Raw genomic sequence first — 41,461 nt, 5'->3', positions numbered from 1 at the left:
GGGCGCTCATCTGCGTGCCCTGGCTGGTGATCGAGCCGTCGGTCGCGAGGATGGTCAGGTCCTTGCCGGCAGTGAGGGTGCTGGTGCGTGCTTCGCTGGTGGCGTGGTTTTCCGTGCTGTTCTTGCTGTGGGAGCCGAACTGCAAGGTGGCAACCGTCATCGCGGCGCGGGCACCGTCGGCCACGCCTTCGGCCTTGCCGATTTCCCGGCCAATAAAGCTGCCATTCTTGGTGCTCTTGGTGTCTTCCTTGTAGGCGTCCTTGAACGCGGCCAGCGGGTTGACCGTGAAGCCAGCCGAGAAGCCGGAAGCCTTGCTCTGGCTGGTCTGCTGGCCCACCGAGGTGTTCTGCGCCGCGGCCAGGTCGACGTTCTTGCCGATCAGGGTGAGGTTTTCCTTGGCGGCGATGTCGGAGGCCACCACTTGCAGCGTTTCGCCGGATTTCAGCTTGACGCTGCCGTTCTGGGCGCCGACGCTGGAACCATGCTGGGTCACCGTTTCCAGGTTGCTTTGGGTGGAACTGCTCGACTTGCCGTAGCCGGCACTGAGATTGCCCGACGAATAGCCGATGCTGAAGCCGGACTTCTTCATCTGGTAGCTGCTGTCCGACTTGCTGGTTTCCTCGGCACTGAGAATACTCAGGTTGCGCCCGGCGGACATGTTGACGTCACGTTCCGCCATCACATCGCTGGCCGAGAGCAGCAGGTTCTGGCCCGCGCCCAGGTTCACGCTTTGGCCCTGCAGACTGGAACCGAGGGCCACCGTGCTTTGCGACTGGTCGTGCGTGGTGATCGTGGTTTTCGAGGTGTAGCCGTTTTTCTTGGTACGCTGGAATGACCCGTCCGCGCTTTGGGTAGCCTGGCCCGCCGTGATGTTCAGGTCGCGACCGGCGGTGACATTCAACGCCTGCCCCGCATTGATGGTGGCGGCCTTGACGTTGATGTCCTGCCCAGCGTTGAGGGTCAGCGCGCCGTTGGTGCGGATCTGCGTGCCCACGTCCTGGCTGGCGCTCTGGCTCATATGGTTGCTGGCGTTCCGCACGATGCTCTGGCTACTGCTGGCGCTGACGGTGTTCAGGTTCAGGTTGTTGCCTGCACTGAGCTGGCTTGGGCCGTTGCCGGCGTTGATGATCTGCGCCGCCGTCAGGGTGATGTTGTTGCGTTGAGGGTCAGCGCGCCGTTGGTGCGGATCTGCGTGCCCACGTCCTGGCTGGCGCTCTGGCTCATATGGTTGCTGGCGTTCCGCACGATGCTCTGGCTGCTGCCGGCGCTGACGGTGTTCAGGTTCAGGTTGTTGCCTGCACTGAGCTGGCTTGGGCCGTTGCCGGCGTTGATGATCTGCGCCGCCGTCAGGGTGATGTTGTTGCCGGCGCTGGCCAGCAGTACACCGGCCGGGCCGCTCACATACAAGCCGGCCAAACGGTTGATACCGCTCTGGCTGAAGCTGTTGGCGATACCGCTCTGGCCTGCGCCGCCGTCAGGGTGATGTTGTTGCCGGCGCTGGCCAGCAGTACACCGGCCGGGCCGCTCACATACAAGCCGGCCAAACGGTTGATACCGCTCTGGCTGAAGCTGTTGGCGCCGACGCTGTTGCTGGAACTTTGCGTGGTGGTGGTGATGTTCAGGTCGTGGCCGGCCGACAGCACGGCGGCGCTTTGCGCTTGCATTAYGCCGCCGATGTTGTCGATGTCCCTGGTCGCCTGCAGCGCCAGGGTGTCGGCGCTCAYGGTGCCGCCCATATTCCGGATGTTGTCGGCGCTGATGCGCACCAGGTTGCGGCCCGCGACGGTGCCGCTGTTGGTGACATCGCCGGACAGGTTCAGGTTGACGTCACTGCCGGACAGCAGGCCGCCGCTGCCATCCACGTCGCCTGGGCGCACACGCACATAGACCTGCGGCACCAGCACGTTTTGCTTGCTGCCGTCCGCCAGAGTCACTTCTTTCGTGACCAGCCACACGATGTCGGAGGTCAGCTGCGCCACCTGTTCCGGGCTCAGGGCAACGCCGGGTCGCAGGTTCCATTGCTTGGCGTAGGTCAGGCCGTTATCCATCAGGGCCTTGTATTCCTGGTCGTCGTTGCTGTAATCGGCCAGGAAGCGATGGCCGGTCAGTGCCAGCACCTGCTCGCGCACCAGCTTTTGCTCGTAGAATCCATCGCCCAAGCGCTTTTGTGTGGTGGAGTGGTCGACAGCCAGCTTATCCAGCAGGTAGTCACTGGAAGTCCACTGCTTGTATTGGGTGAATTTGGGATCGGTCTCAACCAGATAAGCGGACTGGCCATCCGCATGCGTCTTGAACAGGCTCGCAGTCGGCAGTTGGAGGTTAGGCTGGACGGAGATGACCGTACCGACGGCCGGAACACCCGGCACGGTGCCTGGCGTCGAGGCACCGCCGGTTGGCTGGGATACTTTGCTCGCGGCCTGCTGCGCAGCACCGTTGCCCTGGGCCTGCGCGCTTGTCGCGGCAGTGATCGCGACATCTTGCCCGGTGCTGCCCGCAATGGCGCTAGCCTGGGCTTGTGCGCTGCTTGCGGCAGCCGCATGGACGGTCTGCCCGGTGCTGCTTGCGATGGCGTCGTCCTGGGCTTGGCCGCTGCTCACATGGCGCGTCTGCACCTGGCCGTTGGCATGCGCGGCCGAGCCGCTGCCACTGGCCGATCCCGCCTGGGTACCGGCCACGTTGTTCAGGCCGACTGCGGTACTGGTGCTGTTAACCGTGCCGGTTGTGCTGGACTGGGCTTGCACCGCCGTCCGTGCGCTGGTGGCAGGCGCGCTGCCGGTCGCCGCACCGGCTACAAACTGGTCGTTGCGCGCGACTGTCAACGAAATGTCCTGCGTCACCGGCGCCGGAGCATATCCACTGATCGCCGTGCCATCTTTGTCCTTGCCGCTTCTTTCAATGCGCCAGTGCTCGGTGACCGTGCCGTTGTCTGCAGTGGTACGCGTCCCCTGGGCCTGCACGTTGTTGACCGTGGTTCCAAACACCGTGAGGGCACCGCCGGCCACGATCTGGCTCTTGTCATTCAAGACGGAGCTGGAGAACAGGTTGATACCGCCGCCGGCGATGATTTTTCCAGGATCGCTGTGCGTCACTACGGTTTCAGTGACAGTGCGGTTGAAGTCGTAAGAGAACCAGTTGTTCTCCCACGCGTAATACGGAGCCGGAGCGTCCGGCGTCCTCAGATGGACCGTCTCTTCAATGAAGGTATAAACACCCGGATCGCCTTCCTTGTAGCGAATGGATGTGGCCGATCCCTGGTATTCCAGCAAGTGAGTCTGGCTCACCTGCTGCAAGGCAGTAGTGAAATGTTCGTCGGTATTGCGGATGCTGTCGGCGGCAAGGGTAAGAGACTGGGCCGCTTCAATCGTGGCACTGTTATTGTTCACCAGTTGGGCGCTGCCGGCGGCTTGCCAGTTGCCGTCCAGTGCACCGCCGATGGCCATGTCGCCGGCACTGTAGATCAGAGCGCCTTCGCGGTTGGTGAGATATTGCGCGCCGATGTCCAGGCGCTGGCGTGCGGCGATGGTGGCCGCTGTCGTGACGCCGGCGATCGCTTCTTCCAGGTTGTTCACGGTCGGCGCGTTGATGGCGATACGGTCGCCGTAGATGCGTCCCGTACCCACGTTGTCCACGATGCCGCTCTGGATGCGGGTGTCGGCGCCGTCGATCAGGCCGCGGTTGACCAGGCTGCCGACAGCCAGTGTCGTGGCCTGGCCGCTGAGGATCTCGGCGCCGGCCTGGTTTTCCAGGTAGCCGGCGCTGACGCTCAGGTTATTGCCGGCCTGGAGTGAGATGGGGTTGAACAGCGCGCCGGTAGTTTGCAATTGCAGGTCGTGGCCGGCTTGCAGCGTTCCCGTCAAAGTGTAGTCACCTTGCAAGCTGAGGCTGACGTCGCCTTGGGATGCAATGCTGCCGATTCCACTCAAGGTGCCGGTGCGCACGCCGATGCTTTGTCCTGCCACGATCTGGCCGGCGTTGTTGCTGAGGTTGAGGCTTGGCGTGGCGGCTAGGTCGGCGCTGATTTGCAAGGTGCGGCCGGCGCTCAGTTCGCCGGAGTTGTTGGCTATCTGGCCGTCGCTATGGATGGACAGGTCCTGCCCGGCACGCATTGCGCCCTGGGTGTTGTCCAGGTTCGAGGCTGTGATGTTGAGGACATTCGCTTCCACGCCCATCGCCTGCGGGGTGCCGTCGCCGTTCAAGGCCAGGGTGGCCGTGTTGTTGATGTTGGCAGCTTGCAGGTTGAGGGTCTGGCCTACACGTACCAGGCCAGCCGTGTTGGTCAGCTGGCCGCCGCCCAATGCGATATTCGCGTCCCGCACTGCGAGGACCTGGCTGGCGGTGTTATCCAGACCGGCGCCTTGCAGGTTCAGGTTGCCGCCGCTGTAGATCAGGCTGGACTGGCCGTTGCTTGAGGCATTGTTGACGGTGCCGCTGCTGGTGATGTCCAAGCCGGTCTGGGCGCTGATCAGGCCGGAACGGTTGTCCAGTGTGCCGCTCTGGATGTCGAGCTGGCCGGCTGACACGAGTCCAATCTGGTTGCCGCGCGTATCGAGGTTGCTCAGGCTCTGGCCATGCGTATTGATGCGCAGGTCATGTCCAGCCGTCACGAGTCCCGCGTCGTTGGTCAGGCGGCCTGTCGACAGGTTGGCGTCATGGCCGGCCACGATCTGGCCCTGTGCGTTTTGCAGACTGTTGCCGCCACCGTCGAGTGACAGGGTCAAGTCCTGTGCTGCCTGGATCAGGCCGCCTGTGTTGGTGACCGCATTTTGTGTGGTGTGCAGGGTCAGGGCGTTTTGCACCGATACCAGCTTGCCTTGGCTGTTATCGAAGCTGGCACCGTTGAAGTTCAGGTTCTGCTGGGCGGAGACCAGTCCGCTGCTGTTATTGACATCGCCAGCGCTGAAAATCGTGGCGTTACCGTTCGCCACGACCCGGCCGCGAGTGTTGTCGAGGCTGGCCGTGTTCGAGGTGAATTGACCGGCGCCGGAATGGCCGATCAAGCCCTCAGTATTGGTGAGGGCGCCGCCGGCATTGAGCGTGAAGTCCTGCGCGTTAGCCAAGATGCGGCCGCCGCTGTTGATTAAGGCGCCGGTGCTTTGGATGGTGGCCGTCTGCGTGCCGTTGCCGGTTTGTTGGATCTGGCCCTGGCTGTTATCCAGTTGGCCAGCATGGATCTGCAATTGCGCGCCGGTGAGTTGACCGGCGGTGTTGTCCAGGGTCTGGTGCGCTGCGACCGTCAGTTGGCCCGCCGTGCTGACCTTGGCGTTGCGGGTCGACAAATTGCCGCTTTGTGCGGTCAGGCTGACATTGCCTGCGGTGCTGCCGGTGGTGTTATTGCTCAGGTCCAGGCTGCCACCGTTGAGAATCACATTGCCGGTCGCCAGTGCTTGCCCTGATGTCTGCAGCGCGCCTGTGGTGGTGACGGACAAGGCCCCTGCTCCGGTGAGCTGGCCATCGGTGGCCATGCCGGCGGCCAGTACACTGTTGCTGGTGCCGGTCAGGCTGCCTGCGCTGGCTGTCAAGTCATGCGCGGCTGCAATCGTGCCGCTGTTGCTGATGGCGTTGCTGACGGTCAGGTTTTGCTGGCCGCCCGCGTACAGCGTGCCGCTGTTGTTCACTGCGCTGGCACTGGCGCTCATGTCCTGTGCGGCAACCACGCTGCCGTTGTTGGTCAGCTGCTGCACGTCCAGATGCACATTGCCGGCCTGGCTCTGGATGCCAGTGGCTGTGGTGAGCGTGCCGCTGGTGGTGTTGCCCAGGTTCGCGCCAGCGATGCCAAGGCCCAGGTTCGCGCCAGCGATGCCAAGNCGTAGTGTCCCAGCGCTTGCACGTCCAGATGCACATTGCCGGCCTGGCTCTGGATGCCAGTGGCTGTGGTGAGCGTGCCGCTGGTGGTGTTGCCCAGGTTCGCGCCAGCGATGCCAAGGTTGCCCTGCGCCGAGATCAGGCCATCGTTATTGACAATGTCGCCTGCGCTATTCAGCGTGACGGCGCCGTTGCCAGTGACCTGGCCACGGGTGTTGTCCAGGCTGGCCGCGCTCATCGTGAGTTGGCCGGTTCCCGCATGGCCAACCAGGCCATCGGTGTTGGTGAGGGCGCCACCAGCATTGAGCGTGAAGTCCTGCGCATTGGCGACGATGCGGCCGCCGCTATTGTTCAGCGCACCGGTGCTTTGGATGCTGGCCGTCTGCGCGCCGCTGCCGGTTTGCTGGATCTGGCCTTGGCTGTTGTCCAGTTGGCCGGCATGGATCTGCAATTGCGTGCCGGTGAGCTGGCCAGCGGTGTTGTCCAGCGCCTGGTGCGCTGCGACGGTCAGTTGCCCCGCCGCGCTGACCTTGGCGTGGCGAGTCGACAGATTGCCGCTTTGTGCGGTTAGACTGACATTGCCACCAGTGCTGCCGGTGGTACTGTTGCTCAGGTCCAGACTGCCACCGTTGAGAATCACATTGCCGGTCGCCAGTGCTTGCCCCGCTGTCTGCAATGCTCCTGTGGTCGTGACGGACAAGGCCCCTGCTCCGGTGAGCTGGCCATCGGTTGCCATGCCGGCGGCCAGTACGCCGCTGCTGGTGCCGGTCAGGCTGCCTGCGCTGGCTGTCAAGTCACGCGCAGCTGCAATCGTGCCGCTGTTGGTGACGGCGCTGCTGACGGTCAGGTTTTGCTGGCCGCCAGCGTACATCGTGCCGCTGTTGTTCACTGCGCTGGCACTAGCGTTCAAATCCTGTGCGGCAACCACGCTGCCGTTGTTGCTCAACTGCTGCACGTCCAGATGCACATTCCCGGCCTGGCTCTGAATGCCAGTGGCTGTGGCAAGCGTGCCGCTGGTGGTGTTGCCCAGGTTCGCGCCAGCGATGCCAAGATTGCCCTGCGCCGAGATCAGGCCGTCGTTGTTGACAATGTCGCCTGCGCTATTCAGCGTGGCGGTACCATTGCCGGTGATCTGGCCACGAGTGTTGTCCAGGCTGGCCGCGCTCATCGTGAGCTGGCCGGTGCCCGCATGGCCAACCAGGCCATCGGTGTTGGTCAATGCACCAGCGCCGAGCATGAAGTCCTGTGCATTGGCAAGGATGCGGCCGCCGCTGTTGATCAAGGCGCCGGTGCTTTGGATGCTGGCGGTCTGTGCGCCGGTACCGGTTTGCTGGATCTGGCCCTGGCTGTTTTCCAGTTGGCCAGCGTGGATCTGCAATTGCGTGCCGGTGAGCTGGCCAGCGGTGTTGTCCAGCGACTGGTGCGCTGCGACGGTCAGTTGGCCTGGCGTACTGACCTTGGCGTTGCGGGTCGACAAATTGCCGCTTTGTGCGGTCAGGTTGATATTGCCGCCGGTGCTCCCGGTGGTGCTGTTGCTCAGGTCCAGGCTGCCGCCGTTGAGATTCACATTGCCGGTGGCCAGTGCTTGCCCCGCTGTCTGCAATGCGCCTGTGGTGGTGACGGACAAGGCCCCTGCTCCGGTGAGCTGGCCATCGGTGCCCATGCCGGCGGCCAGCACGCTGTTGCTGGTGCCGGTCAGGCTGCCTGCGTTGGCCGTCAGGTCATGTGCGGCTGCGATCGTGCCGCTGTTGGCGATGGCGTTGCTGACGGTCAGGCTTTGCTGGCCGCCTGCGTACAGCGTGCCGCTGTTGTTCACTGCGCTGGCACTGACGTTCAAGTCCTGTGCGGCAACCACGCTGCCGTTGTTTGTCAGCTGTTGCACGTCCAGATGCACATTGCCGGCCTGGCTCTGGATGCCAGTGGCTGTGGTGAGCGTGCCGCTGGTGGTGTTGCCCAGGTTCGCGCCAGCGATGCCAAGATTGCCCTGCGACGAGATCAGGCCGTCGTTATTGACAATGTCGCCTGCGCTATTCAGCGTGGCGGTGTCGTGCACGTCCAGATGCACATTGCCGGCCTGGCTCTGGATGCCAGTGGCTGTGGTGAGCGTGCCGCTGGTGGTGTTGCCCAGGTTCGCGCCAGCGATGCCAAGATTGCCCTGCGACGAGATCAGGCCGTCGTTATTGACAATGTCGCCTGCGCTATTCAGCGTGGCGGCGCCATTGCCAGTGACCTGGCCACGGGTGTTGTCCAGGCTGGCCGCGCTCATCGTGAGCTCGCCGGTGCCCGCATGGCCGACCAGGCCGTCAGTATTGGTGAGGGCGCCACCAACATTGAGCGTAAAGTGCTGCGCGTTAGCCAGGATGCGGCCGCCGCTGTTGATCAAGGCGCCGGTGCTTTGGATGCTGGCGGTCTGCGTGCCGCTGCCGGTTTGCTGGATCTGGCCTTGGCTGTTTTCCAGTTGGCCAGCATGGATCTGCAGTTGCGCGCCGGTGAGTTGGCCGGCGGTGTTGTCCAGCGATTGGTGTGCTGCGACGGTCAGTTGCCCCGCCGCGCTCACCTTGGCGTGGCGGGTCGACAAACTGCCGCCTAGTGAAGTGAGGCTGACATTGCCTGCGGTGCTGCCGGTGGTGCTGTTGCTCAGGTCCAGACTGCCGCCATTGAGGCCGACATTACCGGTTGCCAGTGCTTGCCCCGCTATCTGCAATGCACCTGTGGTGGTGGCGGACAAGGCCCCTGCTCCGGTGAGCTGGCCATCGGTCGCCATGCCGGCGGCCAGTACGCTGTTGCTGGTGCCCGTCAAGCTACCGGCGCTGGCCGTCAGGTTATGTGCCGCTGCAATCGTGCCGCTATTGGTGACCGCATTACTGACGTCCAAACCTTGCTGGCCACCTGCATACAGCGTGCCGCTGTTATCGAGCGAGCCGGAGCGAGTGTTCAAGTCTGCGGCGGCAAACACGCTGCCGCTGTTGGTGAGGTGCTGCACATTCAGGTTCACGTTTCCGGCCTGGCTCAGGATGCCAGTGCTGGTCGTGAGCCCGCCGCTGACAGCGTTGCCCAGGTCTGCGCCAGCGATTGTAAGATTGTCCCTCGCCGAAATCAGGCCGTCATGGTTGCCAACAGTTCCTGGAGTGCTGAGCGAGGCCGCGCCATCGCTGACGATACGGCCTAGCGTATTGCTGATCGATGCGGCTTGCAGCTGCAGGTCCGCACCGCGACCAGCGGCCTCAATCGTGCCAGCCGAGTTATCAAGCGAACCCCCAGCAGTGACGATCAGCCCACCGGCACTTTTTACCGTTCCGCTGCCATTATCGAGTGCACCGTCCGCGAGGAGCGAGCCGCGCCCGCCGCTCACCAGCTGGCCGCCGTGATTGGCGATCACGCTGGTGTGCAACTGCAGGTCGCCAACGGCTGACAAGGAACCATTGTAATTGTTAAATGACTGGACGTCGCCAGTGAAGCCACCGCCAACCTGCAGCTGGCTATCACGGTTGTCGAACACCGGAATGCGCAGGGACAGGTCCGACTGGACCGATAGCTGGCTGCCACCATGGTTATCCAGGCTGCCGCCGTTGACAGTCAGGGAGCCCAGCGCCATCTTGCCGCCAACGTTCTCCAGACTCGTGATCGCAAGATTCACTGGGCCACCGGAAAGGATCCGGCCTGCATCATTGTCGATCGCGCCAGCGAGGTGCAGCCAGCCGTTTGGCACAGGAACCGTTGGAGTGGCGCCGGAGCCATTGGTTCCGCTGTCGCCGGAGCCAGTTCCGGTTCCCGCTCCCGAAGCGCTGCCAGTGCTGCCCCCACCCGCGCCACCGGTGCCGCCAGTGTCGACGTTTGAGCTGCCGCCAGTATTGCCGGTAGCCTGCTCGGAAGTACCAACCTGACCGCCGTTCGTGTTATGCAACGTGGTGGCCGTGATTTCCAGCGCCGCAGCACCACTCTGCACGATCTTGCCGGACTGATTGAGCAGTTGGCCGGCGATGCTGTCCAGCGCCACGCTTTCCGCCTGCATCGTTCCCTGCCGGTTATCGGCATCGCCCCGCAACGTCGCGGCCAGGCGGCCGCCGCTGCTGATCATCTTGCGGTTGGTGAGACTGTCCGCCGTCAACTGCATCGCAGTCTGCGCGTTGATTGTGCCGCTATTGTCCAATACACCGGCCGCGGTCACCTGCAGCGTTCCATCTGAAATTACGGTACCGCTGTTGCTCAATTTTCCGCCGGCAGTCACCTGCACGGCCTCGCGTGCGTAGGAAGTGCCATCGTTGACAACAGCATCCGCTACCTGCAGGCGCAGTGCCTGGCTGGCCGCGAGACTGCCGATATTTTCCAGCCGGCCGGAACTGGTGACTACCAGCTCGCCTGCCGCCGCGCCGATCGTGCCCGCATTGCGCACACCCACGCCGGCCTCGGTGCCGATCAGGTAAATCTGGTTGGCATACATGCCGCCAAGGCGCGAAACGTCGATGGCGAACTGCGGCGCCGAATCGGCAGCCTGCATGGTCTCCGATACCTTCGCCGTATCAGCTTCCGCAACCTTGTTCACACCCGTAATCACATTCAGGCGCTGCGCCCACAAAGCTGCATTCAGGCTCACGGAACGGCTGATCAGGGCCGTGTAATCGGTCTTGCTCGCATCCAGCCCGGCGCCATCGATCACGATCTGGCCGCGCTGCACGTCGTAGCCAGCCAGCCTGCCATCCGTCATGAATGGCGAACCGGTAGTCAGCGTCGCGCGGCTCACGTTGATAAAGCCGCCGCCGTCCACGGAAATGCCGGACGGGTTGGCGATCACCACTTCCGCCTTCTGCCCCGCCACTTCAATGTAGCCCCGCAGCGCGCTAGGGTTATTGGAATTGACTTCGTTCAGGATAACCTTCGCTGCGCCCGCCTTCAGCCATGGATTGGCCTCAACCCAACCGCCCAATTCCGTCTGCACGTTCACGCGCGAGTTGTTCAGGATCGCGCCGCCCTTCGCCACGTCGAACTGCGAATAGACGTTGCGCGACACGCCAGCCGCACTTGGCTCGCGCACGTTCACTTGCGGCACGCCGTTGGCTGCCTTCAGCACGATGGCCTGGTTCTGGCTCGGCGCCTTTGGATCGGCGATGATCTGCGCCTGTACATGGCTGGCCAAAAGGAATCCGCCAAAGGCAGCCCCGAACAGCAAGGTCAGTCGGCGCAGCGCAGGATGCCCAAAGGCGGCCGGTGCCGAACTATCGAGGGCGTCGGTCTGGCCGGCGCCTTTGCTGCAACTGCGGGCACACTCGCCCACAGCCATCAGCATGCCACGTGCTTTATTGAAAACGATACGGTAGCGAAGTTTATTCATGATGCTCAGAATTCGTAATTCATATTGAAGCCAGTGGCAACGCTGGCGGTGCGGAAGGCGTCCGGTTTGCTGACCGGTTTGCCCGCGAAGAGGTCCGTGCTCAGGCCACCGAACTGGCCGCGCCAGCCGATGGCGGCGCCGGTCAGGTGGGTGCCGCGCAGCAGCGGCGCGGACGGGCCCGAGACCACGCCGTGGTCCAGCGCGAAGTAGAACTGGTGCCGGGTCTCCGGGATGGTCCAGTTCAGATCATTGCGCAGCAGCCAGCCACGTTCGGCCGAGAGGCTGGCCTCGCCGTCGAAGCCGCGCACGGTGTAACGGCCGCCGATCGCAAAGCGGTCCTGCGGAATCAGCTTGCTGCGGTTCCACTGGCGGCGCCAGGCGGCCTGGTACGTCAGGGATTTGGTCAAGGGCCAGTTCAGTGTGACGTCGGCGTTGAAGATGCGCGGGCGTGCGGTGCCTTCATCAAAGGCTTCTTCCTGCGCCGGCAGGCTGCCGTAGGAGCTGGTGCCCAATTTCCAGGTCAGGTTGCTGTCCAGGGTGGCCGGGCCGATGAATTCCTTGTGCGAGATGCCTGCCACGAAGCCTGCCATGCGGCGGCGCTGCACTTCGACTTCCATGTCGTCGATGTAGTTACGGCTGCCGCGCTGGTAGGTGCGCAGCGACAGTGTGGTCTTGCGCGTTGCGTCGCGATACACCAGGCGCGAGAGTTTCAGTTCAGCCGTGTTGCTGGTACCGCGATAGACATAATCGTGGAAAGCGCCGGCCACAGTCTGGCGGTAGCGGTAATCATTCAATTGCAGCGAGAGCAGCCAGTAATCGAACGGCACCGAGTAATGCAGCGCGTAACCGCTGGTGCCGTACTCACCCTCCGGGCTGTCGCCCGGCACGTTGCGATTGACGGTCAGGTAGAACAGGTCTTGCAGGCCAAAGGGATTGTCGACCGAAAGCGTGAGCCCGCCCTGGTAAGTGCCGGTCGAACGGCTGCCGCTGTCGTCCACCGAGGCGCTGAAGCGGTAGGCGCGGCCACCCTTCCATTTCACCTGCAGGTCGCTGTCGCCAGGCTGCTCGCCAGGCATGATCTCGATATCTGCCTGTGCGCCGGGCACGCGTTTCAGGTTCTCCAGGCCCTGCTCGATGTCGCGCAGGTTCAGCAATTCTCCGGCCGACAGCGGCAGTGCATTGCCGAACGACGGCTGCTGTTCCGGATAGCGCAGTGCACGAATGCGGCCCGGCACCAGTTTCAAATGCAGTTCACCACCCAGCAAATCCTGCGGGGCCGCCAGCACACGTGCCGTAACAAAGCCTTGCGCGACCAGTGCGTTCTGGATTTCGCCCACAAGGACATTGATGCCGGCGCTGCCCAGGCAGCGGCCCAGCGCGCCGTCGGCAGCTTTCAGCGCCCACTGGAACTGGCCGGCCAGCTCGCCTTCCAGGAATACGCGGCGGATCGGGAAGCATGGCGATTCGCTTTCCGGCCAAACCGCTTGTGTGGACCTGGTTTCGCGCTGCAGGCGCACGTCGGGCTTGGCCTCGTCCTGGCGCGCACGTTCGCGTTCACGCTGTTCCTGGCGTTGCAGTTCCTGGTTTGCCAATGCAGGATCGACCTGCGCCAGCGCAGGCAAAGCTGCGCCAAGGCCGAGCGCAAGCTGCGCGGCCACACCTATTCTTTTGCACAACATCTATTTCTCGTATGGAATTTTTTGCAGCCAGAAGTATAGCCGTGTATCCTTCGTAACGAGATGTTTCGCTTATATATATTTATTATTTAGTGAAAGATTTACCGCAATTCGGCTTAAATTAGTGACAATTGGAGAGAATTAATCTAGTTAAAATCTCCCCAATCAAGGTGATATAACCACTATTCCCGTCAAATCAATGACTTGTGGTTATTTTTGAAGAGGCACTCTACTACCCTGCCAAGCCGGCTGGGACAAGCTGGCTGGATTCTCCCTTGCGGCTGTAGGCGAGGCAATACAGCAAGGGCAATAGCAGCAGCGTCAGTGTCGTGGAAGACAACACGCCGCCAATCACCACGGTCGCCAACGGGCGCTGTACTTCCGCACCGGTGCCGGTAGCGATCGCCATCGGCACGAAACCGAGCGATGCCACCAGGGCTGTCATCAGCACTGGCCGCAGGCGTACCAGCGCGCCGTTGCGCACAGCATCGGCCAGCGGCTGCCCCTGCTCACGCAGGCTGCGAATAAAGGAAATCATCACAAGCCCGTTCAGCACGGCGACACCGGACAGCGCGATGAATCCGACGGCAGCCGATATCGACATCGGTATCCCGCGCATCCACAGCGCGAAGATGCCACCGGTCAGCGCGAACGGAATGCCGGTGAACACCAGCGCACCGTCGCGGGCGTTGTTAAACATCAGGAACAGCAGTGCGAACACCAGCGCCAAAGATGCCGGCACGACTACTTTCAGCCGCTGCGCGGCATTTTGCAGGTTTTCGAACTGCCCGCCCCAGGCCAGCCAGTAACCGGCCGGCAGCTTCACGCCCTTCAGGATGGCTTGCTGCGCTTCTTCGACGAAGGAACCGATATCGCGGCCCTGCATATTGACGGTCACCACCACCCGGCGCTTGCCCTGCTCGCGGCTTAGCTGGTTCGGGCCGGGCGCTGTGTCGAAGGTGGCGATTTCGGCCAGCGTGACATAGGCGGGCCGTGCGCCCTCCTTCTTCGGCAATGGCACCGGCAAGCGCTTGAGCAGTTCGATGTCCGACCGCAGCGCTTCCGGCAAGCGCACCACAATGTCGAAGCGGCGGTCTCCTTCGAACATGGCGCCCGCTTCCCGGCCCGCAGTGGCGGTGGCAATCAGCTCCTGGACTTCGGCGATGTTGAGGCCAAGCCGCGCCGCACGTTCACGGTCAACCTGGATCTGCAGCATCGGCAGGCCAGTGGTCTGTTCCACCTTGACGCCGGAGGCGCCGGGAATCCTACCTAGAATTGCGCCGATCTCGGTCGCTTTCGCGTTCAGCACATCAAGGTCGTCGCCGAAGACCTTCACCGCCACGTCGCTGCGCACGCCCGAAATCAGCTCGTTCACGCGCAACTGGATCGGCTGGCTGAACTCATAGCTATTGCCCGGCAATTGCTCCAGCGTGCTGCGGATCGCGGCCAGCAGCTCATCGCGGCTGCGCTTCGGCTTCGGCCATTCCCTCTCCGGCTTGAGCATGATGTAGCCGTCTGAAATGCTGGGCGGCATGGGGTCCGATGCGATTTCCGCAGTGCCGGTGCGCGCGAAGACGTTGGCAATCTCGGGGAATTTCGCCACCAGCGTTTTTTCGATCTGCTGCTGCATCTGCACCGACTGGCCGAGTCCCGTGCCTGGAATGCGCACGGTCAGCACCGCGAAATCGCCTTCGTTCAGGTTGGGCACAAACTCGGTGCCCAGGCGCGTTGCCAGCAGAACGGACAGCGCCAGCACCAACCCGGCGGCGGTGAAGACCACCGGGCGGTTGGCCATCACGTAGTCCAGCAGTTCGCCATAGCGGCGCCTGGCGGCCAGCATCAGGCGTCCTTCCTCTTCGCGCACCGGTTTGTTCATGAACAGCGCCACGGCGGCCGGCACGAAGGTAATCGACAGCAGCATGGCGCCCAGCAAGGCCGTCACCACGGTGAACGCCATTGGGTGGAACATCTTGCCTTCGATCCCGGACAGCACGAAGATCGGCAGGTACACGATCATGATGATCAACTGCCCGAACAGCAGTGGCCTGCGCGCCTCGTGTGCCGCGGCAAAGACTTCGGTGAAACGCTCTTCGCGCGTGAGCGGCCGTCCGGCGTGCTGCTGCGCATGCGCCAGGCGCCGCACGCAGTTCTCAACGATCACCACGGCGCCATCGACGATAATGCCGAAATCGAGCGCGCCCAGGCTTAGCAGGTTGGCACTGACGTTATTGGCCACCATGCCGGTGAAGGTGAACAGCATCGACAGCGGGATCACCATCGCGGTGATCAGCGCCGCGCGCAGGTTGCCGAGAAAGAGGAACAGCACGCCGATCACCAGCACGGCGCCTTCCAGCAGGTTGCGCTTGACGGTGTCGATCGCCTTTTCAACCAGTACCGTGCGGTTGTACACCGGCGTGGCTGAAACACCGGCAGGCAGGCTGCGGTTGATGTCGACCATCTTCCTGTCGACCGCCAGCGCCACCGCGCGGCTGTTTTCGCCGATCAGCATGAACACGGTTCCCAGCACCACTTCACGCCCGTTGCGGGTGGCGGCGCCGGTGCGCAGCTCGGCGCCGACGCCCACTGTTGCGACGTCGGCGATACGCACGGCCACGCCCTCGATGGTGGAGACCACGATATTGCCGATGTCCGCCACCGACTTGAGCTGCCCCGGTGCACGCAGCAGGTACCGTTCGCCCTCTTTCTCGATATAGCCGGCGCCGACGTTGCCGTTATTGCGTTCCAGCGCGGTCACCACGTCCGACAGGTTCAGGCCATACGACGCCAGCTTGGCCGGTGTCGGCGCAACCAGGTATTCCTTGTCGTAGCCGCCAATCGAGTTGATCTCCGTGACGCCGGGAACGTTGCGCAATTGCGGCTTGATGATCCAATCCTGGATTTCGCGCAGGTCGGTCGGCGTGTACGGCGTGCCGTCCGGCTTGCGGGCATCCGGCGCCGCGTCCACCGTCCACAGGTAGATTTCGGACAAGCCGGTGGCGATGGGGCTCATGGTCGGCGTCAGTCCCGCCGGAAGCTGGGCCCGTGCATCCTGGATGCGCTGGCTGATCAACTGGCGCGCGAAATGGATGTCCGTGCCGTCCTTGAACACCACGGTAATCTGCGACAGTCCATAGCGCGACAGGGACCTGGTCTGCTCAAGGCGCGGCAAGCCGGCCATCAGCGACTCGATCGGGAAGGTGATGCGCTGCTCTACTTCCAGCGGCGAATAGCCGGCGGCAGCGGTGTTGACCTGCACCTGGACGTTGGTGATGTCCGGCACGGCGTCGATCGGCAGCTTCTTGTAATTGACCGCGCCCAGCACGGCCATGGCCAATACGGCGAACATGACCAGCCAGCGATGGCCTATGCAAGCCTGGATAATTCTGCTTAACATGGCGGCTCCTTAATCTTCGTGCTCGGCGGCGCCCTTGCCCTGCTCCGCCTTGACGGTGAAGCTGTGGGCTGCGGCGTAGCGGGCATCCTTGCGCAGGCCGGAAGTGATTTCCACCAGCTTGCCGTCCGAACGTCCGACCGTGACCGGCACCGGCATGAAGGCCTGGCCATCGCGCAGGAAGACCACCTGCGTGCCGTTCAGGACCTGCAGCGCCTCCTTTTCCACGGCGACCGGGACTTCGGCCGAGCCGGTAACCACGTCGACGTCCACGAACAGGCCCGGGCGCCATGCCAGTTGCGGGTTATCCAGCACCACCCGGGCGCGCGCGGCGCGGGTCTGCTCGCCGATCATCGCACTCACGAAGCTCACCTTGCCTTTCACCGCCGCGCCGGAGGCAGCGGAATGCAGCACGGCATCCGTGCCGACCCTGACGATCTCGAGATCCTTCGCCGGCACCACGACTTCCGCCCAAACCTGGCGCAGGTCGGAGACTGTGAAGACCTTGGTTTCCGCCCCGATCGCTTCACCCACGGCGATGTGCTTGTCCACGATCAGGCCATCGAACGGCGCACGGATTTCAAGGCGGTTGAACGGGCCTTTGCCGGAACCGCTGGCGCCGATCGCCACCAGCTTCTGGCGGGCGTTCTGCACGGCGATGGTGGCTTCATGCCATTCCTGCTCCGCCTTCAGGTAGTCCTGGCGCGCGGAGACCTTTTCTTCCCACAGCTTCTTTTCGGCTTCATACACCGAGCGCGCCAGCGCTGCACGCTTTTCGGCGGCAGCCAGGCCGCTGCGCTGCTCGGACACGTCGGCGCTGGCAACGACTGCCATCAACTCCCCTTTGCGTACCTGCTGGCCAAGATTGGCCTGCACTTCCTGCACAATGCCGTCCACGCGCGGCGTAACGTGGGCGGTGCGGTCTTCGTTCAATTTGACTTCGCCCGGCAGGCGGACGAAGGTTTCGAGCCGCGCTGCGCCGGCAGCGCGCAGCTGGATATCGGCCGCAGCAAGCTGCGCATCGGTGAACGGGATCGGCTGCATGCCAGCGGCGGCTGCGCCGGCCGGGTGCTCGTCGTGGTGTTCGTTCGCTTCGGCATTGGCCTTCGCTACCGGGGCGATGCGCTCCCAGCCCAATACTCCGCCCGCAAACAGGACGGCAGCGGCGACCATGGCCGCAATAGTGATTTTCTGTCGCTTGTTCATTTTGAATCCTTGAAGTCCAGGTTGCCGACCAGCTTTGCCAGGTCGGCCCGGGCGCGGTAGAAGTCTGAAATGGCCCGCAGGTGCTGGCCCTGTGCCTGCACCCAGGTACGCTGGGCATCGAGCACTTCCACGTAATTGAATTTTCCTGCTTCGAAGCCTTTCATCGCCGCTTCGGCCGCGTATTGGGCGCCTGGCAGCACCTCTTCGCGCACCAGGCGCTCTTGCTGCATGGCCGCCTGCATGCGGGCATGGGCCTGCATGGCTTCCGCCCGAATGCGCTGGCGAGTCGCCTCCAGTTCCGCGCGGGCCTTGCCGGTGCGGCGTTCGGCGGCAAGGATCGCGCCCTGGTTGCGGTTGAACAGCGGCAGCGGCATGGACAGGCCGATGATGTTCTGCCGCATGCGGTCACGCTCAGGCCCTTCGCTGCGCTTGCTGCCTACGATCAGCGCAACGTCGGGCATGCGTGCGGCGCGCTCCATGCGCAGCGATGCCGTGCCGGCGTCGACTTCCGCGACGGCCCGTTCGATAGCGGGAGCGGAGGCGATCAGGCCCTCCAGTTGCGCTCCATGGAGCCCGGCTTCGGCCGGTGCTACAGGCGCCGCCAGGGTCCCGATCCCGTCTCCTGTGTTGCCCAGCAAAGTGGCCAGCTTGATGCGTGCTTCATCCAGTTCGCGCTGGGCCGTCACGCCTTCCATGCGCCAGTTGGCCTCCGCCACCCGCGCCCGCGCTTCTTCGACAGGGGACACCTTGCCGGCCAGGACGCGGCGCGCCGCCGCGTCGCTGGAACGGCGGCCGCTGTCGCTGACCTGCGCGGCCAGGGCGACATGCTGCTGCGCCAGATAAGTTTGCTGGTAGGCTGCGGCGACTTCCGCCTCGATCCGCGCGCGGCCGACGGCCAGGTCCAGCGCCGCGGCACGGCTGCCGGCACGCGCCGCCTCGATGCGCGCGGCGCGCTTGCCGCCCAGTTCAAGCGGGATCGATAGTTGGATGGTCGACGATCCGCCCTCGCTGACTCTCCCTTCGCGCAGGTAGTCCAGCGAAGGGTTGGGCAGCAGCGCCGCCTGGCTGCCTGCTGCGTCGACCGCAGAAGCTTCCAGCGCCAGCGCCTGCAGCTCGGGATTGCTTTGCCGGGCACGTTCCAATGCCTCGGCAAGCGTCAATGATGGTTGCGCCCACGCCGGGGCCAGGCAAATGGCCGCCAGCAAAGGCACGCAAATAGCTTTCACGATGTTGCTCCTTGATGATTGATGGGGAACGGCCGCATGCAGCGGCCGGATCAATCAGCGGAGCCTGTCGGGACGCGGAGGAATATCCGGGATGAAGGAATGGATAGGCGGCTCCGGCGGAGCCATCGGAGCGATCGAATCGACTTGCTGGCGCCCGTCAGCCACGGTGGCGACAAACGGTGCATGGGAATGGTGGCAGAAATCGCACTGCGTGCAGCAGGCGCTGCCCGGGCCCTGCGCATCGTCTGCCGCGGCGGCGTGCTCGTCGAGCTGCGTGACCTTGGTTTTCAGGCAGCAGCTATCCGTCGCCGCCAGGATTGACTGGAGCGGCATCACAAGTAACAGCAGGATAACGAGGAAGCGCCGGATATTCATCAGGCCGGATTATAGCAAGTGCCGCCCGGGTTCGGTGCTGTGCAGGAATTTGGTCAGGATATCGCGCGGCGGCGTCACCGAAATATTCTTGAGCACCTGGCCAACATTGCCGCGATGGTAAGCGCCATGCGTAATCACATGCATCAGCATTTCTTCACGCGACATCTGGCCCGTGTCGCCGTCGGTGAACCTGAACTGCAGCCGGGCGGCCAGCGCAGCGTCGTCCAGGCTGGCGACATATTGCTGGTACCAGGCATCGGTTTCGATGACGGCGGCGCGCAACTCCGCCAAGGTGGGCGTGGCCTTGGTATTGGTGGCTTCGTAGCCATGCACTTCCCCGAGCAGGTGGGCACGGAAGATCCGGTCGACAACCCAGATGTGGTTCAGGGTGCGGATTGAGGCATGCAGCTCGGCTTCCGCTGTGACGGTCGCCAGCACATCGAACAATTCGGCGTTGGCCCACGCCTTGTAGTTGAACAGGGATTTGAGGAGTGAGAGTGACATGATTGGAAGGCTCGCTTAACGATAATGGCGCAGCAGGCGGTCGATGCTGCCGTCCGAGACCAGGCTGCCGATGGCGCGCTGGACGTCGCCAAATGGTATGGCGGACTTCTGTGAAAACGCGCACTGTGCCTTGAACGGGTCGAATTCGAAGTCGATGCGCAGCTTATGCTGGGGCTCGGAGCGCATCAGGTATTCCGCCGTCATGCGTCCCATGATCGCGTACTGCATCCGCCCATGCTGGATCTTTGAAATATTCAGCTCCATCGAAGGCGCATCTTCGCGCACAAAAGCGCGCCCGAGGGCCGAGTCGATCATCGAATAGGAATAGCCAAGCACCGTGCCGACCGGTTTGTTCGCCAGGTCCGACAGGGCCCGCACTGCCGGCGCTTCCGGCCGGGATACCAGCACGCCCGAATCGGGCATCAGGGGCTGGCTCCAGTTGAAGGGGCCCGGCAGCCAGCGTGGCAGCACATAACAGACGCCGTCGGCGCGGCCGCTGGCAAGGTAATCGGCGACGCGCTTGGCCGGCACGCTGACATAACGGGCATGCAGCCCCATACGCTGCGCAATGCTGTCACCGAGGTCCTTCAGCAGGCCATCGGCCAGCTCGCCGTCATGAAAACGGGACAGCGGCATATTGTGGTTGGTCGCTGCGATAAACAGCATATCCCCCTGGCCGGCAACTGCTGCAGGGCTCAAGGCAAGCAACAGACAGGTTGGCGCGAGACGAGAACGTAACATAAAGACATGATATCAGACGAGCTTGACCCAAGTCATGGATCGTGCGCGGCAATCGGGCGCAAACTTGTGCCAACATCAACACAGGAGGACACCATGTCTTACCGCACCATCGTAGTCCATGCCGACCGCGCGGCCAATGCAGAGGCGCGCATCGCGCTGGCCGCAGCCATCGCCTCGCGCGAGGAAGCCCACCTGGTCGGCGCCGCGATGACAGGCATGCCGCGCTCCATGCTGGCCGGCCGCAGTTATGAAGGCAGCGGCGTATTCCTGGCCGACTACCTGCGGCGCGCCGAAGAACGTGTGCAAATGGCGCTGGAACAGTTCAAATCCCTGGCAGAGCGCCTTGGCGTTCCCTCTTATGAAGTGCGCAGCAGCAACGACGACGAATATGCGGGCCTGTGCATGCAGGCTCGCTACGCCGACCTGGTCGTACTGGGACAAACCGCCGCCAACGACGGCAATGAGGGCAGCTTGCTGCCGGACCTGCCCGACTATGTGCTATTGAATTGCGGCCGCCCGGTGCTGCTGGTGCCGCGCGCCGGCCGTTTCCCGACCATCGGCAAGCGCGTCATGGTGGCGTGGAACGGCAGCGGGGAGGCGGCGAAGGCGGTCACCGCCGCCCTGCCCCTGCTGCGCGGCGCCGAACAGGTCACGCTGGCGGTGCTGGGCGACAGCGCGGACACGCTGGGCGAGTCGCCCGGCGCCGACATCGCCCTGTACCTGGCGCGGCACGGCGTGAACGTGGAAGTGCTGCGGCGGCCGGAACCGGTCGATCCCGGCAAGGCGATCTTGTCGCTGGCGGCCGATTTCAATGTGGACCTGCTGGTGATGGGCGCCTACGGCCATAGCCGCTTCCGTGAAATGATGCTGGGCGGCGCCACGCGCACCATACTGGCAACGGCAACGCTGCCAGTATTGATGGCACATTGATCAGGCGGTCAGCACGCCACGGCGCATCTGGTCCAGCTCAATCGACTCGAACAGGGCTTTGAAGTTGCCTTCGCCGAAGCCCTGGTTGCCCTTGCGCTGGATGAATTCGAAGAACACCGGGCCAAGCTGGTTTTCGGAGAAGATCTGCAGCAGCAGGTCGCCCGGCTTGCCGTCGACCAGGATCTTGCGCTCGCGCAGGGCCTGCAGCGGCTCGCCGTGGCCCGGAATGCGGCGGTCGACCAGTTCGTAGTAGGTGTCGATGGTGTCGAGCAGCTTGACGCCGGCGCCGCGCAGGCTGTCCACGGTGGCATACAAATTGTCGCTGCCCATGGCGATGTGCTGGATGCCTTCGCCGCGATAGGCATCGAGATATTCCTGGATCTGGCCGGCGCGGTCGGTGCCTTCTTCGTTGATCGGGATGCGCAGCTTGCCGCATGGGCTGGTCATGGCCTTCGACTTGACGCCGGTGACCTGGCCTTCGATATCGAAATAGCGCACTTCGCGGAAGTTAAACAGGCGCTCGTAGAATTCGGCCCACTCGCCCATGCGGCCGCGGTGCACGTTGTGGGTCAGGTGGTCGATGTAGGTCAGGCCGTGGCCTTTCGGGTTCTGGTCGACGCCTGGAATCGGCTCGAAGTCCACATCGTAAATGCTGATATTGCCGTTGCCAGGCCAGCGGTCCACCAGGTAGATCAGCGAATCGCCGATGCCTTTGATAGCCGGCAGGTTCAATTCCATCGGTCCTGCCTTGCTTTCGAAGCCCCAGGCGCCAAGGCGCAGCGCGCGCTTGTACGCATAAGCGGCGTCCTTCACGCGGAATCCGATGGCGCAGACGGATGGGCCATGCAGTTCAGCGAAACGCTGAGCGAACGAGTCCTTTTCGGCGTTCAACAGGAAGTTGACGTCGCCCTGGCGATACAGGGTCACGTCCTTGCTGCGATGGCGCGCCACGGCCGTAAAGCCCATCGCTTCGAAAGTCTTGCCCATTGCGACTGGGTCCGGCGCCGCGTATTCGATGAATTCGAAGCCGTCGGTGCCCATCGGGTTGTCCCACAGGGAATCGGTCATTTGCTGTCTCCGGAAAAGTGTGCAGATAACGGATATACTACGCACTGATTCTGGATTTTTTGCGCAATATGCACGCATTAGACCATCAGATATGCGTATTTTGCGCACCACAATAGGACTTGATGATGATTACTGTCGACCGCCACGACCTGTCGCTGCTGAACGAGCTGCAACGCAACGGGGAAGCGACCAATGCCGCGCTGGCCGAAGTGCTGCATTTATCGGTCTCGCAGGTGGGCCGCCGCGTGCAGCGCCTGCGCGAAGCCGGCATCATCGACCATTACGCGGCCGTGCTGGAGCCGACCACCGTGGGGTTGGACGTGATGGCCTTCGTGCATATCACGCTGGACCGCCATGGTGAAAAGCGCGGGGACGCGTTCGAGAACGCGATCCGCGACGTGCCGGAAGTGATGGAGTGCTTCTCCGTCACCGGCGAAGCCGACTACGTGGCGCGCGTGGTGTCGCACGACCTGGCTTCCTTCGCCGACTTGATGATGAAGGAGCTGCTGTTGCTGCCTGGGGTGGTGAACGTCAAGTCGAATATCGCACTGAAAAAGATCAAGCAGTCCACCGTGCTGCCGCTGGAGCACATCGTGCGACCGAACCCGCGCAAGCAGCGCATCGAGTTCGCCCGCACCTGAAGCCACCTAGATCTTGAAGTCGTCGAACGACACGCGCTGCGCGCCCTGCTCTTTCAGCATTTCGCGCGTTGCATGCAGCGTTGCCGGCGGCCCGCAAACATAGAAGTCGCAATCGCGGGCTCGCGGCTGCTGAGCGAGAAACTCGTCGCGCACCACGTCGTGCACCATGCGGCCACCGTCCGACAGCACCACCTGCCAGCTGAAGTGCGCATGGCGCTTAGCCAACGCGTCGAACTCCTCGCGATACGGCACTTCGCTCTCGCCTCGCGCTCCATACCAGAAGCGCACAGCTTCCGTGCCGCCGGATTCCAGTTGTGCACGGATCATTGCGCGCAACGGCGCCATGCCGGCGCCGCCGCCGATGAATACTTTCTCGTTCCTGCCGCGGCGCAGTGCAAACTCGCCAAACGGGCCGTTGAAGGCCACCCGGTCGCCCTGCTTCAGGGAGTGCACATACGAAGACCCGATGCCGCCCGCGACATGCCGCACCAGCAGCGTCACGCATCCACCAGCCTGAGCGACCGGCAGCGACAGCGAATAGGACCGGCGCAGCGGCTTGCGGGGGCCGAACAGTCCTCGCTTGCGCGGGATATGGAGCTGCACGTAGCTGCCCGGGCGGAAGTCGGCGCCGGCTTTCTGCTCCGGGCGCAGCACTACTTCGCGCAAAGTCGGCGTGATGTCTCTCACCCGCTCCACCAGGGCGCTGCGGTTGACCATCAGGGCGGCGCCATGGCTGACTGCGATTTCCATATCGGCCGTCACCGCCATGCCGCAAGCCAGCCGATGGCCGCGCCGCAGGCGCTGATCGGGAATATGCTCGCCGTCGGACGAGGACGCGGGCGGCGCATTATGGCAGGCACGCACTTCACACAGCCCGCAGCTTTGCCCGCCGCCGCAGTTGGACGGCAACTGGATTCCTGAACGCGCCAGCGCGTCGAACACGGAATCGCCGTGGCGCGATTTGACGATGCCTAGGCGCTTCCCGCCCTCGTCCAGCACCGTGACTTGCCGCGCCGGCAGCAGGCGTGCCGGCACAAAGTCATGCAGCCGCAGGCTGGTGCACAGCAACCAGATGCCGCTCAGCGCCATCCACAAGCCGCCCAGGGCGGCCATCAACAGCAGCGAATTGTTGAAGTCCTCGCGGCCGCCGTAGTCCATGATGTGCAGCATCCACGCAATGTCGAACAGGCGCCATGCGGAGTTGCGGCGCTCGAGGATGCGTCCGTCGACGGCCGACACATAGATGGTAGTGGCCTCCTCATCGTCGAAATCCACGCGCCAGCTTGGGCCGCGATGCTTGCGGACCTCCAGCGTAGGTTCCCGCATCCATTGCGGCTGGCCCGGCTTGCCTTCGCCGACGTAGTCGGCCCGCGCCACTTCCAGCGCATGCGCTGCGGTCACCGCCACCGGCGCACCGCTGCGGGCATCCACCAGCCAACTTCCGTCACTGTTTTTCAGCAGGTAGGCTGGCACCTGGAGCAGCCAATGGCTGTCGATTGATTCGACGGGCTTGCGCGTGGCGGCCAGCACATCGGCTGGCGCCAGCAGGCCATTTCTCGGCCACTCCGCAGCCATTTTCAACGGAGCGCGATGCCCTGCGCCTTCGACAAGGTCCCGGTCGAACAGGCTCATGACCATGCCGCTCGCCAGCCAGAGCAGGAATTGCAGGCCAACCACCAGGCCGACCCACTTATGCAGCTTTCTCAGGAACGGCGTCATTTTGCGCCCCTCCTGCGTAGCGTGAACCACAGCAGCCAGATGCCGCTCATCGCGAACAGGGTGCCCGCGACGGAAGCGCTGCGCAACAGCGTGTTGTTGACGTTCGTGCGTTTGTCGTAGTCCATGATGTGCAACATCCACAGGAAGTCGTAGGCCCGCCATAGGGAATGCCGCTTCGCCACCACTTCGCCCGTGGATGGCGAAACATAAAGGCTGCTGCCATTGGAATCGTCAAAATCCACTCGCCATAACGGTGCCCGGCGCGTGGCGACCTCCTTTGGCAATTCGCGCAGCAAATGAATGCCGCTCATGGCGCCATCGCCCTGGTAGGCCTGCTGCGCAAGCAGTCCTGCCTGCGACTGGTCCAGCGGGTCCAGCTGCTTGCCGCTGGCCGCGTCCACCAAGCCAGTGCCGCCGGCATACTTCACCTCATATACGTCACGCTCCAGCAGGCGCTTCAGGCGGAACCCGGTCATGCCGGGAAATTGCACCGCCAGTTGCGCTGGCTGCACCACAATGGCTTTCGCCGCCACTGCGGATCGCCCCACGTGGGACAGGTGGTCGCCGTGGATGATGTCTATCGATATTGCGGCCATATACACGCCGCTCGCCATCCAGCACAATGCCTGGATGCCGATCATCAGGCCGAGCCACTTGTGTAGCCGGCGTGACCAGAATGCTTGTTTCATAAAGTCCTCGTTCGTCGCTTTTCCTTTGCCGCGGGGAGCGGCACGCTTCCTGCAAATCCTGTCAATCCCTGAAAGTCAGGAAGCGGGATGGCGCGGGGGACGTTCCGGGCCGTCGGGGACATGGCCGGCATGGAGGGACGGCGGCAATGCGAAGTGCGAGTCAGTCCCGTCCCAAGGTGCAGGTGCGAGGTTCAGGCCCGGCAAGGCCGCTGAAGCGCAACAGCAAGCAGCACAGGCGCCGCAAGCTGCATGGTCCAGGCCCTGCTGCGCAGTGGCGACCTTCTTTACCGCTTTCAGGTCATGGCGCAGCGACTGCCTGGGCTGGTGCTCACCGATCCCGCAAGACAATTGCGCAACGCCGGCCAGGGCCTGCAAAGGCAAGGCCAGCATCAACAGCCACAATATCCATGTCCTGGCGAATCGGCTCATGCTGTTTACTTGGCGACTTCGATGGCAGTCACGGTCATAGCGCCGTTGGCATTTTCCACGGTGAAGCGCACTTTGTCGCCGGCTTTCACCTTGTCCAGCATGGCGGCATCCTTGACGCGGAATACCATGGTCATCGCGCCCATGCCCAGATTTTTCAGCTCGCCATGCTTGATGGTCAGCTTGCCGGATGGCTTGTCAACCTTCTTGATTTCGCCATCGGCGGTATCGGCCACGACGCTCATCGCTTGCTGGCCGTGGCCATCGTGATCGGCCATGGCTGGTGCGCCGGCCAGGAATGCCGCCGCCAGGATTGCCGCTTGCAGGGTGGTGTTGATTGCTTTCATATCATTTCTCCATCAGTGTTTTGCGCCGCCGAAGCAGCAAGTATGCCGCAGGTACTACAAACAACGATAGCAGGGGTGCGGACAACATTCCCCCCACCATCGGCGCAGCGATGCGCTGCATGATTTCGGAGCCGGTGCCGGCACCGATCATGATCGGCACCAGGCCGGCCACGATCACGGTCACCGTCATGGCTTTCGGGCGCACGCGCAATACGGCGCCCTCGCGGATTGCCTCCAGCAGGTCCTCCTCGCTATGGCGTCCGGCCGCCGCGCGCGCTTCCCAGGCATGCTTCAGGTACAACAGCATGATGACGCCGAATTCCGCCGCCACGCCGGCCAGCGCGATAAAGCCAACCCCGGTCGCCACCGACAGGTTATGGCCAAGCGCCCACAGCAGCCAGACCCCGCCGGCCAGCGCAAACGGTAGTGTCGCCATGATCAGTGCGGCCTCGTCGGCGCGGCGAAACGTCAGGTACAGCAGCACGAAGATAATCAGCAGCGTAGCCGGCACCACGACCTGCAGGCGCGCCGTTGCGCGTTCCAGGTATTCGAACTGGCCCGACCACGACACCGAATAGCCGGCCGGCAGCTTGACGCTGGCGGCGACGGCCTGCTGCATTTCCTGCACAGCCGAGCGCAGGTCGCGGCCGTGGATATCCACGTACACCCAGCCCGACAGCCGTGCGTTTTCGCTGCGCAACATCGGCGGCCCATCGCTGATGCGAACCGTCGCCACGTCGGACAGGCGCAACTGGGCGCCCCGTTCCGTCAACAGCGGCAAGGCGCGCAGGCTTTCCAGCGAATCGCGCAGTTCGCGCGGATAGCGCACATTGATCGGAAAACGCTGCAAGCCTTCGACGGTTTCGCCAACGTTGTCGCCACCGACGGCGCTGGCGATGATGCTTTGCACTTCGTCGATGTTCAGGCCATAGCGTCCTGCCGCGGCGCGGTCGATGACCACATCGATGTAGCGGCCGCCATTCAGCCGTTCCGCCAGCGCCGACGACACACCGGCCAGCGGGCGCACCACGCGCTCGATCTCGCCGGCGATGCGGTCGATTTCCTGCAGGCTGGCGCCGGACACCTTGATGCCGACCGGGCTCTTGATGCCGGTGGCCAGCATGTCGATGCGGTTGCGAATCGGCGGCACCCAGATGTTGGCCAGTCCCGGCACCTTGACGATGCGGTCCAGTTCCGCCACCAGCTTGTCCGGCGTCATGCCCGCACGCCACTGGTCGCGCGGTTTGAACTGGATGGTGGTTTCGAACATCTCCAACGGCGCCGGATCGGTCGCGGTTTCCGCCCGTCCCGCCTTGCCGAAGACGCTCTGCACTTCCGGCACGGTCTTGATCATCCGGTCTGTCTGCTGCAGCAATTGCTGCACCTTGCCGGCGCCAAGGCCCGGCAGGGCGGAAGGCATGTACAGCAAATCGCCTTCGTCCAGCGGCGGCATGAATTCACCGCCCATGTGCGCCAGCGGCCAGAGCGACAGCAGCGCCACCGCCGCTGCCACGGCGAGGGTGGATTTCGGCCAGTGCAGCACGCGCTCGAGCAGCGGCCGGTACACCGCGATCAGCCAGCGATTGAGCGGATTCGCATGCTCGTCAGGAATGCTGCCGCGTATCAGGTAGCCCATGAGGACCGGGATCAGCGTCACCGCCAGCCCCGCCGCAGCCGCCATCGCATAGGTCTTGGTGAAGGCCAGCGGTGCGAACAGGCGGCCTTCCTGCGCCTCCAGTGTGAACACCGGGATGAAGGACAGTACGATGATCAGCAGCGAAAAGAACAGCGCCGGCCCCACTTCCGCTGCCGCTGCACCGACCACATGCCAATGTTCCTCGCCTTCCAGCGCACGGCCGGGGTTGGCATGGCGCCATGCCTCGATGTGCTTATGCGCGTTCTCGATCATCACGACCGCCGCATCGACCATGGCGCCAATGGCAATCGCGATCCCGCCCAGCGACATGATATTGGCGTTGACGCCCTGGTAATGCATGACCAGGTAAGCGGCCAGCACGCCCAGCGGCAGCGAGATGATGGCAACCAGCGCAGAGCGCAGGTGGAACAGGAAGATCGCGCACACCAGGGCAACGACGACGAATTCCTCCGCCAGCTTGGTTTCAAGGTTGCCGACCGCACGGCGGATCAGGTTCGAGCGGTCGTACACCGGCACGATCTCCACGCCGGGAGGCAAGCCGGCCTTGAGCGACGCAAGGCGCGCCTTCACCGAATCGATCGTCTGCAAGGCGTTTTTCCCAGAACGCATGACGATCACGCCGCCCGCCACCTCGCCTTCGCCATTCAATTCGGCGATGCCGCGCCGCATTTCAGGGCCAAGCTGGATGGCCGCCACGTCGCCCAGGCGCACCGCTACGCCGGCCTCGCTGGCCATCAATGGAATCTGGCGGAAGTCTTCCAGCGAGCGCAGGTAACCCGAGGCGCGCACCATGTATTCGGCTTCCGCCAGCTCCAGCACCGCGCCGCCGGTCTCCTGGTTGGCGCGGCGGATCGCGTCGATCGCCTTGCCGTGCGTGATATTGAAGGCGCGCAGCTTGGCCGGGTCGAGCACCACCTGGTACTGCTTGACCATGCCGCCAAGGCTGGCCACTTCCGCCACATTCGGCACCGCCTTCAGCTCGTACTTGAGGAACCAGTCCTGCAAGGCGCGCAACTGGGCCAGGTCGTGCTTTCCGCTGCGGTCCACCAGCGCATACTCGAACACCCAGCCCACGCCTGTCGCATCGGGCCCCAGCGAGGCGCGCGCCTGCGGCGGCAGGCGCGACTGCACCTGGTTCAGGTACTCCAGCACGCGCGAACGCGCCCAGTATGGATCGGTGCCGTCTTCGAACAGCACGTACACGAAGGAGTCGCCGAAGAAGGAATAGCCGCGCACCGTGCGGGCGCCAGGCACCGACAGCATCTGGGTCGTCAACGGATAAGTGACCTGGTTTTCAACGATCTGCGGCGCCTGCCCAGGAAAGCTGGTGCGGATGATCACCTGCACGTCGGACAAGTCGGGGATCGCGTCCAGCGCTGTACGCTGCAGCGACCAGGCGCCCCAGCCGGCCAGCAGGACCGATGCCAGCAGCACCAGGAAGCGGTTGCGGATCGACCACAGGATCAGTTTCGCGATCATTTGCTGTCCCCGTGCTGGTGCGCAGGCGCGGGCCCGGCCGCCGGCAACATCGACGTGACCTGGAAGCTGCCGTCCGCTTGCTGCACGAACTCGAACGACACACGGTCGCCCGCCGCCACATGCAGCGGCAGGCCGCCGCGCGGCAACTTGAAGGACATCGTCATCGCGGGCCATTTGAGCGTGGCAATCGGTCCGTGCGACAAGGTGATTTCGTCCTTGTCCAAGGCCTCCACAGTTGCCTCGCCGCGATGCGCCAGCGGCGCCGGGCCGGCCATTCTTTGTCCGCTGCCCTTCAGGCTTGCTTCCGAATCGACCAGGAACTGCCCGGAGACAGCTACTTTCTGCCCGGCCTGCAAGCCCGCCCGGATCTCAACCTGCCCTCCCGCCTCCGCTCCCAGCTCGACTTGCACCGGCGCGAACTTGCCAGTGCCCTCCTCGACCATCACAACGCTGCGCGTGCCGGTGCGAATCACCGCTTCCGAAGGTACCTGCAACGCCGCCTGCCGCTGGCGCGGCGCAAATGACAGCGTCACGAACATGCCCGGAGCCAGCCGCCCGCCCGGGTTGGCAAGCTCGATGCGCGCGCGGATGGTACGCGTTGCCGCATCCACCTGCGGCAGGATCGCCGCCACCTTGCCGCGCAGTTCCGATTCCGGCAAGGCTGCCGCGCGCGCGGTGACCTCGGTTCCAACCGGCACCTGTGCCACCGCATTCTCCGGCAATTCGGCATTGACCCATACCGTATCGAGGCCATTGATGCGGTACAGCGGCGCGCCGGCAGTAACCGCCATGCCTTCGCGCGCGGCCAGTTCGGTCACCACGCCGGAACGCGGCGCCGCCAGCACCTGGCGCGCCAGCACATGGCCGCCCGTTTCAACTTGCCGCACCTGCTGTTCGCTCATGCCCGCCAGCAGCATGCGCTGGCGCGCCGCATCAAGCAGCACCGGGGCAGCACCAACCTGCATGCGGCGCACCGCCAGGAATTCCTCTTGCGCTGCGACCCAGTCCGGCATCGTGACTTCGGCCAGAGGCTGGCCGCGCCGCACCATCTCCAGCGGGGCGCGCACCAGAACACGCTCGACAAAGCCATTCGAGCGTGCCTGCACCACCGCCACTTCGCGTTCGTCGAATGCTACATTGCCCACCGCCGACACCGTGGCAGGCAACGGGGCACTGGATACCAGCGCCGTGCGCACGCCAAGGTTCTGCTGCACGCGCGGGCTGATGCTGACAACGCCGCCATCGCTGCCCGCATCGGCGTAAACCGGCACCAGCGGCATGTCCATGTAGGGCGATTTACCCGGCTTGTCGAATTTCTGGCCTGGCACCATGGGATCATGCCAGTACAGGGGTTTGCGCCCTTCCGCCGCTGCAGCCGGGGCCTGTGCCGGCGCCGCTTGCCGTTTGCCCAACTGGTAGCCGGCAAGCGCGAAAGCCGCCACAATCGCAGCGATCAATGCGTTCTTTTTCATGGGTGGCCTTTCACCGGCAGGATATAAGTCAGTTGCGCCCAAACGCGCGCATTGTCCCGTTCAAGCTGCAGCGCTTGCAGGCGCTGTTCGCTCTCCGACCGGCGTGCCGCCAGCACGTCGGCCAAGCCGGCCTTGCCGCCACGGTAGGCGGCCAGCATCGCCTCCGTGCGCGCAGCGGCCAAGGGCAATACCTCCTTCTCGAAGCGGGCAATGCGCTCGCGGCCAGCCTGCCATTCGGCCAACTGGCTGCGCACTTCAGCCACGTGCTCGCGCAGGGCTTCATCACGCTCGGCCAGCGCCTGTCCCGCCGTTGCCAGCCGCGCCGAAAGCTCGCGCTCCTGGCGATGGCCACGGTCCCATTGCAGCGGCACCGACACGCCAAACGACAGCATGTTCGGATAGCCCGGCCCGCGCTGCTGCAGGGCCACCTCCACACTCCAGTCGGGAGTGCGATTGGCACGCGCCAGGCTAGCTTCCGCCTGCGCCAATTCGGCCTGGCGCGTCAGTACCGCTACCTGGGGATGGTGTTCGAGCGTCGCTTCCAGCGCTGCCGGGGTTACTGCGACGCTGCTGGTATCGACGCTGCCATCAAGCGCCACATCGACCGGTTCGCCGGTCCAGCGAGCCAGCATGATCGCTGCATTGCGCGCCTGCAGGGCCAGTTCCGTCGCGCGATCCTCCAGCGCCAACAGGGATGCCCTGGCATCGAGCAAGCCGGCCTGGCTGGAGCGCCCGCCGCGGTAAGCCGCTTCCGCCGCCACGATCTCGTCGCGCGACAAAGCGGCCTGGCGCAGCAGTTCAGCGTTCATGCGCTCGGCATGGTATCGATCAAGCCAGGCGATCGCAGTGTCGCGCTGGATGCTTGCAGTCAGCGCCTCGGCAGCCGCCTGGTTGCGCGCGGCCTCGCTCTCGAAGCGGGCGGCACGCCAGCGCCGCTTGTCGCTGCTGGTCAGCTCCTGCATCACGCCGATGCGGCGCATGGTCATTGACTCCGCGCCAATGCGATAGCGATCCGCACCGCTGACGGGAAGGTTGTCGACCCCGGCTTTCAGCACCGGGTCCGGTAATTGGGCAGCTGCCACGGCCATGTCGCGCGCAGCATCGGCAGCATGGCCTTGCGCCGCCAGTTGGCGCGAACGTTCAACAGCGCGTTGCTGCGCCTGCGCCAGGGTCAGCGCCGAAGCCTCGGCGGCGAAGGCCAGCGCGCAGCCAAGCGCCAGGCAGCGCCAGGTAAATGGGGAAAACATGAAACCTCCAGGATGCAAAGGAAACCACGCGCCAGCCACGCAGGCAGGCGCGACACGTCATCAGGCAAACTGGAAGGTCAATTACGGAAGCAGCAATGCTCTATGGAGTGCGGCGGCGATAGGCTGCGCGCCAGGCTTGGCGGGGCGGATGCCCCTGCGCCGGTATCAGGCGCCCAGGCGTCGGCCATGACAACGCCGGCAAGGTCGGCTGCGACGAAGGGCAGCACGGGCGGCAAGTCGGGCTTATCGAGTGCCTGCTTGGCAACCAGGTTGGTCGCCTTTGCCTTGCACAGGCTGGGCTGGGCCGGGTCCATGCCGGCGCATTGGGCGCCGGTGGCAACCTGTTTTTCCTCGGCAGGACAGGCATACGACGCCACCGCAAGCTGCATGAACAGCATGCTGAATAGCGCCACCACTGCGGCCACGATCCTGGAAGTCCGACGGAATTTCATGGGGGCGATGATAGACCGTTTCCGTCAATCGATCAACGACTTCACCATAATTCTGCCGTCCGGCGCTACCGCCTCTTGCCGTACCAGCAACTGAGTCGCCTTCGCCAGCCAGAATTTCGCGACCGTGCCGGGCCGGTTATAGTCTGTGGTCAGCAGCCAGCAATCTACCGCGCCTTGCGGGCCCGGGATGGTTTCGCTGCCCACCACTTTCCAGGTGTAGCGCGCCGGAGCCGGACCGCCCGGGTGATAGAACATGATGCTGGCTTCGTAGCCTGCCGCCAGCGGCAAGGCTTGCAGGAATTCGATATCGGTCTCGAAATTGAATGTCGGCTCGTAGGTGGCGAAGTCATAGTCCTCCACCGTGCGCTTGCCCTCCTTCTCGCGGATGCGCTGGTGGGTGCGGGGCTTGAAGGTATCCTTGTCGAACCATGAGTCGAGCAGGACGACACTGTTGTTGACGCCATCCCAGCGCTGGCGGATCTGCATTCCTTCAGGCGCCTGGCGCACTTCACGCGTCCAGATATCGACGGGAGTATTGACCTCGCCATTCCGAACATAGCGCAGCCAGTGGTGCGTGCCCTCCTTCACCATCGCCATGCGCGGCAATGGGGCCCCGACCTTGATCTCGGCGGCGCCGACGGAAGCGCTGCAAAGCGCAAGGATAAACAGCCAGCGTCGGTGCATAACATGGTCTCCTTAAAAGTTATGCAATTATGCCAGCGCTGCCACTAATTTGCGCAAAATGATTTTTCACCGGCAAATCATGACCTTAGCGCGCGGCTCCCTTCCTTGTTAACAGACTTTTCCACAGAAACCGTTAACAAGTATAATTCGATATTTCTGGAATCATAGAATTATGTAAGCCATGAAAACCAATGGAGCTGTGGCCGCATTATCGGCACTTGCGCAAGAAGCGCGATTGAAAATCTTCCGCCTGTTAGTGCAAACAGGTCCCGATGGCATGGCTGCCAGCAAAATTGCGGAACGCCTTGGCTTGCCCCCATCGACCCTCTCATTTCATCTTAAAGAATTGAACCAGGCGGCCCTGATCGAGGCCCGGCAGGACGGCCGCTTCATTATTTATAGCGCCAACTTCGCCACGATGAACGGCCTGGTCGCCTACCTCACTGAAAACTGCTGCGGCGGAAAAAGCTGCGCCACCTGACATGAACGTATTGATACTCTGCACCGGCAATTCTTGCCGCTCGATCCTTGCTGAAGCCACCTTCAACCACCTCGCCCCTGCCGGCTGGCACGCCATCAGTGCCGGCAGCAGGCCGGCGGGCTATGTGCACCCGCGTTCGCTGGCCTTGCTGGCGCGCGAAGGCATCGCAACCGTCGGCTGCCACAGCAAGTCATGGGACAATCTGCCCGTCACACCCGATATTGTCATCACAGTCTGCAGCAGCGCCGCTAAAGAAGAATGCCCCGCCTACATCGGCCCCGTGCTGCGCGCGCACTGGGGCGTGGAAGACCCGGCACATGCCACCGGCACCGACGATGAAATCGACGCGGCCTTCATGCATGCCTACCGCATCCTGCGCAAACGCATTGAGACCTTTTTTGCCTTGCCATTGGAGGAAATGAAAAACGACCGCGCACGCATGAAGGCGGAGCTGGACCGCATCGGCAAGGTGCAGGCATGACGCTCGCCCGGCGCCTTGTGGCGGAAGCATTGGGAACCGCCATGCTGCTGGCGGTGGTCGTCGGCTCCGGCATCATGGCCGAGCAGCTAGCGGGCGGCAACGTCGCCATTGCGCTGCTGGCGAACACAATAGCTACCGGCGCCGGCCTGGTAGCGCTGATCCTGATGCTGGGCACGATTTCGGGGGCGCACTTCAACCCGGTGGTGACATTGTCTGAGGCTTGGCAAAAAAACCTGGCCGCCAGCGATGTCTTGCCTTATCTCGCAGTGCAGGTGGCCGGGGCCTTTGCCGGCGTGGCTGCGGCACACGCCATGTTCGGCGAGCCGGCGTTCTTCGCATCGGTCCATGCGCGTACCGGCCCGTCGCAATGGTGGAGCGAATGCGTCGCAACTTTCGGCCTGGTCGGCGTCATTATCGGATGTTCGCGCAGCCGCCCTTCGATCACGCCATTTGCGGTGGCCGCATACATCACTTCTGCGTACTGGTTCACGGCATCGACCTCGTTTGCCAATCCTGCAGTCACCCTTGCGCGCGCAGCAACCAACACCTTCGCAGGCATCCGTCCAGCCGATGCCCCGGGCTTCATCCTTGCCCAGTTCGCGGGAGGCGCGGCGGCGACCATGCTCTTTGCCTGGCTCTACCCCGGTCGCCGCAACAGTTGAAAAACTAGCCCGGTCCGGTGTCATGGAGTGGCTGCTGCAACATCTTTATACTAGCGCCACCACCTTCACAACACGAGACAAGCAGATTCCATGACTTCAATCAGTTCGGTTGTTTCCCTGGCGCTGCTGCTGGCGCTTTCTTCCGCCACAGCTGCGCCACAATATGCGAGCGGCGACCGCCTCCAGGCGCAATGGGAGCAGCTGGACGCCGGCAAGGGCGGCCGGCTTGGAATCAGGAACCTGGACCGCAATCCGCTGCCAGCGCAAGGCTGGTCGATCTATTTCAATTGCATCGAATGCGCCGTGGCTGGTTCGTTGCCGGGCAAGCTGGCGATCGATGAACTGGGCGGGACCCTGTACCGCCTGCGTCCAGAACCGGGCTTTGGCGGCCTGGCCCCAGGACAGGCGCTGGATGCGGCCTACCGCGCGTCCAGTGCCGATGCCAAGATGTACCGCGCTCCTTCGGGTTTATACCTGGTGTATGGCTCGACACCGGAACAGGCGCAAGCGATAACGGACTACCAGTTGCTGCCGCTGCCGCGCCCGGACCAGCTCGAGAAGGGCCAGGCGGTAACGGCGCTGGATCTGTATCAGCGCAACGCCCGGACCATCGTGCTGCCTGCGGCCGCTGTGCCGCCAATCTTCCCCACGCCGCTGCAACTGCAAAAAGGCGCCGGCACGCTGCACCTGGAATCGGCGCCCGCCATCGTTGCCGGCATCGGCCTGAAAAACGAGGCCGGGGTTGCCGAAAGCCTGCTCAAACAATACTGGCCCGCCAGTGCGGCCGCACCGTCCAGCGCCACGCTGCGTCTCACCGTGGGTGCTATCGCCGGGCAGGCTTCGCCGGAAGCCTATACGCTGGCAGTGGACGCCAACGGCGTCACCATCAATGGCAACAGCGCTGCCGGCGTTGCGCACGGCTTGCAGTCGCTGCGCGACCTGCTGCCGCTGCCCGCTGCGGGCAGCAAGCAGGCGGTCGAGCTGCCGGTGCTGACGGTCACCGACGCCCCACGCTTTGCGTATCGCGGCCTGATGCTGGACGTGAGCCGCAACTTCCAGCCCAAGCAGACCGTCTTCCGCCTGCTTGACCTGATGGCGCGCTTCAAGCTGAACGTCTTCCATTTCCACCTGACCGACGACGAAGGCTGGCGCCTCGAAATCCCAGGCCTGCCGGAATTGACCGGCATCGGCGCAGTGCGAGGCCATAGCGCAAAGCCGGGCGTGCGCCTGCAGCCGGAATACGGTTCCGGCCCCAGCGCCAGCGACCCGCACGGCAGCGGTTACTATTCCCGCGCCGACTACCTCGAAATCCTGCGCTATGCGGCCGCCCGCCATATCGAAGTGATCCCCGAAATCGAAATGCCCGGCCACGCACGCGCCGCGGTGCAAGCGATGGAGGCACGCTACCGCCGCATGAAAGCGGCCGGCCAGGCAGGCGCCGGCAAATACCTGCTGAACGACCTTGACGACCGCTCGCAATACAAGTCCGCACAGAATTACAACGACAATGTGATGAACCCGGGCCTGGAGTCCAGCTTCAGCTTCATCGAACACGTCGTGAAACAGGTCGCCGCACTGCACCGCGAAGCCGGCGTTCCGCTACGCTCCCTCCATGTCGGCGGCGACGAAGTGCCAGCCGGCGCCTGGGAAAAGTCGCCGGCCAGCCGCACGCTGATGGCCCGCAAGAACCTGCAATCCATGGCCGAGCTGTGGGACTACTTCTACGACCGCGTCGACGCCATCCTGCGCAAGAACGGCCTCGCTACCAACGGCTGGGAGGAGCTGGGAACGCACAAACACACGCCCAATCCCCACTTCGCCCAACGCGGCATCACGCTCCACGTCTGGAATAACATCGGCGAGGCGGCAGACCTGGGCTACCGCCTCGCCAATGCCGGCTACGACGTGGTGCTGGCCCCGGCGACCAGGCAATACCTGGACATGAGCCACAACAAGAACCCCGATGAACCGGGCGTCAACTGGGCCGCCTACATCGAGCTCGACGACGTCTACAACTTCATCCCGCTGGACGCGAGCCTGACCGAGGCCGGCAAGGCCCGCATCCGCGGCCTGGAAGCCGCGCTGTGGACCGAAACCATCCGCGATCCGGCCCTGATCGACTACCTGCTCGTGCCGCGCCTGCTGGCTGTGGCCGAACGCGCCTGGGCCGCCGATCCGGCATGGGCAACCGAACCGAAGCCCTCCTCCGCCTATCCTTTGTATCGCGCCGCGTGGTCAGGTTTTGTCAACGCACTGGGCCAGCGCGTGCTGCCCCGCCTGGACCTGGAGCAGGCGCCCCTGGGCCCGGTCAATTACCGCATCGCGCCACCCGGCCTGGCGCAGGATGGCGGCAAGGTCTACGCCAACCACGCCCTGCCCGGCTTGGCCCTGCGCTACACCAGCGACGGCAGCGAACCGACCACCGCCAGCCCTCTGGTACAAGGCCCGATCGCCGAACGCGGCCTGGTCCAGGTGGCCGCCTTCGACCGCAATGGCCGGCGCGGAACCGTTTCGCGCATCGACAACCGCTAAACTGTAGTGGCTCAAGCTTAATCTGACACTTACTGTCAGATGGGATGGAGTCTCGCTTGGTCCGAAAACGGCCAAAACCAGTCATTCATGGTCGCTCACATTGACTTATTCAGGACGCCGCATGATACGTTTTTTTGCAAATATTGCACTTTGTTTGATCATGCTCGGATGTGGCGGCGTGTCCGTGCGCTCTCTGTCCGCAGCCCCCAACAATTTGCCAACCGACGCCGTTGTACTCAGGGTTGAAGTGCTCGAGAATGTTTTCACGGATTTTCGTCCCAAGCCTGACTGCCCCGAAGGCCAGCAGTGTATTGAATTTTATGGATGGGCGAAGTATCGTGCTCGTGTCAGGGAAGTAATTTCGGGCGACTGGGATCCGGTCGAAGTGACGTTCGCACGACTTGAACATGGATCTTACGTCGACAAGGTTACGCGCGACTGCTATGTGATCTTGCACCCTGCCAGCCCTGATTTTCAATCCAAACTCGGCGTGCCATTTATCGCAGAAAAGCTGCTCTCCAATTTCTTCGAATCGGATCGAGCGGCGATCAAGGATCTGCTCAAGGGGCGCTAGTGCAGAAGTGGCTGCTGTGCGGGTGCGGAGCGCGGCGATTAGGCTGGTGCCGGCACATGCGTTGACGCCGATGGGACTACAGGGAATTGAGCTAGCAAGCGCGCGCAGTCTGGCAAGTAATTGAGGGCCGGCTTTGGGGCGTCAGCCGCCGAGCGGTCGGGCGCCGGTTCAACGTCGCGTACAATCGACAGCAACCGGCCAATAGCAGACGGAGACCCAACTGCCTGAAATGGCGAGTTGATGACGCTAAATTTATAAATGGAGAGAGAGAATTGGCAGCGGAAGAACGCTTTCTAAGTGAGCTTGCAAAAATCCACCAGTATTGGGTGAAGACTGCGACACAAGTTCTCACTGATGAATCGACAGATCTAGTTGCCTTTGAAAATGATGAAGGAATTCGGCAACTGCAGGCTGCGATCAAATTGGCAAACTGCCAGGCGCAGGTTGAGTCATTCATAGATCAGATCTCCTCTGGCATCATGCATAGCATACTTGCCGGACTTGATGGTTCCGGGTCGTTGAAAGAAATATCGGGTGTTAGTCTTGTCGATGGCGACGGACAACCTCTGGAAGCCTATCTTCATGAACTTTGGCCTGACTACTATACGCAGCGGTGATGCGCGTTGAAGCGATGGCTTTTGCTGCTGACGGCAACTGACAATCAAAACTAACGAACTATGCGGAAATTTTTCCTGCCAATTCTCGGACTTCTACTCACGCTACTGACCGGTTGCTGGCAATCGGTCATATTCGACGAAAAAATCACTGGTCCCTATCGTTTGTCGGCTATCGACATTTCCGAGCAGATGAGCGTCTGTTACGAATTAAAGGGGAAAGACTCTTGCGTGGGGCGAATTGAAGAGACGGTATTCTCGGTGGGATGGAGTGAGCAATTCATCGTGGCCAAGCAACACCCGTCCAATGACAGATCCGTGACCAACTATTTCATCATCGACATCCAAAAAGATGCGGAACTATTGGACCCGAGCGAAAGCGTCACAGGTCCATTGACGGAGGCAGAGTACCAAGAGAAATCGAAGTCGATGTCTTTGCCAGCGTTTAGCCGCACGCTTGAAGATTTACGATAATGTCGCAAACGGCCAATAGCAGACCATTCAATATAATGTATCGATGAAAACTTTTCAGCTCGACTGCTCCCAAATAGACTCCGAGGGTGAATTCTGGGACCTTTACCTTGAAGTTATTCGCCCAGACGGTGCCGAAGTTTTCGGTCGAAATCTCGATGCGTTCTGGGATGCGGTATCTGGAGGAGGCCCTGGATGGCCCGGCGAATGCCAAATAACCCTCAGCAATACGCAAAAGCTCCAGTGTCAAGAGCCGCGTTTCTTTAAGGGGTTGGAACGCATCGCAGGCGAGATTAAAGCCTACCCGTTCGTCGTAATCGTCTTTGCGACGGCCTAGATTGGCCAAAAGTGGACCTGTGCGGCATCAATTCACGACATGAAATACCATGCAAACTTCGTTGTTTTACATCTTTTCTCCAACCGAAGCTTTGCTTAGCGTTGCCCGCGAGTTTATTCCCGAGGACGACCAGCTCCTAAAGGCGGAAGTGTGGTCTGTGATCTGTCACGATAGAATCGGTTGCGAGCTACAAAGGGACAATGTTGAAGCCGCGTACTGGACTAACTTCGCGGCACGCCTGCTTTATGAAGCACCTGAACCAGCGCAGCGTTTGGAATTCAGGACTCGATGTTTATCACTTGGTATGCACGGTTGCTGGACTGTTGCAGTAACCGGGCGCGGCGGCCCTGCCACGGAATTGGTTGACGATGCCAGAGAAGCTGCTGCATTTTTGGCCGACAATGGAATCAGACTGTCCGTGGGCTTGTGACGGCCAGAACCGGACGCAACAACTATAACGATGCCGCTCGTCGGCCACTCCAGGATTCAATGAGCAGTCTCGTCCAATTAATTCATTTTGCGCACGAAGCCTTTTCCAAGAGCGGCGGGATTCCTCCTTTGCATCACGATGCTTTTGAGGCGGTTCGCTGCGCCGCCGGTATGACGGTGAGTGACTTTATGGACCACTTCGCTCGCTGCGTCGCACACAGGTATCATGACGGTGAGCTGGAATACGAAGTCGCTGATTGCGCGCTCAATTCGCTTAACTCGTATTGCCTCTCTCAGCATCAAGTAATGCTTCCTAGTTACGCGAACGATGTCTATCTTGCCTTTGATCAGGGCGAGTACATGCACGCGGATGACGACGTCGGCACTGATCCCGAGGCCAAGTACACTAAGCCGCAAATACAAGCGATCGTGACGCGGGATCGTATACTTGGAGTTGCCGTTTCAAATTAAGTAAGCGGCGGTCACCAACGGCCAGGACCGGACAAAGTTACTTGACGTTTTTTTTTGCCATTTTTTGAATCACCACGTTCATGTCTAACCAAACGCTAATCGCTCGTATCGAAGCGAGTCTGGCTCTACTTCAGGCACGTCAAGGCGATGCGCGGGGGCTTGCTGAATCGATTCGAGGAAACGGTAAAGCTCTTGAAGGCATGCCATACGACCTGATTAGAGAAAGTGAGAGCATGGCCATGGATCTTGATATCGCTCAGTGGCACGATGAAGATGGGTTTGCTCCGGAGATTGGGCCAATTCTGGTCCGAGTTCAGAGCTGGCTGGCGAAATTGCCCCGCGATGTCTAATCCCGGCCAGATCCGGACGGTGAAAAAAGGGCAGTTTTCGCATTTAAGTATTCGTTGGAGAAGTAGATGCTCTTTTATTTATACATGACTGGAACCAGGGGCGTGAATGTCCCTGGTAGGTGCGTGGGTGAGGGCCGCTTCGTTCGCCAGATGGGACCGCCTGGACGTTACGGTGTCATCGATCTGGTTTTGGAGCCCGGCGAGGAAAGCTATGGGCCATGTGTATTGAGCTGGGAGGTGAGTGAGTCCCAGATTCCGTTGATTTTTCTGGATGGTGTTATCTCTGCGATTAAACACGTTATGACCGAAGATGAGTTCGCTGGCGACCACCTCTCTAACACGGTCATTCGAGTCGTGGGTGGGGCTTATCACCAGACTGATTCGAAGCTTAGTTGCTACGCTATGGCAACTGCTCTCGCGCTGCGTGCGGCGCTTACAAATGCGGGCCTTTACGGACCTGCGCTGGCGGCGCAGGCCGGGGACGCGCCAGTATAATTTCGGATGTCGGCCAGTAGCAGCCACCGCGACGACATCTGGCTAATCCAACAAAAGCACGCAAGAAAGGCGAGTGAAGCAATGTCTGACAACAAACAAGAAACTGAAGTCTTCGAAATGGCGAGCGGTGATATCAGTATCTGGGTTGACGGTGGCATCCACCTGAAGGTCAATACACCTGGCAGGGATCCAGTTGAACTCGGCGAACAGGAGGCATTGGAACTGGGCGAACTCCTGGTTCGCTTAGTAAATGAGCAGCGCGCCTAACGGCCATCAGGGGACCGACAGCATAGGATAAAACGCGATGACTTTTTCAGCGGAAAAACCGCGATACGTGAATCAGTACCTCAAGCAAAAAGTCGATGAACAACTCGGCGGTGAGGTAACCTGACTTTTTCGGACACTTCCATTTGATAAACTTGTCAAAGGGAGTGAAAACATGAGATCAACAACATACACGCCGGAGTTCCGGGCCGCAACATACACGCCGGAGTTCCGGGCCG

36 protein-coding genes are annotated in these 41,461 nt (G+C 62.6%); 15 read left to right on the top strand and 21 right to left on the bottom strand.

Annotated features, from left to right (window positions below):
* The 11 genes from ASD58_RS17675 to ASD58_RS17625 form a co-directional block, all read right to left on the bottom strand.
* The coding region (locus ASD58_RS17675; protein ID WP_229210016.1) for a hemagglutinin repeat-containing protein at positions 1–1,126 on the bottom strand (1,126 nt) is incomplete at its 3' end.
* Positions 1,127–1,140: 14 nt separating this feature from the next.
* Positions 1,141–1,416 carry a hypothetical protein gene (locus tag ASD58_RS17670; RefSeq protein WP_057262543.1) on the bottom strand — a complete coding sequence of 92 codons (276 nt, stop codon included), beginning with the start codon at positions 1,414–1,416 and terminating at the stop codon, positions 1,141–1,143.
* Positions 1,398–5,462 (bottom strand): beta strand repeat-containing protein, encoded by a 4,065-nt coding sequence (locus ASD58_RS32820; protein ID WP_373994456.1) that lies wholly within the window; start codon positions 5,460–5,462, stop codon positions 1,398–1,400. The genes ASD58_RS17670 and ASD58_RS32820 overlap by 19 nt, the downstream gene beginning before the upstream one ends.
* A 343-nt stretch (positions 5,463–5,805) precedes the next feature.
* Positions 5,806–11,131 (bottom strand): filamentous hemagglutinin N-terminal domain-containing protein (locus tag ASD58_RS32815; RefSeq protein ID WP_373994455.1); only part of this gene is annotated, 5,326 nt, incomplete at its 3' end.
* Positions 11,132–11,136: 5 nt separating this feature from the next.
* Entirely contained in the window at positions 11,137–12,789 is a 1,653-nt protein-coding gene (locus ASD58_RS17655; protein WP_229210014.1) for a ShlB/FhaC/HecB family hemolysin secretion/activation protein, read from the bottom strand.
* 250 nt (positions 12,790–13,039) lie between these two features.
* On the bottom strand, positions 13,040–16,201 hold the full coding sequence (locus tag ASD58_RS17650) for an efflux RND transporter permease subunit (protein ID WP_057262539.1): 3,162 nt from the start codon (positions 16,199–16,201) through the stop codon (positions 13,040–13,042).
* 9 nt (positions 16,202–16,210) lie between these two features.
* On the bottom strand, positions 16,211–17,404 hold the full coding sequence (locus ASD58_RS17645; protein WP_057262538.1) for an efflux RND transporter periplasmic adaptor subunit: 1,194 nt from the start codon (positions 17,402–17,404) through the stop codon (positions 16,211–16,213).
* Complete coding sequence (locus ASD58_RS17640; protein ID WP_162253032.1) at positions 17,401–18,630, bottom strand: TolC family protein; 1,230 nt, start codon at positions 18,628–18,630, stop codon at positions 17,401–17,403. Before ASD58_RS17640 ends, ASD58_RS17645 begins: the two co-directional genes overlap by 4 nt.
* Positions 18,631–18,684: 54 nt before the next feature.
* On the bottom strand, positions 18,685–19,005 hold the full coding sequence (locus ASD58_RS17635; protein WP_057262536.1) for a hypothetical protein: 321 nt from the start codon (positions 19,003–19,005) through the stop codon (positions 18,685–18,687).
* 9 nt (positions 19,006–19,014) lie between these two features.
* Positions 19,015–19,509 carry a DinB family protein gene (locus ASD58_RS17630; RefSeq protein WP_057262535.1) on the bottom strand — a complete coding sequence of 165 codons (495 nt, stop codon included), beginning with the start codon at positions 19,507–19,509 and terminating at the stop codon, positions 19,015–19,017.
* Positions 19,510–19,524: 15 nt separating this feature from the next.
* Entirely contained in the window at positions 19,525–20,175 is a 651-nt protein-coding gene (locus ASD58_RS17625) for an ABC transporter substrate-binding protein (RefSeq protein ID WP_057262534.1), read from the bottom strand.
* Positions 20,176–20,343: 168 nt separating this feature from the next.
* Between ASD58_RS17625 and ASD58_RS17620 the strand changes: the two genes are divergently transcribed.
* Positions 20,344–21,180 (top strand): universal stress protein, encoded by an 837-nt coding sequence (locus ASD58_RS17620; protein WP_057262533.1) that lies wholly within the window; start codon positions 20,344–20,346, stop codon positions 21,178–21,180.
* On the opposite strand, the gene hppD is transcribed toward ASD58_RS17620, so the two are convergent.
* A complete protein-coding gene (gene hppD, locus ASD58_RS17615) occupies positions 21,181–22,248 on the bottom strand; it encodes a 4-hydroxyphenylpyruvate dioxygenase (protein WP_057262532.1) in 1,068 nt (355 codons plus the stop codon).
* A gap of 122 nt (positions 22,249–22,370) precedes the next feature.
* On the opposite strand from hppD, the gene ASD58_RS17610 reads away from it, so the two are divergent.
* Positions 22,371–22,889, top strand: a complete 519-nt coding sequence (locus ASD58_RS17610) for an Lrp/AsnC family transcriptional regulator (protein ID WP_057262531.1) — start codon at positions 22,371–22,373, stop codon at positions 22,887–22,889.
* 6 nt (positions 22,890–22,895) lie between these two features.
* Here ASD58_RS17610 and ASD58_RS32810 read toward each other — a convergent pair whose 3' ends face one another.
* From ASD58_RS32810 to ASD58_RS17565, 9 genes are all read right to left on the bottom strand, one after another.
* Positions 22,896–24,608 (bottom strand): 2Fe-2S iron-sulfur cluster binding domain-containing protein, encoded by a 1,713-nt coding sequence (locus tag ASD58_RS32810; RefSeq protein ID WP_057262530.1) that lies wholly within the window; start codon positions 24,606–24,608, stop codon positions 22,896–22,898.
* Complete coding sequence (locus ASD58_RS32805) at positions 24,605–25,297, bottom strand: PepSY domain-containing protein (protein WP_057262529.1); 693 nt, start codon at positions 25,295–25,297, stop codon at positions 24,605–24,607. Before ASD58_RS32805 ends, ASD58_RS32810 begins: the two co-directional genes overlap by 4 nt.
* A 75-nt stretch (positions 25,298–25,372) precedes the next feature.
* Complete coding sequence (locus ASD58_RS17595) at positions 25,373–25,726, bottom strand: hypothetical protein (RefSeq protein ID WP_156401341.1); 354 nt, start codon at positions 25,724–25,726, stop codon at positions 25,373–25,375.
* Between the two features lie 5 nt (positions 25,727–25,731).
* Positions 25,732–26,070 (bottom strand): copper-binding protein, encoded by a 339-nt coding sequence (locus ASD58_RS17590; RefSeq protein ID WP_057262527.1) that lies wholly within the window; start codon positions 26,068–26,070, stop codon positions 25,732–25,734.
* A 1-nt stretch (position 26,071) separates the two neighbouring features.
* Positions 26,072–29,206: an efflux RND transporter permease subunit gene (locus ASD58_RS17585; RefSeq protein ID WP_057262526.1), complete on the bottom strand. Its 3,135-nt coding sequence runs from the start codon at positions 29,204–29,206 to the stop codon at positions 26,072–26,074.
* Entirely contained in the window at positions 29,203–30,678 is a 1,476-nt protein-coding gene (locus ASD58_RS17580; RefSeq protein ID WP_057262525.1) for an efflux RND transporter periplasmic adaptor subunit, read from the bottom strand. Before ASD58_RS17580 ends, ASD58_RS17585 begins: the two co-directional genes overlap by 4 nt.
* Entirely contained in the window at positions 30,675–31,925 is a 1,251-nt protein-coding gene (locus tag ASD58_RS17575) for a TolC family protein (protein ID WP_082565496.1), read from the bottom strand. The genes ASD58_RS17580 and ASD58_RS17575 overlap by 4 nt, the downstream gene beginning before the upstream one ends.
* Before the next feature lie 77 nt (positions 31,926–32,002).
* Positions 32,003–32,377, bottom strand: coding sequence for a hypothetical protein (locus ASD58_RS17570; protein ID WP_057262524.1), 375 nt, complete (start codon positions 32,375–32,377; stop codon positions 32,003–32,005).
* Between the two features lie 24 nt (positions 32,378–32,401).
* Positions 32,402–33,061, bottom strand: a complete 660-nt coding sequence (locus ASD58_RS17565; protein WP_057262523.1) for a hypothetical protein — start codon at positions 33,059–33,061, stop codon at positions 32,402–32,404.
* Between the two features lie 181 nt (positions 33,062–33,242).
* Between ASD58_RS17565 and ASD58_RS17560 the strand changes: the two genes are divergently transcribed.
* The 13 genes from ASD58_RS17560 (at position 33,243) to ASD58_RS17505 (ending at position 41,225) form a co-directional block, all read left to right on the top strand.
* Positions 33,243–33,542: a helix-turn-helix transcriptional regulator gene (locus tag ASD58_RS17560; RefSeq protein ID WP_057262522.1), complete on the top strand. Its 300-nt coding sequence runs from the start codon at positions 33,243–33,245 to the stop codon at positions 33,540–33,542.
* Position 33,543: 1 nt separating this feature from the next.
* Entirely contained in the window at positions 33,544–34,023 is a 480-nt protein-coding gene (locus ASD58_RS17555; protein ID WP_057262521.1) for an arsenate reductase ArsC, read from the top strand.
* Positions 34,020–34,685 carry an MIP/aquaporin family protein gene (locus ASD58_RS17550; protein WP_057262520.1) on the top strand — a complete coding sequence of 222 codons (666 nt, stop codon included), beginning with the start codon at positions 34,020–34,022 and terminating at the stop codon, positions 34,683–34,685. The genes ASD58_RS17555 and ASD58_RS17550 overlap by 4 nt, the downstream gene beginning before the upstream one ends.
* A 90-nt stretch (positions 34,686–34,775) precedes the next feature.
* Positions 34,776–37,217: a family 20 glycosylhydrolase gene (locus ASD58_RS17545; protein WP_057262519.1), complete on the top strand. Its 2,442-nt coding sequence runs from the start codon at positions 34,776–34,778 to the stop codon at positions 37,215–37,217.
* A 121-nt stretch (positions 37,218–37,338) separates the two neighbouring features.
* Entirely contained in the window at positions 37,339–37,791 is a 453-nt protein-coding gene (locus tag ASD58_RS17540; protein WP_156401340.1) for a hypothetical protein, read from the top strand.
* Between the two features lie 272 nt (positions 37,792–38,063).
* On the top strand, positions 38,064–38,408 hold the full coding sequence (locus ASD58_RS17535; protein WP_057262517.1) for a hypothetical protein: 345 nt from the start codon (positions 38,064–38,066) through the stop codon (positions 38,406–38,408).
* A 60-nt stretch (positions 38,409–38,468) separates the two neighbouring features.
* Entirely contained in the window at positions 38,469–38,879 is a 411-nt protein-coding gene (locus tag ASD58_RS17530) for a DUF3997 domain-containing protein (RefSeq protein WP_057262516.1), read from the top strand.
* A gap of 43 nt (positions 38,880–38,922) precedes the next feature.
* Positions 38,923–39,213, top strand: coding sequence for a barstar family protein (locus ASD58_RS17525; protein ID WP_057262515.1), 291 nt, complete (start codon positions 38,923–38,925; stop codon positions 39,211–39,213).
* 49 nt (positions 39,214–39,262) lie between these two features.
* Positions 39,263–39,643 carry a hypothetical protein gene (locus tag ASD58_RS17520; RefSeq protein WP_057262514.1) on the top strand — a complete coding sequence of 127 codons (381 nt, stop codon included), beginning with the start codon at positions 39,263–39,265 and terminating at the stop codon, positions 39,641–39,643.
* A gap of 59 nt (positions 39,644–39,702) precedes the next feature.
* Entirely contained in the window at positions 39,703–40,113 is a 411-nt protein-coding gene (locus tag ASD58_RS17515) for a hypothetical protein (RefSeq protein WP_057262513.1), read from the top strand.
* 80 nt (positions 40,114–40,193) lie between these two features.
* Complete coding sequence (locus ASD58_RS31315) at positions 40,194–40,463, top strand: hypothetical protein (protein WP_156401339.1); 270 nt, start codon at positions 40,194–40,196, stop codon at positions 40,461–40,463.
* 66 nt (positions 40,464–40,529) lie between these two features.
* The gene (locus ASD58_RS17510) at positions 40,530–40,958 is read left to right on the top strand and encodes a hypothetical protein (RefSeq protein WP_057262512.1); all 429 of its coding nucleotides are present in this window, start codon (positions 40,530–40,532) and stop codon (positions 40,956–40,958) included.
* 81 nt (positions 40,959–41,039) lie between these two features.
* On the top strand, positions 41,040–41,225 hold the full coding sequence (locus ASD58_RS17505) for a hypothetical protein (RefSeq protein WP_156401338.1): 186 nt from the start codon (positions 41,040–41,042) through the stop codon (positions 41,223–41,225).
* Positions 41,226–41,461 lie beyond the last annotated feature (236 nt).

The sequence above is a fragment of the Duganella sp. Root1480D1 genome (genome assembly GCF_001427305.1).
Classification (GTDB): Bacteria; Pseudomonadota; Gammaproteobacteria; order Burkholderiales; family Burkholderiaceae_D; genus Rugamonas.
Note: the sequence above shows the minus strand (reverse complement) of the source record. Positions and strands in the feature narration are given on the sequence as shown.

Coding starts and splice junctions, on each gene's coding strand:
- ASD58_RS17585 (WP_057262526.1), bottom strand. CDS start 29,206: ATGATCGCGAAACTGATCCTGTGGTCGATCCGCAACCGCTTCCTGGTG.
- ASD58_RS17560 (WP_057262522.1), top strand. CDS start 33,243: ATGAAAACCAATGGAGCTGTGGCCGCATTATCGGCACTTGCGCAAGAA.
- ASD58_RS17545 (WP_057262519.1), top strand. CDS start 34,776: ATGACTTCAATCAGTTCGGTTGTTTCCCTGGCGCTGCTGCTGGCGCTT.
- ASD58_RS32810 (WP_057262530.1), bottom strand. CDS start 24,608: ATGACGCCGTTCCTGAGAAAGCTGCATAAGTGGGTCGGCCTGGTGGTT.
- ASD58_RS17645 (WP_057262538.1), bottom strand. CDS start 17,404: ATGAACAAGCGACAGAAAATCACTATTGCGGCCATGGTCGCCGCTGCC.
- ASD58_RS17565 (WP_057262523.1), bottom strand. CDS start 33,061: ATGCACCGACGCTGGCTGTTTATCCTTGCGCTTTGCAGCGCTTCCGTC.
- ASD58_RS17595 (WP_156401341.1), bottom strand. CDS start 25,726: ATGAGCCGATTCGCCAGGACATGGATATTGTGGCTGTTGATGCTGGCC.
- ASD58_RS17650 (WP_057262539.1), bottom strand. CDS start 16,201: ATGTTAAGCAGAATTATCCAGGCTTGCATAGGCCATCGCTGGCTGGTC.
- ASD58_RS32805 (WP_057262529.1), bottom strand. CDS start 25,297: ATGAAACAAGCATTCTGGTCACGCCGGCTACACAAGTGGCTCGGCCTG.
- hppD (WP_057262532.1), bottom strand. CDS start 22,248: ATGACCGATTCCCTGTGGGACAACCCGATGGGCACCGACGGCTTCGAA.
- ASD58_RS17610 (WP_057262531.1), top strand. CDS start 22,371: ATGATGATTACTGTCGACCGCCACGACCTGTCGCTGCTGAACGAGCTG.
- ASD58_RS17520 (WP_057262514.1), top strand. CDS start 39,263: ATGCAAACTTCGTTGTTTTACATCTTTTCTCCAACCGAAGCTTTGCTT.
- ASD58_RS17635 (WP_057262536.1), bottom strand. CDS start 19,005: ATGAATATCCGGCGCTTCCTCGTTATCCTGCTGTTACTTGTGATGCCG.
- ASD58_RS17515 (WP_057262513.1), top strand. CDS start 39,703: ATGAGCAGTCTCGTCCAATTAATTCATTTTGCGCACGAAGCCTTTTCC.
- ASD58_RS17580 (WP_057262525.1), bottom strand. CDS start 30,678: ATGAAAAAGAACGCATTGATCGCTGCGATTGTGGCGGCTTTCGCGCTT.
- ASD58_RS17525 (WP_057262515.1), top strand. CDS start 38,923: ATGAAAACTTTTCAGCTCGACTGCTCCCAAATAGACTCCGAGGGTGAA.
- ASD58_RS17630 (WP_057262535.1), bottom strand. CDS start 19,509: ATGTCACTCTCACTCCTCAAATCCCTGTTCAACTACAAGGCGTGGGCC.
- ASD58_RS17575 (WP_082565496.1), bottom strand. CDS start 31,925: ATGTTTTCCCCATTTACCTGGCGCTGCCTGGCGCTTGGCTGCGCGCTG.
- ASD58_RS31315 (WP_156401339.1), top strand. CDS start 40,194: ATGTCTAACCAAACGCTAATCGCTCGTATCGAAGCGAGTCTGGCTCTA.
- ASD58_RS17550 (WP_057262520.1), top strand. CDS start 34,020: ATGACGCTCGCCCGGCGCCTTGTGGCGGAAGCATTGGGAACCGCCATG.
- ASD58_RS17620 (WP_057262533.1), top strand. CDS start 20,344: ATGTCTTACCGCACCATCGTAGTCCATGCCGACCGCGCGGCCAATGCA.
- ASD58_RS17570 (WP_057262524.1), bottom strand. CDS start 32,377: ATGAAATTCCGTCGGACTTCCAGGATCGTGGCCGCAGTGGTGGCGCTA.
- ASD58_RS17555 (WP_057262521.1), top strand. CDS start 33,544: ATGAACGTATTGATACTCTGCACCGGCAATTCTTGCCGCTCGATCCTT.
- ASD58_RS17510 (WP_057262512.1), top strand. CDS start 40,530: ATGCTCTTTTATTTATACATGACTGGAACCAGGGGCGTGAATGTCCCT.
- ASD58_RS17505 (WP_156401338.1), top strand. CDS start 41,040: ATGTCTGACAACAAACAAGAAACTGAAGTCTTCGAAATGGCGAGCGGT.
- ASD58_RS17540 (WP_156401340.1), top strand. CDS start 37,339: ATGATACGTTTTTTTGCAAATATTGCACTTTGTTTGATCATGCTCGGA.
- ASD58_RS17530 (WP_057262516.1), top strand. CDS start 38,469: ATGCGGAAATTTTTCCTGCCAATTCTCGGACTTCTACTCACGCTACTG.
- ASD58_RS17625 (WP_057262534.1), bottom strand. CDS start 20,175: ATGCTGTTTATCGCAGCGACCAACCACAATATGCCGCTGTCCCGTTTT.
- ASD58_RS17590 (WP_057262527.1), bottom strand. CDS start 26,070: ATGAAAGCAATCAACACCACCCTGCAAGCGGCAATCCTGGCGGCGGCA.